We start from the raw sequence: 55,639 nt of genomic DNA on the forward strand, positions 1-55,639 counted from the left end.
GTCCGAGCCGGCGCTGAGGCCCGCCTGGATCTCAGCGAGCGATGCCGAGACGATCTGAATGTCGAGGATCGACATGAACATGCCGAGCACCATCGCGAAGAACGCGATGAGCTTGCGGGGATCCATATGGTCCACCGCAGCCGGTGCGGCCGGAACGGTTCCGATTGTTGCGCTCGCGGCCATTGGCCTACCTCGTCAGACGATGTTACTTGCCGGCTTCCGGCGCGGTGCGCGTGTCGACGTCGACCACGACGCTGAGACCGGCGCGCAGGCGGCCGCTGTCGAGCGCATCCTGCGGAAGCGCGATGCGAACGGGAACGCGCTGGATGATCTTGGTGAAGTTACCGGTCGCGTTCTCCGGCGGCAGCAGCGAAAAGACCGAGCCCGACGCGGGCGAGATCGATTCGACCGTGCCGACGATCGGATGCTGGTCATAGGCATCGACGTGCACGTTGACCTTTGACCCCGGAACCAGATGCTGAATCTGCGTTTCCTTGAAGTTCGCGTCGATAAAGAGCTGGCGCACGGGAACGAGGGCCATCAGCCGCTGCCCCGGAGACACGAGGTCGCCTTCCTGAACGGAACGATTGCCGACGACGCCGTCATAGGGCGCCTTCAGAATGGTAAAGGACAGATCGCGCGCGGCCTTGTCGCGAGCAAGCTCGAGTTGGCGGATCGTGCCCTCGGCTTCGCGTCGCTGGGCGTGCAGAAGCGTGACATTCGCTTCGGCCGAAGCGATGGCCGCATCGCCGCCGACGAGATTGGCGCGAGCCTGATCGAGCGAGATGTTGGCGCTGTCGAGAGATGCGGTCGTGCCGACGGACTTCGCCTGCAGGTCGCTGGCGCGGGTCTGTGTGATCTGGGCGCCGCGAACGGTCGCCTCGAGGGCAACCTTCTGCGCCTTCGCCTGGTCGAGGCTGGCTTCGCCGCCGGCGATCTGGGCGTCGATCCGCTGCAGCGAAAGTCTTTCGGTGTCGAGCGAGGCTTCCGCCTGCGCCAGCGCGATCTTGTAGTCACCGTCGTCGAGCGTCGCGAGGACGTCGCCGGCCTTGACCTGCTGGTTGGCGACGGCATTCACCTTTGCCACGTAGCCGGTCACCTTCGGTGAGATCGTAGCGATATCACCTCCGACATAGGCGTCGTCAGTGGAAACCATGAAGCGGCCGGTGGTCCACCAGTCGTAGCCATACCAGGTGCCGCCGGCCAGAAGAGCGAGGCCGATGATCGGCAGCGCGAGGCCGCGCTTCTTCTTTTTCTCGCCAACTGCTTCCTGCGTGTTGGCAGGAGTCTGCGACGCGCGCGGAGCTTCCGCTGTTGTGACAGCTGCTTTCTCAGCCCGGCCCTCGGCGTCAGCGGGTTCGCTGACAATGCGGGCGACATTGGCATTTTGGCTGGACGACATGTGCGACTACCGGTAAAACGAGTGAAACCAATCGAACTGAACGGTTCGGTTCAGTTGACATAGAACCTTTTTACGTTCATATCAAGATGTATCGAACCACCCGGTTCGATTTTGTTAACGAAACATTCGCAGTTGCGAATATGGTTAAGGAGCGATGACAGACCTTTCCGACACGCACGCAGACGAACTCCCCGCAACCGGCGGCAGATGGGCCGCTGGCGAAGACCCTGCGAAGCGCAAGCAAATTCTCGACGGCGCACGGCTTGTCTTCATGAAACTCGGCTTCGACGCCGCGAGCATGAACGATGTAACGCGCGAGGCTGGAGTTTCAAAGGGAACGCTCTACGTTTACTTCGCCAACAAGGAAGAATTGTTTACGGCCTTGATCGAAAGCGAACGGGCTGCTTTCGTTGCGTCGATGCGCACGGCGCTCGCCGAACATGACGATGTCGAAGCTGGCCTCCACGATTTCGGAATGAGCTTCATCTCTCACATGACCGAGGAAAAGGTCATCAACGCGATGCGCACCGTGCTCGGTGTACGCGACCGCATGCCGGTTCTCTGTCAGCGCTTCTTCAAGGGGCCGGAAAATCTCCGAACTATCCTGCACGACTACCTCGAGCAATATGTCGAGGCCGACAAGCTCGAGATCGACGACATCGATCTGGCCGCGGGGCAATTCCTGGATCTCGCCGGCGGCAGCTTCTTCAAGTTTCGCCTTTTCGGCAGCATGGAGCAGCCGCCGTCGATGGCCGAGATGGAGCGCGTGATCACTGGGGCCATCCGCGTTTTCATGGCGGCGTATGGCGTCGACAAGGCCGACCGCGCCTGACCCTTTGATTTTTCTCGCCCGCCGCGCCAGAATCCCGCAACAGCGATCAAACCCGGTTGCCTCCGCTTCTCTATGAAGAAAGTGCAACCAAGGGAGCGGACATGAGTTCCATCGGACGGGCGATCTGGTTTATCGAGAGCCATTTCGAAAGCGATATCTCGCTTGATCAGATATCCGACGCCGCCGGGCTTTCGCGCTACCACCTGTCGCGGGTTTTCGGGCTCGTGACCGGTCATTCGATCAGCGGCTATATCCGCGGCCGTCGCCTGAGCCGCGCCGCGCTGGCGCTGATCGGTAGTTCGTCCTCCATTCTCGAGGTTGCCCTCGATGCCGGCTACGGCTCGCACGAGGCCTTCACCCGTGCCTTTCGCGACCAGTTCGGCATCACGCCGGATGCGGTGCGCAAACAGGGGCACGCCCGCAACCTCGCACTCCTGGAGCCGATCAGAATGGACCCCGCACGCCTTACCGAGCTAGAGCCGCCCCGCTTCGAAACCATGCCGCCGATCACCTTTGCCGGTCTGCAGGAAACCTATGCCTATGGCGGCAACGCTGCGATCCCGTCGCTGTGGCAGAGGTTCAATACTTACTCGGGCAGCATTCCGGGCCAGCGCGGCAGCGCGGCCTACGGTATCTGCACGCATGTGGGCGGTGAAACTGAAACGTTCCACTACATGGCCGCGGTCGCCGTCGACGACACCAGCGACCTGCCGGACGGCTTCGCGACGCTGAAGATCCCAGGTCAACGCTATGCGGTCTTTGCCCATCACGGGCACGTCTCGGGCATCCCTGCAACGATGCATCAGATATTCGGCACCTGGATGCCGAACTCCGGCGTCGAATGCGGAGACATGCCCGACATGTTCGAGCGCTACGACGACCGTTTCGACCCCTATACCGGCACGGGTCTGACGGAAATCTGGATTCCGTTAAAGGAATAAAAGCCGCGCGGCTTTCGTATACCCCCTTGCGCGCTTGCCAAGGCAGGCCGCGTCCTTACATTGCGGGCGTCAGCTTATGTGGCGCAAGGGGATATATGCCGATGCAAGACATCATGATGCTCGTTCAGGACCCGGCCGCCTGGGTGGCGCTCGTTACCCTGGTGGTGATGGAAGTGGTCCTCGGGATCGACAACCTCATATTCATTTCCATTCTGACCAACAAGTTGCCGCCTGAGCATCGAGAAAAGGCCCGCAAGCTCGGTATCGGCCTTGCCCTGGTCATGCGCCTGGCGCTGCTTGGCACCGTCGCCTGGATCGTCAAGCTGACCACACCGGTCTTCGAAGTCTTCGGCCACGGCTTCTCGTGGAAGGACATGATCCTGATTGCCGGCGGTCTCTTCCTGTTGTGGAAGGCCACCAAGGAAATCCATCACAGCGTCGATCCTGCCGACCACGAGGAGGATTTTATCGCCAGCTCGGCAACGACGGGCTTTGCCGCCGCGATCGGCCAGATCCTTATTCTCGACCTCGTCTTCTCGGTCGACAGCATCATCACCGCCGTGGGCATGACGCCGCATCTGCCGATCATGGTCGTCGCCGTCATTGCTGCCGTCACGGTAATGCTGGTCGCGGCCACGCCGCTCGCCAACTTCATCGAGCGGAACCCGACCATCGTCATGCTTGCCCTCGGCTTCCTGATGATGATCGGTACGACGCTGATTGCGGAAGGCATGGGCTTCCATGTGCCAAAGGGCTACGTCTACGCGGCAATGGCCTTCTCGGCGCTTGTCGAAGTGCTCAACATGATGGCACGCAACGCGCGGAAGAGAAAAAAGGCCGGCGGGCACTGAGGTGACTTGGCCGAGTCACAATGTCGAAGTGCCCGCAGCGAGCCGTTGCGGGCACTTCAGGCGCTCAGAGATCGAGCCTCATGCGGAGGCAGAAACCGCTGGAATCCTCTGCAGCCACGCGCGTCCCGATTTCCCGGAATCCCGCGTTTTCATAGAGGCGAACAGCAGCCTTGTTCGACCCATAAACCCAAAGTGAAAGCCATCCGGCACCTTTCGAACGAGCGAGACCGGCTATGTCTGTGATCATCGCTCTCCCTGCACCCCTGCCGCGCAGGATAGGCGCAACTGCAAAGCGCCGGAGATGAATGGCTTCCTCATCGATCCGTTTGAGGCTGTATATCGCGACAACCTCATCCTTGCTGTCGACGCAGACGAAATAGGTACCGTCCGCGATTTCGCTCTCCAGCCAGGCTGCAGTCAGCGGGTTTGGAATGTCAGGACCGCCCCAGCGGGTCGCATCCCCATGGCCCGCAAACCACCCGGCGACGATCGGGGCGTCGTTCGCGCGTGCGGGTCGTTGGCTGACATCGCCGATGTCGAATGCAGAAAACTCCATCATCAATATCCGGCTTTGAAGAAGCGGGCGGATACTTGTCTAGAGCATGTCCCCGAGACTCCAGTGATTGCCCCATCGCGCGTCGATCTCGTCGTCGACGTTCTGGTAGCGAATGTCTGTCGATAACCTGATTCGGTTGTCGGCGCTCTGGTTCGTTGTCGATGCATGGATCATGTAGGGACTATGCAGAACCACATCGCCCGCCTCATAGTCGGCGACCAGCCATCGCGTGTCGAAACGCTCTGCCATCTCTGGCAGGTCCTTGGAAACCCAGCCCCCCTCGGTCATGTTGCGATTGAAGGCGCTGATGCGCTCGTCGGGCGTGAGTCCCGTGTTGTTCTCCTGAAACGCCGCTTCCATGCGGGTACCGATGGCATGCGAGCCCTCGAGATAGACCAGCCCACCCATATCGACCGGCGTATCGCCGAGCGGAATCCACGCGGTCACGATCCGGCTGGTGCCGCCGCGCAGATAGACGAGGTCGTAGTGGGCCGGCGTGGCGGTGGTCGTGTCCGGCTGGGTAAAGCGCATGATCTTGCGCTTGTGCAGGTAGGAGATCCCGGACAGGAACTCGTCCATGAAGCGGGCCAGCCGCGGCTGCGCGCAAAATCCTTCGAAGGCGACCGAGCGGACGAGCGACATCAGGATACGGTCGACCAATGCCTTGTTCAATGCACCGCTGGAGTTCAGTCCCAATGCAGGGTCGGAGCCGGCCTCGATAAGACCGGCAGCCGCCAGATGCGAGAACACCCAACCGCGAAACTCGACGACGTCGCTGCGTTTCAGAAATCCCTTGAGCCAGACGTAGCCGTGCTCTTCATAGCGGGCGCGGATCGCGTTCAGGCCAACGTCGGGATCCGTCGGCACCAGCTGCCCAAGCCGATCCGGCGCTGCCGAGAGAACCTTGCCGTTGGCGACCAGCTGGACCATCGGCGCCTCGTTGGATTGCATATTCAGGACAAGACTTGACATTTCGATCACTCCCAAAGCGAAATAGCATGTGACAGTCTTGCTTGCTGGAAGGCATTTTTCCATGGATGGAAAGAGTATCTGGACTTTTCGCTCATGACCGGCGCCCCGATTGCACTCTATCGATCGGAGCCTTCCGTAGGCGCCGCCCTCGCGGTCATTGGCTTTGGCCGCCAACGCGTTTCAATGCGCATCGTCAACCGGCGCTTACCTGTGCACGCCGTCGTGCTGATCGAGTCAGGGAACGGCACGCTGTCCACCACGAAGGCAGGCGTCCAGGAGATCACCGGCCCATCCCTGTTCTGGCTGCCGGCCGGCACGCTGCATAGCTATGGACCGCAGCGCGGCGGGAGCTGGGAAGAGCGCTGGGTGCTGTTCACCGGGTCGTTTGCCAGCGAACTCCTTCGCCAGCGCCTGGTGGTCGAGACCGCGCCGCTGGTGGCTCTTCGCAATCTTCGCGAGATGCAGCACCTCTTCGCCACCCTTCATTCCGACTTTGCCGAGGACAATTCCCTCAGTCTCGCCTCGTCGGCTGCGACGCTGCATCGCATTGCGGTGCAGTCCGCCCGGCAAGCCGCGGTGCCCAGCGATGAGGCCCCGGATGCGACCATCGAGTTCGCGATCGACGCGCTGCAACAACGGGCATTCCAACAGGTCGACATGCGCGCTTTCGCCGAAGAGTTCGCCATGTCGCCGGCGACACTGCGCCGGCGCTTTGCAGCAGCGACAGGCCAGTCACCGAAGACCTTCCAGCTGCGCTTGCGTATCGACCGCGCCAAGCAGCTGCTCACCACGTCCGACCTCTCCGTCGAAGCGATCGCGGCGAATGTCGGCGTTGACGACGCCTTCTACTTTTCCAGGCTGTTTCAGGATCGCGAGCGGTGCTCGCCGAGCGAATTTCGCCAGCGGCACCGCCGTTTCTAAACAATTCAGTCAAAAGCGCGTGCAGCGTCAGGCCGCGGAGAGCTCCCTGTCGATCGCCGACACCAGCCTCTGATCGTCAGCAGTCACATCCGGCGCAAACCGCGCGACGACCTTGCCGTCGCGCCCGATCAGGAATTTCTCGAAGTTCCAGAGGATATCGGTGTTTTTGCCGGCTTCGATGCCGTGGCCGCGCAGCCTCTCCCGCATCGGTCCATCGCCGGTCGTGGGCACGCCCACTTCCGTCAGCAGCTTGTAGAGCGGATGCTGGTCTGCGCCTTTGACGGAAATCTTCGAGAAGATCGGGAATTTCACGTCGTAGGTCAGCGTGCAGAATTCGACGATCTCTGCATCCGTTCCCGGCTCCTGGCCCTTGAAGTTGTTGGCAGGGAAGGCCGCGACCACGAAGCCGCGCTCGCGCTTGTCCTCGTAAAGCTTTTCGAGGCCGTCATATTGCACCGTCAACCCGCATTTCGACGCCACGTTGACGACAAGCACCACCTTGCCGCGATACTCGTCCAACGTCGTTTCGCGACCGTCGGCCAGCTTGACGGGAACATTCAAAAGATCGGTCATTGCGTTTCTCCAGCACAAAATTGCGATGCGGAAGCTATACTCGCGCCCTCGTTTGTCCAGCAGATACATGGCCGCACGCTGGCAAAATCTTTCAAAGCAGCTGGATTGCGTTGGAATCACGTTTTGGCTATCGCGCGCCAAACAATTTGATCGTCATCGCCATGTTCGTCGTCTCGGCGCTGCTGATGTCCGCTTCGCTACAACCTCGTGCTCGACCTGGATCTCCGGTTTGCCGGGCTGATCCAGATTTCCGACGCACCGCTTCAGCGTGGGCAATCCGGCAATAGCGACCGATCTAAACTTTGATTGCCCTCGGCATTGATAAGTCGTGCCCTCGTCACACTTATTCGCTGAAGGCGGAGGTCCCTCCTCCTTCAGCCCCTGGCATTCGGAGCAGCATGACAACCCCGCAGATTCTCGCCTTCAGCGTCATCGGTCTCATGATGGCAGTCTTCATCTGGGATCGGTTCCGCTACGACCTCGTGGCCTGCTGCGCCCTGGTTCTCGCCGTCTGCGTCGGCATCGTTCCCCTCGACAAGGCGTTTTCCGGGTTCAGCGACGATATCGTGATCATCGTCGGCAGCGCGCTGGTGGTCAGCGCCGGTGTCGCGCGGTCCGGCATCGTCGACACGATGATCAAGCGCTTCTTTCCGAACCTGAATACGGTTCATACGCAGCTTGCGCTTTTGCTGGTGGTGGTTGCGGTCCTTTCCGCTTTCATCAAGAACATCGGTGCACTGGCAATCATGATCCCCGTCGCTTTCCAGTTCGCCAGAAAGAGCGGCAAGTCGCCCTCGCTCTATCTGATGCCGATGAGCTTTGCTGCCCTTCTCGGCGGTCTGATGACCCAGATCGGCACCTCGCCCAACATTGTCGTATCCCGCCTGCGCGGCGAAATCACCGGGACCCCCTTTACGATGTTCGACTTCACCCCGGTCGGCGCGACGCTGACGCTGGTCGGCGTGATGTTCCTGATCGTTTTCCACTGGCTGGTGCCCGAACGCCGGAACGAAAATCCGTCCCTGGAGGAGGCGCTGGACGTCAAAGCGTATTTCTCTGAAGCAACCGTTATCGAGGGGTCGGGGATCGAAGGCCGACAGCTGCACGATCTCCTGCAGCACGGCGATGGAGACGCCGTCGCAACAGCAATCTTGCGCGGCCACACCCGCCTTTCGCCGTTTCCCGATGTCGAACTGCGCAGCGGGGATACCGTCCTCCTCGAAGGCAGCCCGGAGGCGCTCGATCGCATCGTCTCCCATGGCAAGCTTCAGCTGTCGGGCAGGCCGATCGCCGATCCGGCGGAGCGCAGCGACATCATCTCCATCGAGGCAGTCGTCACATCGGAATCGCAGCTGATCGGCGCCTCGGCGCGCCAGCTCTCGCTCTCCAATCGCCGCAACGTCAACCTGCTCGCCGTTTCCAGGCAAGGGCACCGGCTAAGCGAACGGCTGAGCGAGGTGACGCTCCGCGCCGGCGACGTGCTGGTGTTGCAGGGCAGCCGCAGGAACCTGCCCGCATTCCTGCAGGAATTCACCTGCCTGCCGCTTGCCCAGCGTGAAATCATGCTCGGCACGCCGCGCCGGGCCTATGTGCCGTTGCTGATCCTCTTTGCCGCCATGGGCGCCACGGCGGTGGGCGTCGCGCCGGTCTCCATCGCCTTCTTCTGCGCTGCCCTAGCCATGGTCGTCTTTCGCGTGATCCCGCTCGCCGACATCTACAAGGCCGTCGACGGACCGATCATCATCATGCTCGCCGCCCTCATCCCGGTATCGGACACGCTGCGGACCACCGGCGGCAGCGAGCTGATCGCCGGTTGGCTTGGCCACCTCGCCGCACAGATGCCGCACTACGGCGCCCTGGCGCTGATCCTGATCACGGCGATGGCGGTCACGCCTTTCCTCAACAACGCGGCGACGGTGCTCGTCATGGCGCCGATCGCCGCGAGTTTCGCCGAGACGCTCGGCTACAAGCCGGATGCCTTCCTGATGGCAGTAGCAATCGGAGCCGGCTGCGATTTCCTGACGCCGATCGGCCATCAGTGCAACACGCTCGTGTTCGGCCCTGGCGGTTACCGTTTCAGCGATTATCCGAGGCTTGGCCTGCCGTTGTCCTTCATCATCGTCCTCGTCAGCGTGCCGATGCTCCTCTACGTCTGGCCGGTGACCTGATCCCGTCAGGCGCCATTTTCCTTGACGCGCACCGATGAATATGGCCTAAGGCCAGCCAAATGGATAATTGGCCGCAAAAGCGCGCAAAATGCCCTTTTCCGGCCGGTTTCCTGATCCAGTTATCTGCATTCCTTCCGGCCGAGCGTCGCTTTCTCAGGAAAGCCGTCCGGCATTCATTTGACGGGCACATAAAATGACAGCTTCCGGCGTCCGCGTCCGCATCGCTCCCTCGCCGACTGGCGAGCCGCATGTCGGTACTGCTTACATCGCTCTTTTCAACTACCTTTTCGCCAAGAAGCACGGCGGCGAGTTCATCCTGCGCATCGAAGACACCGATGCCACGCGCTCGACCCCGGAATTCGAGACGAAGGTGCTGGACGCGCTGAAATGGTGCGGCCTGCAGTGGTCGGAAGGCCCCGACATCGGCGGCCCTTACGGCCCCTACCGCCAGAGCGACCGCAAGGACATGTACCAGCCTTACGCTCAGCAATTGCTCGACAAGGGCCATGCCTTCCGCTGCTTCTGCACGCCCGAGCGCCTGACCGAGATGCGTGAAGCCCAGCGCGCCGCCGGCAAGCCGCCGAAGTATGACGGTCTCTGCCTCAACCTGACGGCCGAGGAAGTCACCTCCAAGATGGCGGCCGGCGAAAGCTCCGTCATCCGCATGAAGGTCCCGACCGAAGGCTCGTGCGACTTCACCGACGGTGTCTATGGCGATGTCTCCATACCTTGGGACAGCGTCGACATGCAGGTGCTGATCAAGGGCGACGGCATGCCGACCTACCATATGGCAAACGTCATCGACGACCATCTGATGAAGATCACCCATGTGGCGCGCGGCGAGGAATGGCTGGCATCGGTACCGAAGCACATCCTGCTCTATCGCTATTTCGAGTGGGACCAGCCTGTCTTCATGCACCTGTCGCTGATGCGAAATGCCGACAAGTCGAAGCTGTCGAAGCGCAAGAACCCGACGTCGATCTCTTATTACACCGCTCTCGGCTACATCCCCGAAGCGCTGATGAACTTCCTCGGCCTGTTCTTCGTCCAGATCGCCGAAGGCGAAGAGCTGATGACGATGGACGAGCTGGCCGAGAAATTCGATCCCGAGAACCTCTCAAAGGCCGGAGCGATCTTCGATATCCAGAAGCTCGACTGGCTGAACGGCCGCTGGATCCGCGAGAAGATGTCGGAGGAAGAATTCCGGAATCGGGTTCTCACCTGGGCGATGGAGAACGACCGCCTGAAGGCCGGCCTCGCGCTGTCGCAGTCGCGCATCTCCAAGCTCGGGGAACTGCCTGATCTGATGGGTTTCCTCTTGAAGTCGGACCTTAACCTCGACCCTGCCGCCTTCGCCAGGATCAAGTCGCCGCCGGAAGAGATCCTCGAGATTCTCAACACGGTGCAGCCCGATCTCGAAAAGATCATCGAGTGGAATGTCGAGGCGATCGAAGCCGAACTGCGCGCCATTGCCGAACGCATGGACAAGAAGCTGAAGGTGATCGTGGCACCGCTGTTCGTTGCCGTCTCCGGCTCGTCGCGCTCGCTGCCGCTGTTCGATTCGATGGCGATCCTCGGCCGTTCGGTCGTGCGCCAGCGGCTGAAGCTGGCCGCGCAGGCAGTCGCCGCGCTGGTTGGCCCAAGGAGCTGACCCGAGGAACTGACTGGTGTCCGAGGGATGCGAAGTGCTCGCCCCTCTGAGAAGAACGGAAGCGAAGCCCGCCGCGGCGATGCCGTCACAGGATTTGAAACGATGACTGAGAAGACCGAAACAGCCGCCCTTTCCTCCGACGCAACGGAAGTCCGCGCCCAGAAGCTGAAGCTGCTGCGCGAGCAGATCGGCGACGTCTATCCGGCGCATTTCCACCGGACGATGACCAATGCCGAGCTCGCCGCGAAGTACGAAGCCCTGGAGCCCGACGTCGAGACGCAGGACGTTGTGACCGTTGCCGGCCGCGTCTATTCCTCGCGAAACTCCGGCATGTTCATGGACATCCATGACGCAGGCGGCAAGATCCAGATCTTCAGCCACAAGGATACCACCCCGGAAGAAGCCCGCGCCCTGCTGCCGATGATCGACATCGGCGACATCGTTGGCGTCACCGGCATCGTGCGCCGCACCAAGCGTGGCGAACTGACGATCAACGCGCAGCAGATCACCATGCTGACGAAGTCGCTGCTGCCGATGCCCGAGAAGTGGCACGGCCTTTCGGACATCGAGACGCGCTACCGCAAGCGCCACCTCGACATCATGACCAACGAAGAGTCCAAGCTCCGCTTCCAGCAACGTTCGAAGATCGTTTCCGGCATCCGCCGCTTCATGGAAAGCGACGGCTTCATGGAAGTCGAGACACCGATGCTGCACTCGGTCTATGGCGGCGCGACCGCCGAGCCCTTCAAGACCCACCACAACACGCTGAAGCTCGACATGTATCTGCGCATCGCGCCGGAACTGTTCTTGAAGCGCACGCTGGTCTCCGGCCTTACGGACAAGGTTTTCGAGATCAACCGCAACTTTCGCAACGAAGGCGTCTCGACCCGGCACAATCCTGAATTCACGATGATGGAATGCTACTGGGCCTATGCCGACTACGAGGACATCATGGACCTCGTCGAGCGCCTGTTCTCGACGCTCGCCATGTCGATCCACGGCACGACCGAATTCATGTTCGGCGACAAGCAGATTTCCTTCAAGGGTCCGTTCAGGCGCGTGCCGATGCCAGACGCCGTCATGGAGGCGACCGGCATCGACTTCCTCGCGATGAAAACCGACGAAGAGGCCCGCACGGCCGCCAAGGCCGCCGGTTTCGCCGTCGAAAAGGACTGGACCTGGGGCGAATGCCTCGCCTTCATCTTCGAGGAGAAGGTCGAGAGCACGCTCATCCAGCCGTCGCACGTCACGCACTTCCCGAAGGACATCTCGCCCTTCGCCAAGGAAGTGCCGGGCGAGCCACGCCTCGTCGAACGCTTCGAGACCTACTGCAACGCCTGGGAACTCGGTAACGCCTTCTCGGAACTGAACGATCCGGAAGAGCAGCGCAAGCGTATGGTCGAGCAGCTTGAGCAGGCCCATGCCCGTGGCGAGAAGGAAAAGCAGCTCGACGACGAATTTCTCGATGCGATCGACCAGGGCATGCCGCCCGCCGGCGGTCTCGGCATCGGGGTGGACCGGCTGATCATGCTCTTGACCAATGCCCCGTCGATCCGCGACATCATCCTCTTCCCCGCCCGCCGCGCCAAGGCGGACTGAGGAGGGGCCTCTTCAAAAGAGTGCGGCGGAACCGACGCGTCGTGTCGAGCCCACCGCCTCCTCATCCGCCTGTCGGCACCTTCTGCCCGCTGGGGAGAAGAGACTTGCGGCACGACCGTTGCCACGCCTTATGTCGGAATCCGTCAGCGTGACGGACGAAGCACGACGAACACTCCCTCCCACTTCTCCCCAGCGGGGGAAGTGCCGGAGCGCCAGCCAGGCGATGGGGGTGAGCGACGCGAGGAGCGAACGACCGGAGTTTCAGACGACGGGCGTGTGGCCTATGCCTCCTGGTAGCCCGTAAATTCAGTGCCCTGCCGCGGGAGCTGCCTCTGCGGAGGCAGATTCAGCCCCGGCGCCCTCTTCGGCAGACTTCTTTTCTTTTGCCGTACCCTTGGCAGCCTTGGCTCCGCCCTCGGTCGCGGCGACCGCGATCGGATCGATGCAATCCGAGTAGTCCTTGAACGACGCGTTCAATGCGCTGATCTCGTCTTCGGGCAGATCGATCCGCTCGCCGAAAAACAGCCCGTTCGACGCCGCCGTTCCGTCGTAGTAGCGCGCCGTGTAGGTCTTTCCTTCCAGGCTTTCGACAACCGGATCGGGATGCGGGATGTAGACGACGTCGGCGCCGATCGCGCGACCCCTGATGTCGGAGCGCAAGGTCGGCCCGTTGGCATCCAGAACGACGACCTGGACGAGGTCCGGCTTCTGCGCATCGTAAATGGCCTTCGCCACCCTCAGCGCGGTCTTCACGCGGGTCACGCCATCCGTCGGCTCGGTCTTGATATACTTACGGACCCAGGTCCGGTTCTGCTTTTTGATGGTGACGAGGTTGACGTCAGTGCACGCGGCTCCGTTCACGGTCTCTGCTGAGGGACCGAGGATATTGTCCTTGCCGATATACAGCGCAGCACCGCCGGAAACGCCCGTAAGAAGGGCAACTCCGCCGATGATCAACACCAATTTCCGGGAAGGCCGGAAGATGCGCAGTAAGGCCTTCACGCCAACTGCTCCGCCATCAAGAAACTCCAACGCGATACAATTGCGTTCGACGCTAGAGAAATGACGTTTCTGAATACTTAAATCGCGACCTCAACTTTGTGTCAGTGTGGGATAGTACCAAAAAAGGTCCAGTCTTTCCGGATGCTTGCCATTGCGCTTGCGGCCATGCTCTAACAGCCCATGGCCTTCACCCTGCGTCAGATTCAGTATTTCATTGCCGTCGCCGAACAGGGCTCCGTAACGCGTGCCGCCCAGAACCTTTCGATCTCGCAATCCTCGGTTACAGAAGCCCTGAAGGAGCTTGAAACCGACCTGGGCGTCGAGCTTTTCGACCGGCACCCGCGTGGGCTGACGATCACGCACAACGGCCACCAGTTTCTGCGCCACGCCACAAAAATTCTGGCGAGCGTTTCAGATGCGCGCGGCAGCTTTTCCGGCAAGCAGAACGAACTTTCGGGCAAGCTCAACATCGGCGTTACCTCGCTGGTCGCCGGCTACGTGCTCTCCGATCTCCTGGCCCGCTACCGCCGCGCCTGCCCTGGGGTGGAGGTCAGCGCCATCGAGGACAATGGCGGATACCTCGAACACCTGCTGGTCGGTGGCGAACTGGATGTGGCTGTCATGGTCATATCGAACCTTCGCGACCGAATGGCCCTGCAGGCTGAAATCCTCGAGACATCGCCCTATCGCCTCTGGCTGCCGATGGGCCATCCCCTGGTGTCGGCCGACATCATCTCGGTTGCCGACATCGGCCGCGAGCCGCTGATTATGCTGACGGTCGATGAAATCGAGGAGAATACCGGCAAGCTGCTTTCTGCGCTCGGCGCCCGCCCGCATGTCGCCTTCCGGACCCGATCCGTCGAAGCGGTGCGCAGCCTTGTCGCGACTGGCGCCGGCGTGGCACTGCTGCCGGATCTCGTCTATCGGCCCTGGTCGCTGGAAGGCGACCGCATCGAAAGCCGCGACGTCTCCGGCTCCCTGCCGGTCGTCCAGGTCGGCATGGTATGGCGCAAAGGCTCCAGCCTGCCGCAGGCCGCGCGTGATTTCGTCGGCATTGCCGAAGCGATGCGTTCGGGTCGTCCGCGCTAGTGTCATCGAAAGGCGATATCGGAATTTCCGATATCGCCTTTCTGATAAATGAATTTGCGAAACCGACCATTTCGCGTCACCTTTTCTGCCGGGAACAAAACGCCACACAAGTGGCATCCAACCGGGAGACAGTCGATGAAGCATCTTCTGAAATCGTGCACGGTTGCGCTCGCGAGCTTGAGCTTCGTGACGCAGGTTGCAGCGGCAGAGCCGCTGAAGGCATTGGGCAAAGGCGAAGGTGCGGTCAGCATCGTGGCTTGGGCCGGCTATATCGAGCGCGGCGAGAGCGACAAGAACTACGACTGGGTCACTTCCTTCGAAAAGGAAACCGGCTGCAAGGTCTCCGTCAAGACCGCGGCGACCTCCGACGAAATGGTTTCGCTGATGAACGAAGGGGGTTTCGACCTTGTTACCGCCTCCGGTGACGCCTCGCTCCGGCTCGTTGCCGGCAAGCGGGTCCAGCCGATCAACACCGATCTGATCCCGAGCTTCAAGAATGTCGACCCGCGCCTGCAGAATGCGCCTTGGTACACTGTATCAGGCGTTCACTACGGCGTTCCCTACCTCTGGGGACCGAACGTCCTGATGTACAACACCGACGCGTTCAAGGATAAGGCGCCGACCAGCTGGAACGTCGTCTTCGAAGAGCAGTCGCTGCCGGACGGCAAGTCCAACAAGGGCCGCGTCCAGGCCTATGACGGCCCGATCTACATCGCCGACGCCGCGCTTTACCTCATGGCCCACAAGCCGGAACTCGGCATCAAGGACCCTTACGAACTCAACGAAGACCAGTACAAGGCAGCGCTCGACCTGCTGCGCGGCCAGCGCAAGCTGGTGTCGCGCTACTGGCACGATGCGATGATCCAGATCGACGACTTCAAGAACGAAGGCGTGGTCGCCTCCGGCTCCTGGCCCTTCCAGGTCAACCTGATGCAGGTCGACAAGCAGAAGATCGCCTCGACCTTCCCCGAGGAAGGGGTGACCGGCTGGGCCGACACCACCATGCTGCACGCCGACAGCGAGCATCCGAACTGCGCCTACATGTGGATGGAGCATTCGCTGCAGTCCAAGGTGCAGGGCGACGCCGCCGCCTGGTTCGGTGCCGTTCCATCGGTCCCGGCCGGCTGCAAGGGCAACGAACTGATGACCGACACCGGCTGCGCAACGAACGGCTACGACCACTTCGACAAGATCAAGTTCTGGAGAACGCCGACGGCGAAGTGCACGACGCAGAGCGAATGCGTGCCCTATCATCGCTGGGTGTCGGACTATATCGGCGTGATCGGCGGCAGATAACCTGGCGTTTCCCCTTCTCCCTTCGGGGAGAAGGTGGCCCCGAAGGGGTCGGATGAGGGGCGGTAGATGCTGTCCTTCGCTTGCCGCTCAGACATGCGTCGCTGCCGCTCCTCGTCCCCCTCCTCTGCCCTGTCGGGCATCTTCTCCCCGCCGGGGAGAAGCGAGAACCCGACAGCAAACAATACCGGAGCTCCCAAAATGACCCCCGCCGTCCGTTTTCAAAAGGTCTCGCGCCATTTCGGCCAGGTTCGCGCCGTCGACGGCGTCGACCTCGAAATCGCGCCGGGCGAATTCTTCGCGATGCTCGGCCCCTCCGGCTCCGGCAAGACCACGTGCCTGCGCCTGATCGCCGGCTTCGAGCAGCCGACCTCGGGCCATATCCAGATTTTCGGCGAGACGGCCGAGGGCGTCCCACCCTATCGCCGCAACGTCAATACGGTCTTCCAGGACTATGCCCTCTTCCCCCACCTGAACATCGTCGACAACGTCGCCTACGGCCTGATGGTCAAGGGCATCGGTAAGGCCGAGCGCACCAAGGAAGCCGAACAGGCGCTTGAGCTGGTGAAGCTCCCCGGCTACGGCATCCGCAAGCCGGGCCAGCTCTCCGGCGGACAGCGGCAGCGCGTTGCACTCGCCCGGGCGCTGGTCAACAAGCCGAAGGTACTGCTGCTCGACGAACCGCTCGGCGCGCTGGATCTGAAGCTGCGCGAGCAGATGCAGGAGGAATTGAAGGGTCTGCAGCGCGCGCTCGGCATCACCTTCGTCTTCGTCACCCACGACCAGGGCGAGGCGCTCTCCATGGCAGACCGTGTCGCCGTGTTCAACGATGGCGGGATCGTCCAGGAAGGCACGCCGCAGGATATCTACCGCCGCCCGAAGACCCGCTTCGTCGCCGATTTCGTCGGCTCCTCGAATGTGATTGCGCCCGAGACGATGGGCTCGCTCGGTGGTGAAAAGCGCTGGGCCAGCCTGCGCCCCGAAGCCATCCGGCTCGTCGGCGACGGCATCGAATCGATGGTCGAGAACGCAAGCTTCCTGGGTGCCGCCACGCGCCTGACCGTCGCCATCAAGGGCAATCGTCTGCACGTCATGCTGCCGGCCGGCGCCGAGGTACCTGACGTCGGCGCCAGCGTGCGCCTCGCCTGGCAGCCTCTCGACGTGCACTACATGGACGATGCGGCATGACGACCCTGGCGCTCACCAAACCCGACATCGCCACGTCGATTCTGCCGGGCCGCGGCGGTTTCTTCGGCGGGCTTTCCGATGCCTTCTGGCGCCATCCGAAGCTGTTGCTGTTCCTGATGCTGACGCCGCCACTGCTCTGGCTCGGCATCATCTACATAGGCTCGCTGATCGCGCTTCTGCTGCAGAGCTTCTTCTCGATCGACGATTTCTCCGGCCTCGTGAACTACGAGTTCACGCTGGCCACCTATGCCCAACTCCTGAGCCCGACGAACTTCGACATCATCGTCCGCACCGTTTTGATGGCCGCGCTCGTGACGCTCGCCTCCGCTGTCGTTGCCTTTCCGATCGCCTATTACGCCGCACGCTACGCCCAGGGAAAATGGAAGGCGCTGTTCTATCTCGGCATCATGCTGCCGCTCTGGTCGAGCTATCTCGTCAAGATCTACGCCTGGAAGCTGATTCTCGCCAAGGAAGGCATCCTCACCTGGATCTTCGGAAAGCTGCACCTCTCCTGGCTACTCGAGGGCATTCTCAACCTGCCCGTCATCGGCGGCAGCTCGCTGTCGGTGAGCTATATCGGCACCTTCCTCGTGTTCGTCTATGTCTGGCTGCCCTACATGATCCTGCCGACACAGGCAGCGCTGGAACGCGTGCAGGGAAACCTGATCGAGGCCTCCGCCGACCTCGGCGCAACGCCAAGCCAGACCTTCCGGACCGTGCTCTTCCCGCTTGCACTCCCCGGCATTGTCGCGGGCTCGATCTTCACCTTCTCGCTGACACTGGGCGACTACATTATCCCGCAGATCATCGGTTCGTCCCGTCTCTTCATCGGCCAGGCCGTCTATGCGCAACAAGGAACGGCCGGCAACGTGCCGCTCGCCGCCGCCTTCTCCGTGGTGCCGATCGTCATCATGGCCGTCTATCTCTGGCTCGCCAAAAAACAGGGAGCCTTCGATGCGCTCTGACCGCGGACAACGCTCCCCTCTCCTCTTGAAGACGGCTGCCGCCGGCGGCCTGCTCTTCCTGCACCTGCCGATCCTGCTGATCTTCGTCTATGCCTTCACGACGGAGGAGAAGAGCTATCAGTGGCCGCCGCCGGGCCTGACGTTGCAGTGGTTCCCCATCGCCTGGAACCGGCCGGACGTCTGGGCGGCGCTCGGCCTCTCGGTCCAGGTCGCCGTCATCGCCACTGCCATCGCTCTGGTTCTCGGCACGCTCTGCGCAGCTGCCGTCAGCCAGACAAAATTCTTCGGCCGCGAGGCCATTTCGCTGCTCGTCATCCTGCCGATCGCCCTTCCCGGCATCATCACTGGCATTGCACTGCGCTCTGCCTTCAGCCTCTTCGACATTCCGTTCTCGGTCTGGACGATCGTGCTCGGCCACGCCACCTTCTGCGTTGTGGTCGTCTACAACAACGCCGTCGCCCGCTTCCGACGCACCTCCGGATCGCTGATCGAAGCCTCCATGGACCTCGGCGCAGACGGCTTCCAGACCTTCCGGCATGTCATCCTGCCGAACATCGGGACGGCGCTTCTGGCCGGCGGCATGCTTGCCTTTGCACTTTCGTTCGACGAGGTGATCGTCACCACTTTCACCGGCGGCCAGCAATCCACTTTGCCGATCTGGATGCTGGAAGAGCTCATCCGCCCGCGCCAGCGCCCCGTCACCAACGTGGTCGCCATGGTCGTCGTGCTCGTGACTTTCCTGCCGATCCTCGCAGCCTACTACCTCACGCGCGACGGCGACCAGATCGCCGGAGCCGGCAAATAACCCGGAATGGGATGCGGAAAATTGTGAAACGGTTTTCCGCCCACATCCCACTCGAACAATGACAAGGGAGAACGTCATGGACACCGCTATGCTGATTGGATCCCGCTTCGAAGCGGGTACGGAGATGGAGGAGCTCGTCCTGAACCCGAAGACGGGCGAAACGGTGCTGAAGCTGCCGGAAGCCTCTCTCGCTCAGATCGACAATGCCGTCGACGCGGCCGAAAAGGCCTTCAGGAGCTGGTCGCAGACCACACCCGGGGAACGCTCCGCTTATCTCCTGAAGATCGCCGATGCGATCGAGAAGGACGCGGCAGGCTTCGCAGCGCTCGAAGCGCTCAACTGCGGCAAGCCGATCAACGCCGTGCTGAACGACGAAATCCCGGCAATCGTCGATTGCTACCGCTTTTTTGCCGGCGCCGTCCGCAATCTGCACGGCCCTGTCGCCGGCGAGTATCTGCCTGGCCACACCTCGATGATCAGACGTGACGCCATCGGCATCGTCGGTTCGATCGCGCCCTGGAACTACCCGCTGATGATGATGGCCTGGAAGCTTGCGCCTGCGATTGCCGGCGGCAACACGGTCGTCTTCAAGCCCTCCGAACAGACGCCGCTGACGGCGCTGAAGATGGCGAAGCTGCTGTCCGAAATCCTGCCCGAGGGCGTCGTCAACGTCATTCTCGGGCGCGGCGAGAGCGTCGGCAATGCGCTGATCAACCATCCGAAGATCGGTATGCTCTCGATCACCGGCGATGTCGCCACCGGCAAGAAGGTGCTGCAGGCAGCCGCCAAGACCGTCAAGCGCACCCATCTGGAACTCGGCGGCAAGGCCCCGGTCATCATCTTCGACGACGCCGACATCGATGCTGTCGTCGCGGGCATCCGCACTTTCGGCTACTACAATGCCGGCCAGGACTGCACGGCCGCATGCCGCGTCTATGCCGACGCCAAGGTCTACGACAAATTCGTCGCCGACCTCTCCTCGGCGGTCTCGTCCATCAGGTTCAACCAGGCAGACGACACAGAAAACGAGATCGGCCCGCTGATCTCCAAGCGCCAGCGCGACCGCGTCGAAAGCTTCGTCGCCCGCGCCTCCGAACACAAGCACATGGAAATCACGACAGGCGGCAAGGTCTCCGGCGACAAGGGCTTCTTCTATGCGCCGACCGTTGTTGCCGGCGCAACGCAGGACGACGAAATCGTCCGCCGCGAGGTCTTCGGCCCCGTTGTATCTGTCACCCGTTTCACCGATGTCGAGGATGCCGTCACCTGGGCGAACGACAGCGACTACGGCCTTGCATCCTCCGTCTGGACGAAGGACATCAGCCGCGGAATGAAGACGGCCGCTCGCCTGCAATATGGCTGCACCTGGATCAACACCCACTTCATGCTCACCAACGAAATGCCGCACGGCGGCCTGAAGCAATCAGGCTACGGCAAGGACATGTCTGTCTACGCACTGGAAGACTACACGGCCGTGAGGCACGTGATGATCAATCACGGTTAAAGCCGACCGGCCGTCTTGAAATCCGGCGTCGCCGCCAACCGCGGCGGCGCCTCTCACGACATGACATCCGCCCCTGTGTCATTTGACATGGAACAATTTGCCCTGCGCCGCGTCTTCATAGGCATTCAACACAGGGGAAAATGCCATGCTGAAGTGGGCACTCATATTTTTCGTGATTTCCTTGATCGCCGGCTTCCTGGGTTTCTCGGGCGTATCAGCCGCGACGGCGACGATTGCGCGCATCCTGTTCTTCATCGCTCTGGTGATCTTCGTGATCTTCCTGGTGCTCGCCCTGATGGCCGGCCAGGCGGTTCTGTGACCTGATCCGGCGGCTCGCGACAAATGCGCTCCCGACGGCCTAAAGCAGGCTCGCCCCGACGTTGATCGCCAGCGCCAGGATCGTGGTATTGAAAAGGAACGACAGCACCGAATGCAGGAGCGTCAGCTTTCGCATGGTCGTTGTCGTGGTCGACACGTCGGCGGTCTGCGAAGCGACGCCGATGGTGAAGGAATAGTAGAGAAAATCCCAGTAGATGGGCTCATCGACCGCATCGGGAAACTTCAGCCCTCCCGCCGTGTCCTCTCCGCCATAGTATCGATGCGCGTAATGCACCGTGAAGAGCGTGTGCAGGAAAACCCATGAAATCAGGATGGTGACGATCGCAGCACCTGCTCTTGCGAGCGCCTCGGCCGGCGCGGCCTCCTTGACCGAATGCAATTCGAGCCCGATGCCGGCGATGCTGGCAAGTGCCGCGGCAATCGATAGCGACAACAGCAGGGAATCGGAGAAATCGAGGTCTGCGGCACGCCTCCTGATCCTGTCCACGCTTGCCCGCAGCATTCGCCGCCACGTGATGGCGACAAAGGCGAGCGCTGCCACATTCCACCCGGCGAGCAGGTTGCTGGCGTTGAACTCTCGCGTCGTCAGGAGCAGATAGACGAGCAGCCCGGCCGCCAGCGCCACGATAAACACCGCGTGCTTTCGCGCTAATTGGATGAAGCGGCTCTGCTCGCCGTTCGTATCGTCCGCCATCGATTGCTCCGCCGGTGCGAGATCGCCTTTGATATCAGCTCGCTACCGGCAAGAGCAACATGAACTCAGCCTGTCCAGCCGCCGTCGACGACGTGGATCTGGCCAGTGGTGAAGCCCGCTTCGTCTCCGGCAAGGTAGGTGACAAGCGCGGCGATCTCTTCCGGCGTTGCAATCCGGCCCATCGGTTGGCGACCGATGAAATCTTTCAGCGCCTTCTCGTAGTCGCCAGTTGCCCGAAGCCGGTCATGCAGCGACGGACTATCCACGGTGCCGGGGCAGATTGCGTTGGCACGGATGCCCCTGGCCACGAAATCGGCAGCGATCGATTTGGTAAGGCCGATGACGGCGGCCTTGGAAGCGCTGTAGGCAAACCGGTTCGGCACGCCCTTCACGCTGGAGGCGACCGATGCCATGTTGACGATCGAGCCCTTTCCCTTGTCCAGCATGCCCGGCAGGAAAGTGCGGCAGGTCGTGTACATTGCCTTGGCGTTGAGATTGAACGAAAAGTCCCAGTCCTTTTCCTCGCACTCGAGGATCGTCCCGGCATGGACGAAGCCGGCGCAATTGAACAGAACGTCGATCGGTCCGATCTCCGCCGCGAAAGCCCGCACCGCGTCGCCGTCCAGCGCATTCAGGACATGCTTTTCGGCGCCATCGAGCGTGGAAAGCGTCGCCTCGTTGATATCGGTCGCATAAACATGCGCGCCGAGTGAGATGAATCGCTCCGCGCTGGCGCGACCGATGCCCTGGCCCGCCGCCGTTATGACGACCTTCTTGCCCTCCAAACCGTGACCCATGATTCCTCCTCGCGATTCAAGCGCTTGCGGCGCATCCATTCATATGCAAACATTATATTCAGAATGCCGTCAATCATATTGTCCGAACCACTTGTGCAGTCCGACGCCCCGGCCGCGCGTTGATGGCCCCTGACATGATAGCCGGCTTCATTGGGAGGAACCGCATGCTTTTCGATACACACCTGCATATCGTCGACAGGAAGAGGCTCGACTACCCCTGGCTCTCCGATGCCGGCGCGCTAAATCGCGACAACCTCTACGAAGACTATGCGCGCGATGCGCTCCGCTGCGGCATTTCCAATGTCTTTCACATGGAGGTAGACGTCGCGCCCGGGTGCATCGACGACGAAACCGCCTACATCAAGGAGATCAGCCGCAGGCCGGGCAGCCTGGTGCGCGGCGCGATCGCCGCCTGCCGGCCGGAGGAGGATGGCTTTGCCGCGCATCTCGAACGCTCGCTCGCCGATCCCTTCGTCAAGGGCTTTCGCCGCGTACTGCATGTCGCCCCCGACGACACCGCCGAGCAGCCGCTGTTTCGCGAGAACATCAAGCGCCTTTCCGGGACGCGCATGACCTTCGATCTCTGCGTCCTGCCGCACCAGTTCGAACGAATCTTGACGCTGGTCGACCTCAACCCCGACGTCCGATTCATCCTCGATCACTGCGCAAACCCGCCGATCAAGGATGGCATGAACGACGTCTGGCGCAAGGGCATTACCGACTTCGCCCGCCGCACGAACGTGACGGCAAAAATCTCCGGCGTCATCGCCTACGGCGATCTCGACGGCTGGACCGTGGAGAGCCTGCGACCCTATGTCGAGCACACCATCGGGAGCTTCGGGTGGGATCGCGTCGTCTGGGGCAGCGATTGGCCGGTCTGCACGCTGGGCGGTGGACTGACGCCCTGGGTCGCCGCCACCCATGCGCTGACGGCAGGCTGCAGCGCAGAAGAGCGCGACAAGCTCTACCAGGCAAACGCCAAGCGCATCTGGTCCATCTGAGAGGTAGGAGCGGGCGATGGTCCGCTCCCGCCCCGTCCCTCCCTCATTCTCGTGTCGGCGCGCGTCTGCGCGGCGAGAGACTCTTCTCTTCTGCCGCGTGTTGGGAAGGACCATTCACGGCACCGACGCGCCGTAGCTGGATGCCTGTGTCAAGCACAGGCATGAGGGGTGGAGGAGGTCTCGCGCTCAATTCAAGCGAGCCGGATATCAGCAAAGCAAAAAGGGCGGCGCCATCGGCACCGCCCTTTCCTCATTCCAGCTGGAAAGCCTCAGGCGGCTGCGAGCTGCAGTTCCTTCTGAACCATCGTCCGCAGCGTGCCGAGGTCCTTGGCGAAAGCGCGGATGCCTTCGGCAAGCTTTTCGGTCGCCATTGCATCTTCGTTCATCATCCAGCGGAAGGTCTTTTCGTCGACCGTGATCTTCGCGGCAGGCTTGCTGATTTCGGGCGAAAGCTTCCGCTCGAGTTTGCCCTGATCGTTGGCGAGCTCGTCGAGCAGGTTGGGCGCGATCGTCAGGCGGTCGCAACCGGCCAGCGCTTCGATCTCGCCGGCGCTGCGGAACGAAGCACCCATGACGATCGTCTTGATATCGTTCGCCTTGTAGTAGTTGTAGATATCGCGGACGGAGATAACGCCCGGATCTTCTTCAGGCGTGAAATCCTTGCCGGTCGACTTCTTGTACCAGTCGAGGATACGGCCGACGAAGGGCGAGATCAGGAACACCTTCGCATCGGCGCAGGCGACGGCCTGGGCTTTCGAGAAGAGAAGCGTCAGGTTGCAGTCGATGCCTTCCTTCTGCAGCACTTCGGCAGCACGAATGCCTTCCCATGTGGAAGCGAGCTTGATGAGGATGCGATCCTTCTCGATGCCGCGATCCTTGTAGGCCGCGATGATGGCCCGCGCCTTGGCAAGCGAGGCTTCGGTATCGAAGGAGAGATCCGCGTCGACTTCGGTCGAGACGCGACCTGGAACAAGCTTCACGAGAGCAGCACCGACAGAGATCGCCAGACGGTCGGCGACTGCCGACGATACGGCTTCCGGATTGCCGCCCTGCTTCTTGCCCCAGGCAACGGCTTCCTTGACTGTGTCGGCAAACATCGGCGTGCCGAGTGCCTTGAGGACGATGCTGGGGTTGGTTGTGCAATCGACCGGCTTCAGGCGGGCAACGGCTTCGATGTCGCCGGTGTCGGCGACGACCGTGGTAATCTCGCGGAGTTGGTCAAGCTTGGATGTCATGATCGATAGTCCTTTTGACTTGAGCTGCGAACCGGTGCGAATTTCGCCCGGGAAAAGAGGTGATCTACGGACGGTCAGTCCGTATGCTGCACGTGAAATCGAGGCCGACGTTTACGGGCCGACCACGCAAAGAGACGGCAGTGTCATTCTCGCCTCGGGCATGCAATGGCCGGGCGAGCGCGGGCTTCCAGCCCACTGCGCACACGCCGGTGCTAACATCCCGTATGCCCGCACACTTCCTCCTCGTGGCACGAGAGCGACTTCTCGATGAGACTATCGCTACTCCGACCCGGATATGTCAAGGACATTTGTGCATTTCAATTGACATAAGTGTCACACCCGTCATTATCTGCGGACCAATCAACCTGTCCTGACTTCAAAGTAGATCTAGGGCGCAATTCGCTTCGGAGGAGATGTGGCAAAGCTCAAACGGGGCACGCATACGGCTTATTCCGAAGCGTCGTCTCTCAGGCTGCGGGCGGCATGGCTCTACTACAATCAGGGCCTCACCCAGAAAGATGTCGCCGAGCAGCTCGGCATCAGCCGCACCACCGTCATCCGTCTGCTCGACGAGGCGATGAAGCGCAGCGAAGTTCAGATCTGGATCAACGATTCGGTCGACGACTGCGTCGAGCTTTCCGTCAGGCTCGAGCGCGCCTATGGCCTGGACGAGGCGATCGTCGTACCGGCGCCGCCAAGCACCGATGCCAACGCACTCGCAAAAGGCGTAGGCCTGGCGCTCGGCCAGTTCCTTTCCGAAGCCATCCCCGATAATTATACCATCGGCGTCGGCTGGGGCCGTACGATGACGGCGTCGCTGTCCAGCTTCCGGCCTCCACGTCGCGACAACTGCAAAATCGTCTCCCTGCTCGGCGGCATCGTCGCCGTCCACCAGACCAATCCGATCGACTACACCTGGCGGCTGGCAAATCAGCTCGGTGCCGAATGCTATATGTTTCTGGCGCCGCTGCTGGTCGATTCGGTCGAGACCAAGCGCAACCTCATCGAGAAGTGCGGGCTGGATGCGATCTATCGGCTTGCCGAAACGCTCGATCTCGCGATCGTCAGCTGCGGCGACATCGGCCCCCACTCGACCTCTCTCTCCGAGGGCTGGATCTCGAAGGCTGAACTGCAGCAGCTGATCGACGCCGGCTGCGTTTGCGATACCATGTTCAACTTCCTCGACAAGGACGGCAACACGGTCGACCACTCGATCAACAGCCGCGTCATGTCGGTCGATCTCGATACGCTGAAGAAGGCAAAGCACATCGTGCTCTCGTCCGGCGGCGCCCACCGCGCCGTCGCCATCCGCGCGACCATACGGCGCATCGGCTGCAACACGCTGATCACCGACGAGAGTGCGGCCAAGGCATTGCTGGAACTGGCGGAGGCGGCTTAGCAACTTCGGCGTAGGCCACTTGCCCCTGGAACAAAGTTTGGTCGGGCAGCACGAGGACGAGTGTGCCCGGGAGCGCGAGCGCATCGAAGAGAATCGTCATTTGCGGTTGACCCGGTCGTCTGGCGCTGGCAGGCAGTCCATGGGACGCTTAAGGACACTGGAGCAAAACGATGGATCAGATTCTCTTTCTCAGCCTGTGCAAGGCGGGTAAGTTCAAGGACGCGCTCGCCCTTGCCGTCCATGGCCGCGAGCAGGAAAAGTTTACGCCGAGCCGCTTCTCGATGGACAAGAAAACCGGATTGCCAATCTTCTATCGCGGCAACAAGCGGGTGGAACCGGATGCGACGGGCGAGTGGCAACTGGCAAAAAACACCAAACTATAGGGAATATGTCTCGCACGTGACCCTGCTGACCCCGGATCGGGGGGCTGCCCACGCCCGCCCGTAACCTCTTGTTCCTTGTCTCAGCGATTGACCCACGCCGACTGTTTCGCCGCATAGCGTTCGCCCTGAACTGTAATTCCTGAAAGGGCGCTGTCTATGCTCCGCAGATCATCCGCGCTCAGCTCGACATCGACCGCTGCGATGTTCTCCTCAAGGCGAGGAAGTTTCGTCGTGCCGGGGATTGGAACAATCCAGGGCTTTTGGGCCAATAGCCACGCCAGGGCGACTTGCGCTGTCGAGACGCCCTTCCCAAGGCGGCACTGGAAACGGCGTCGACGATCGCTTGGTTGGCCTTTCGCGCTTCCGGGGCGAAGCGAGGTACGGTATTGCGGAAATCGTCGCTGTCGAATGTCGTGCCCTGGTTGATCGTCCCCGTGAGGAACCCCCGGCCCAGAGGGCTGAATGGAACGAAACCGATCCCCAGCTCTTCGACAACGGGAAGGACAGTATGCTCCGGTTCTCGCCACCATAGCGAATACTCGCTTTGCAGGACCGCCACGGGCTGAACCGCATGGGCACGCCGAATGCTGTCCTCGCCTGCTTCGGACATCCCGAAATACTTTACCTTGCCCTGCTCGATCAGATCTTTGACCGTCCCCGCGACGTCCTCGATCGGCACGGTGGGGTCGACACGGTGTTGATAGAAGATATCGATGCAATCGGTCCTCAGCCGCTTGAGGGATGCCTCGGCAACCGCGCGGATGTGTTCCGGGCGGCTGTTCGTCCCGCTTTTCCCACCGGCCGCATCGATGTTGATGCCGAACTTGGTGGCAATCACCACCTGGTCTCGAACGGGCTGCAGAGCCTCGCCGATGACCTCTTCATTCTTGAAGGGCCCATAAGCTTCTGCAGTGTCGAAGAAAGTAATCCCCCGCTCCACGGCGCTGCGCAGGAACGTGATGGCATCGCCCGTTTCCATGGGCTGACCGTAGGATTGGCTGATGCCCATGCAGCCAAGGCCAATCGCTGAGACTTCGAGGCCACTCTTGCCGAGCTTTCGCTTCTGCATCCGGATATCCTTTCGGCGCTTCGTTGAGTGGGGCGTGCGGCCAAAGAACTCCGGAACGCCTGTCAGGTGTTTAGCCGGTTTCGACCCGTTCGATTACCCTGCAAATTCCGCTAGGACCTATAGTCGCCATTCATGAATGGCTCTGGGCGCGATCCACTCCGGTCACGCCTGTCCCGATTCCCAGCCGAGCATCGCCCGCTTGCGCGTCAATCCCCAGTGGTAGCCCGTCAGCGCGCCGCTCTTGCCGAGCGCCCGGTGGCAGGGCACCACGAAGGAAATCGGGTTTGCCCCGACCGCGGCGCCGACCGCACGCATCGCCGTCGGCTTTCCGATATCGTTCGCGATGTCGCTGTACGTCACCGCCTTGCCGAACGGAATCTTCAACAGACTTTCCCAGACCCGAACCTGAAAATCCGTGCCGATCAGGACGACGCGCAACGGCCTGTCCGACGTCCATTTGCCGGGCTCGAAGATCCTCTCGGCGTAGGAAGCCGTCGCCTGCCGGTCCTCGACGTAGCACGCATTCGGCCAGCGGCAGGTCATGTCTTCGAGGCAGGCAGCTTCGTCGCCGGTATCGCTGAAGGCAAGGCCCGCAAGACCGCGATCGGTCACCATCACGAGCGCCACGCCGAAGGGGGATTGATGGAAGCCGTAGCGGATGGTGAGGCCGCCCCCGCGCGCCTTCCACTCGCCGGGCGACATCGCCTCGTGCGTGACGAACAGGTCGTGCAACCGGCTCGGACCGGACAGGCCGACTTCGATCGAGGTCTCGAGCAACGGCAACTCCTCCTGCCGCAGCAGCCGCTTGGCGTGGTCGAGCGTCACCGCCTGAAGGAATGCCTTGGGAGAGAGCCCGGCCCACCGCGTGAACGTCTTCTGAAGCTGCGTCGGCGACTGATTCAGCCGCGCGGCGATCGTCTCCAGCGAGGGCTGGTCGCGGTAGTCCTCGGTAATCAGCTCGATGACCTGGCGAACGGTCTCGTAGTCGGGACCTTCAGGCGTGATGTCGTTGTCCAGCTTGGCTATCATGTTCATGATCTTTCTCCTTGTACCAAGGAGATAGTCAAGTGGCCTGCCGCAAACCACCCGATTCTTGCCGGTGGTCAGAGCAGGATCATATCCGCTGCTTGACCGTGGCCAGAGCACCCCTGAACGCCTTCGCAAAGCTCTCGCGATCATCGGGATTGAGGAAGGAGCCGACGTCGGTGCCGCGTCCCTCGCCCGATATGTGCATCGACAGGATGCCGATTTCCTGATGGCGGCGGACGAAAAAGCGGGTCCAGAAGGGATTGAAATGATGCTCGATCATGCGGCCCGAAGGCGCGAACTTGCGCACGGAAATATCGGTCCGAGACACCGTCACTTCCTCCCGCGCCCGCGCGGAGCGGTAGTTCAGCCAGAAAGCACCGTAGAGCAGCAGGAAATCCAGCCCGAAGAAGAAGCCGATCGGCCAGGCGCCGGTCGCGACGAAGAACAGTCCGTACATCAGGCACACGGCGCCCGTCAGCAGCAGAAGCACCTTGAAACCCTTCCGGCCCAGCGACCGGTAGGGAAAGAGTTCGGCTGCGAAAACAGGCTGTTCCTTGGCACTGTCGGCGTTGCTTTCCATCATGGCTGCCGAGTATAGATTTTCCATGCCCAATCCGAAACTCAAATCCGCCGCCACATTGTCGCAGAACTCAGAAGTGATCGTGCGCCGCAAGAAGCCGGCAACGGTGCGCTCGATCTATTCCGAGGCCGAGCGCGAAGAGATCTTCCGCCGCTTCTCCGTTCAGCGTCCGGAACCGAAGGGCGAGCTGGAACACTCCAATCCCTTCACGCTTGTCGTGGCCGTTGCTCTTTCCGCGCAGGCGACGGATGCCGGCGTCAACAAGGCGACGCGGGCGCTGTTCAAGGTTGCCGACACGCCCGAAAAAATGCTGGCTCTCGGCGAGGAGCGGGTGCGCGACTACATCAAGACGATCGGCCTCTACCGCAACAAGGCGAAGAACTTGATTGCGCTCTCGCGGATGCTGGTCGAAGTGTTCGGCGGCGTAGTGCCGCAAACCCGCGACGAACTGGTCATGCTCCCGGGCGTTGGGCGCAAGACCGCCAACGTCGTGCTTTCCATGGCCTTCGGCCAGGCGACCATGGCCGTCGATACCCATATCTTCCGCATCGCCAACCGCATCAAGCTTGCCCCCGGCAAGACGCCCGACGAAGTCGAGGAGCGCCTGATGAAGGTGATCCCCAGGCACTACCTCTACCATGCCCACCACTGGCTGATCCTGCACGGGCGCTACACCTGCAAGGCCCGTCGGCCCGAATGCGAGCGCTGCGTTATCGCCGACATCTGCAAGTCGCCGGAAAAGAGCTGCGACGTGCCCGCCCCGCTGGTCGAACTACCGCCGCAGCTGATCGGCGAGGCCGTCGAGTAGCACCGCAATCGCCTGCTCGAACCGATCGCGGCGCCCGCCGACGGCAATTGCGCTTGCAGCCCGGTCGAAGGCGGCCGACAGCAGAACGGTCAACGGCTCCAGCATCGGCCCGGCACCGGGCAGATAGTCCTCCAGGCCGCGGCGCAACGTTGCCTCGGCATTTTCCTGATCGATCCATCCCGCCTCGGCCGGGCCGAGCACGGCCGGTGCTTCGAGAAGCAGCAGTTGCGTGCGGCCATGTTCTGCCATCGCATCGAAATAGGCGCTCGCACCGTCGATCAGCGCCTGCCGTGGCGACGCGGAAGCCGAGGAGCGAGTCTCGATCGCCTCTGCGACTGCGGCGGCCTCTCGATCGACGACAGCTCGAAAGAGCGCCTTCTTGTCCTCGAAATGATGATAGAGCGCACCGCGGGTGACGCCCGCCGCCGCCACGATGTCGGGCGTGGCGGTCGCGGCGTATCCTTTCTCGACGAAAAGCCGCCGTGCCGCGTCGATCAGCGCCTGTCTGGTTTGTTCCGTCCGCTCTCGGTTGCTTCTGCTCATGACTTCACCTTTACATACATACTGTACGTATGATAGCGATCAAAAACATACAGTCTGTATGTAAATTTACGACGGAGGGAAGAGATGAAATCGACAAGCTACTATCCGGTCATCATGACAGGCGATGTTGCGGGCACCGCGGCCTTCTATTGTGCGCATTTCCGCTTCGCGCCCCTGTTCACCAGCGACTGGTATGTCCATTTGCAATCCAGGGAGGACGAGCATGTCACCCTGGCGATTCTCGATGGCAACCATGAGACGATCCCGGAAATCGCCCGTGGCAAGGTTTCGGGATTGCTGTTGAACTTCGAGGTGGAGGACGTCGACAGTGTATATGAAGCCTGCCGTATCGGCGGGTTGCCTATCCTCAAGGAGATCTGCGACGAAGACTTCGGCCAGCGACACTTCATCGCCGCCGACCCGAACGGTGTCCTGATCGACGTCATCAAGCCGATCCCACCGAGTGCCGACTATGCTCCACTGTACGAAGGCTCGGCTTTGCCGGCCTGAACGTCAGCCGTGAAAGACGGGATCCCCTCGCGAAACCAGCTTGTGAAGATGAACCATCATCCCGGCTGCAAAAAGCGGGGTGAGCAGATTGACGATCGGAACCGCCAGAAAGGCGGCGATCACCAACCCGGCAAGGAAGACGGTCGAGGCGTGCCTGGCCCGAAACAGCCGCGCCTCCTGCGGCGAGCGAAATCGCATGGCGGCGAACTCGAAGAATTCTCGGCCGAGCAAGTATCCGTTCACGACGAAGAATGCGATCAGATTGACCCCCGGAATGAACAGCAGGAAGAGCGCGACGATATTTCCGACAATGACGACGCCCAGAAATTTGAGGGAGCTTGCGATGGCCGGCCCCAGAGGCATTGCCGTGCCGGGCGGATCCGAGGGGTAGTCTCGTTTCTCGACCACCTCGGCCACGTCGTCCAGAAAGAGGCCCGCAATCAGCGCGGTGACCGGCGAAAGCAGCAACGCCAATGCGAGCGCGAGCCCGATACCCGCGCCGATCGCAAGGACGAAGCCCAGCCAGCCAGCCCAATCCGGCATGGCCGGAAAGAAACCGGCAATCCAGGGAAACACGAGCGACAGAAACACGCTGCGCAACGCCAGCCAGAGTGCGAGCAGGACCAGCAGCGTTAATCCCAATACCTTCCAGAAGACCGAACGCGTCTCCGGCGCAAACAGATTGGCAGCAGAGAGGCGGGCAGCGTGAAAGATCATTTAGCGTCTCCGGTTGTATCCCCCATGTAGGAACATGAAGTTTGAACGGCAAGGCTGAAATAAAATGAAGGAATGAACGCAAATCTTGTCGGAAAATCTATATTAATATATACTCATCTATCATGTGAAATTGCTTGAGCCTGAGACGCAGCTTCCGGAATAGTTGCAAACGGCAGGATTGCCCTCGCGGATCCGAGAAACTCTTCCGGGAAGATCAGGACGGCTGTCGTGGAAGACTTTGTTCACAAGCTTCGACAATATGCGAAGTCCGGCACACCGGCCGAACGGCGCATCGCAAAATATTTCACCGAACATCTGAACGACCTGCCGTTCGAAACGGCGGCATCGGTTGCCGACCGGTTGGACCTCAGCCCGATGACGGTCGGACGTTTTCTGCGGGCTCTCGGCTACCAGGGCCTCGACAGCGTCAAGTTTCAGATTCGCGAGACCTCCGCTGTTTCGGCAACCCAGATGCAGGCATCGATGACCGAACTGCAGACCGATGCTTCGGAGGGCAAGCCGCTGGCCGTTCTGGTGTCGGAACAGATCCAGGGCTTGCACCACATCTACCATCTGACCGGCCAGCCACAGTGGAGTGAAGCCGTCGCGATGATCGGATCGGCCCGCGAGATTTTCGTTGCGACGCACGCAGCCCTTTCGGGCTTTGCTGCGCATTTCTGCCAGCAATTGACCCAGGCCCGCGACGGCGTCCATGCGCTGAACGGCACCGGCAGCCGCTTTGCGGAGCTCTTCGCGCGGTTGAACGGCAACGAGGCACTGGTGATCATCATTGACAGCCGCCGCTTCGGCAAGGCTCGCCTGCTCGCACGCACCGCAAGACGCTACGGATACAAGGTCATTTTGATAACGGCCCAAAGCGCCAACTGGATGCCCGATCAGGCCAATCTCATGCTTCCCTTGCCCGCCCCCCGGGCGGGAGATACCGACAACCTGCCGCCGTTGATGGCTCTGCTCGACTGCCTGTCCACGGCCGCCGTTGCCGCCGCGGGAGAAGAGGCATCGCTGCGGACGCGCCGGATGGCCGAATTCGGCATCATGCTCGGCGAAGGCGTCGGCGGCTGAGGCAAGTGCAGCACCGATGCCTGGTCAAATAAGCCATATCCCTTCCAGTTCTGCCAATCGACAGCCTCCTTGACGAATGCATACCTCACTGGCTATACGTAAATCGATAGCCAACAGGGTATGGATCCCGAATGCCGAACGCTCATGACGTGCTTTTCAGGACGCTCGCCGATCCGACTCGCAGGGCTCTGTTCGAACGACTGTGCCGCGAAGGTGAAAAGACTGTTGGGGCCCTGACGGCTCGGGCCGGGGTCTCGCAACCGGTTGTCTCCAAGCATCTCGGGCTTCTGAAGCAGGCGGGCTTGGTGCGCGACCGTCATGAAGGCCGCAATACGCACTACAGCGCGCAGCTCGGCGCCCTTGGCCCGCTGGTCGACTGGACAAGCCAGATGGCGGGTTTCTGGGAGAACCGGTTCGACGATCTGGAAGACCTACTGAAAAGGATGGACAAATGACCGATACCGCGACCGAAACCCTCTCCGTCGTCGTAGAACGGGAAATCGCGTACCCACCGGAAAAGATCTGGCGCGCACTCACGCAACCACATCTGATCGAGGAATGGCTGATGAAGAACGACTTCAAGCCTGCCGTGGACCACCGTTTCAATCTCAGCGCGGAATGGGGCGCCGTCGAGTGTCAGGTTCTGGAAGTCGAGCCGACCAGAACGCTGTCCTACACCTGGGGCGACTCTCGTCTCAAGAGTGTCGTCACTTGGACCCTTACCGCGACCGGCAACGGAACGCGCCTGCGCATGGAGCAGTCCGGATTCCGCCCCGATCAGCCGCGGTACTATGAGGGAGCCAAGGCTGGATGGCCGCAGTTCTTCGCCAATCTGGAGCGGGTCCTGGCCCGCGTCGACTGAAATCCGCCACCAGGCATCTCACCCGATCCCTTGCAGCCCGGTGCACAGGAGTGAAGACAATGACCGGTAGGACACCTAGGGAGATGGCGAAGGTCGCCACGATTCCGAGCGCTTCCAACCCAACCCTTCTCGCGGGGGGCAATCCCCAGGTCGCAAAGTCCGACGGCGACGCCCCGGTGCAGGCCTACATCGCCGCGATGCCGGGCTGGAAGAGCGACCTCGGGAGGCGCCTCGACGCACTCGTCGTGCGCAACGTGCCCAACGTGCGCAAGGCGGTGAGGTGGAATTCACCGTTTTACGGCGTCGGAGACCGGGGATGGATCATGACGTTCCATGTCTTCACTCGCTACGTCAAGGTAACCTTTTTCCAGGGCATGTCGCTGCAACCGCTCCCGCCCGGTGGAACGGCGCGCAGCAAGGACTCGCGCTGGATCGACCTTCGGGAGGACGACCCGCTCGACGAGGCGCAGATGGTGGATTGGATCAGGCAGGCCGCCGCATTGCCGGGCTGGGTTCCCTAGCCAATCATGTCGACACCGTCCGGATCATGCGGCGTTTCGGTTGACCGGCGGTCGATACCTTCGCAGGACACAAAACCAGGCAGTTGAGGTGCAGAGAAAATGAAGAAGAGCGAAACCAGCAACGTCGAGTCCCCTTCCCGGCTGATCGACGCACGGATCGAGGAACTGGGCGATTGGAGGGGCAAGACGCTCTCCCATGTCCGCGCGCTGATCAAGCAGGCCATCCCGGAAGTGGTCGAGGAGTGGAAATGGAGAGGGGTTCCGGTCTGGTATCACAATGGAATGATCTGCACCGGCGAGACCTACAAGAGTGCCGTGAAGCTGACTTTCGCCAAGGGCGCTTCCCTCAAGGACCCCTCGGGATTGTTCAATTCAAGCCTTGACGGCAACACCCGGCGCGCCATCGATATCCATGAGGATGACTCCATAGACGAAGAAGCCTTGAAAGCGCTCATAGGCGCCGCCGCAGCGCTGAACAGTTCATCGGCCCGATAGACGACGGATTGCGTTGCGCTCACGCCATCGCTTCCAGTTCGGCGCGGTGGCGGTACATTGCCAGAAGCCGGCGGTAGTCCCGATCGTAAACGGCCCGCTTTCGCTCGTCCGGCGCGCGCACCTCGCCGCCGGGGTACATGGCCAGGCCAGCGGCAGGCAGATCCTTGTGCAGGCCGCACGCCACCGATGCGGCCATTGCCGTGCCGAGCAGAACCGCCTCGTTCATCTTCGGCACCACCACCTTGCATCCAGTCGCGTCCGAATAAAGTTCCATCAGGACGGGGTTCTTCACATGCCCGCCTGCGACATGAAGCGTGTCGGGGACATAGCCGTATTCCTTCATCTGCTCGAGGATGTGTCGAACCCCGAGCGCGATCGCAACAGCGGTACGCCAGTAGAGCGCGCACAGCCCCTCGAAGGACGTGTCGAGCGTCAGTCCGCTGATGGCGCCGACAGCATGCGGGTCGGCAAGCGGTGAGCGGTTGCCGTGAAAATCCGGCAGCACGAAGATGCGCGCACCGAACTCGTCCCCTTCCTCGGCGCGAAGCTGTGCAATGCGGGAAACGATTTTCTGATGCAGCGCAGCCGTCGGCTCGCCGCCGGCGGCATGCATGCGAACGATGTGATCGAGCAGCGCGCCGGTTGCCGACTGACCGGCCTCGACAAGCCAGGAGCCGGGAAAGACCGCTTCGTAGTATGGCCCCCACATGCCGTGACTTGGCTTTCGCTCGCGTGAAAACGATACGATACAGCTCGACGTGCCGGCAATGAGCGCCAATTGGCGCTCCAGTCTGCGTGGATCGTGCGCATCGCCGCCAAGCGCGCCGAGCGCGCCGGCATAGGCATCGACCATCCCCGCCGACACGTGGCAGGCAGTCGTCAGTCCCAGCGCCGAGGCGGCCTCCTGCGTCAGCGTCCCGACGCTGTCGCCGACCGGCACGGTATCGTCGGGCAGTCGTCCGCGAAGCTGCAGATCGGCAAGCCCGATCTGTTCAAGAAAATCCGGCTGCCAGCCTTTTTCCAGGTGCGCCAGATAATTCCACTTTGCCGTCAGCGTGCAGCGCGAGCGTGCAAGCGCCCCGGTTGCTTTCCAGGTCATGAAATCGGCGAGATCGAAGAGATAACCGGTATTCATCCACGTACCCGGCAGCTTCGTCTTCAGCCACATCAGCTTCGGCATTTCCATTTCCGGCGACATGAAATGCCCCGAATGCTCCAGCACGGGATGCTTCGTCGCGGTACAGAAATCGGCTTCCTTGAGCGCTCGGTGATCGAGCCAGACGATGGTGTCGAAACGCCGCTCGCCCCCGGTCGAGACGCTGATCTGGCCGCCGTCGACGTCGCGAACGACGAGCGAGCATGTCGCATCGAAGCCCACCGCGCCGACCGACTCGGGCGCGGCACCCGACTGCTCCATCGCCTTGCGCACCGCAATACAGACGGCCGACCAGATGTCTTCGGAATCGTGCTCCGCGTGATTCTCGCGCGGCCGGTTCATGATGATTGCGTGCTCGGCCTTGCCTAACAGCTGACCGTCGGCGTCGAACACGCCGGCGCGCGCGCTGCCCGTGCCGATATCGACCGCGACCACATGCTTCGGCATTAAAGGTGCATCCCGTCCTGCTTGTGTTTTCGGACAAGGTGTATCAAATCCGGCATTGCGTCAAACACGGCTTCGGGCGAAAGCCGGTCAAGCTCAGCGCGATAGCCGGCAAAGTTGGCGTGCGAGCCGCCGGTGAAGGCAAAGACCCTCATCCCGGCCGCCTTGGCAGCTTCGATCCCGGCGGGACTGTCTTCGATGACCACGCAGTTGGCCGGCTCGACACGCATTTCGCGCGCCGCATGCAGGAAGAGGTCCGGTGCCGGCTTGCCGTTCTTGACCATCGTTGCGCTGAAAATGTCAGGCAGCCGGTCGATCAGGCCGGTCACCGTCAGCGACAGGCGGATGCGTTCCACCTGGCTGGACGATGCGACGCAACAGGGGATACCGATCCCGTCGATCGTCGCGGCGATCCCCTCGATCGGCTTTAACTCCTTGCGGAAGCGGGCATAGAGATCGGTGCGGATCTGATCGAGAAATGCCTGGCCCGGATGAACATTGAACTCGTTCTTCATCGTGTCGATGACTGTCGTCAGGCTGCGCCCGAGGAAGCGACCATAGACCTCCTCCTCGCTGATCGGCACACCGAGATCGTTCATCGCCTTCACGAGAACGCTGACCGAAATCGGCTCGCTATCGACCAGGACGCCATCGCAATCGAAAATAACCAGCCGTGTTTCAGCGTCAGCCATGGCAGACCCAATCGGAATTTGTACGAAAGAACGCGCCGCACAAGGGTGGGCGTGTGCCGGCAAGGAATGCCGCATCCAATACTTACACCGCGAGCTTGTTGTCGAGATAGCGTTGCAGGGTCTCGCGCGTGCCCTTTTCCCACAGGGTTTTCAGCGCATGCGCGAAACGTTTGCGGAACAGGTCCGATGTCGACACCTCGCCGAAGATATCGTCGAAGGCGAGGAAAGCCATCGGATCGTCCTTTGCCTTCAGTGCGGCCGCATGCAGCCGATCGGCGCTGGCGTCGTTAAACGCGATTTCTGCGCCGCTGTCGGTCGTGCCTGCGAAGTAACGGCACCATAGCGCCGACACCAGCGAAAGGCCGACGACGTCCCTGCCCTGGCGCAAATTGTCCAGCGTCGAGGGCAGGATGAATTTCGGCTGCCGGTTAGACCCGTCCTGCGCCAGGCGCGGGATCGTGTCGGCGATCTTGGGGTTCAGCAGGCGATGCTCGATGAGGCCAAAATAGTCCGCCAGCGACGTGTTCGGGACCGGCGGCACGATCGGAATGATCTCGTCATTCTCGAGTTTGGCGAGAAACGCCCGGATCAGCGGGTCCATCATTGCATCGTGCACGAAATGGATGTCCATTAGCGCCGCCGGATAGGCGATTGCCGCATGGCCGCCGTTCAGGATGCGGATCTTCATATGCTCGTATGGCGTCACATCTGGAACGAAGGTCACGCCTACCTTTTCCAGCGCCGGGCGACCGGCGGTGAACTTGTCCTCCAGCACCCATTGCTTGAACTCTTCGCAATAGACCGGCCAGTTGTCCTCGATACCGAACGCATCCTTCAGGAGATCAATTTCACGCTGGCCCGTCGCCGGTGTAATGCGGTCCACCATCGCGTTCGGGAAAGAGACATTCACCTTTATCCAATCTGCGAAGGTCGGATCCGACAGCTGGGCGACGCCGACGACGGCATTCGAAGTGACGATGCCGTTGTGGGGAATATTGTCGCAGGACATGACGGTAAAGGGGACAAGGCCCTTGTCCCGGCGCGCCTTCAACCCGGCCACGATAAGACCGAAGACCGTCTTCGGCTTGGTCGGATTCTGGCCATCGGCGGCAATCGCCGGATGCGCCGGATTGAACTTGCCCGACGCATCGATGAAATAGCCGCCCTCGGTGATCGTCATCGACACGATGCGGATATCGGGATCGGTGAGTTTGGCGATGATCGCCTCGGAATCGCCGATTGGCAGGATGTCGGTCATCGGCCCGGTGACGCGGGCCGTTGTCTTGTTGTTGTCCTGCTCGACGACCGTCGTCAGGAAATCCTGCGCGGTGAGCTTGTCGCGCATCGCGGCATCGGAGGGCAGCATACCTGCTCCGACGATCGCCCAGTCGTGGTCCTGGCCTTCGTTGAAAAGGTCATCGAGATAGATCGCCTGGTGGGCGCGATGGAAATTCCCCACGCCGAAGTGCACGATGCCGGCCCTCAGCGACGCCCGCTCGTAGGCTGGTATGGCGGCGGTCTTTGCCGCTTCGGAAAGCGTAGCCAGCGATAGTTTGCACGTCATGTCTCAGTCCTCTTGAAGGTCTTCGGGATCGCGGATGACCCCTGGGATCACTGACGATCCCGGTACCGTGCGTCGGGCACCTTGTCCGGCGCACGCTGTCGTCCCCAACCCGGCAAGCGGCCCTCTAGATGGCGAGGCCGCCTTCGCCAAACTTGTGAATGCGCGACTTGTCCGGTGTCAGGTAGACGGTGTCGCCCGCCCGTGCCGGGAAATTGCCGTCGCCGCGCGCCGTCATCTGGCCGATGCCGCCGACGTCGACGTGCAGGAACGTGTCGGAGCCGAGATGCTCGGCGACGATGACCTTGCCCTTCCACTCGCCGCTTTCGGTCGAAAGCTGCATGTGCTCGGGGCGCACGCCGATGGTATGGGCACTGTGCGCGGCAGCGTTCTGGCCGGTGATGAAATTCATCTTCGGCGAGCCGATGAAGCCGGCGACGAAGAGATTGCGCGGTCTGCTGTAGAGTTCCAGCGGCGAGCCGACCTGCTCGATGTTGCCGCGGTTCAGCACCACGATCTTGTCGGCCATGGTCATGGCCTCCACCTGGTCGTGGGTGACGTAGATCATCGTCGTCTTCAGCTGTTGATGAAGCTCGCTGATCTCGAGGCGCATGTTGACGCGCAGCGCCGCATCGAGGTTCGACAGGGGTTCGTCGAACAGGAAGGCCGACGGCTGCCGCACGATGGCGCGCCCGATGGCGACGCGCTGACGCTGTCCTCCCGAGAGCTGGCGAGGCTTGCGCTCAAGATAGTCCGTGAGGTTCAGCACGCGCGCTGCATCGGCAACCTTGCGATCGATCTCGGCCTTGTCCATGCCCGCCATCTTCAGCGGAAAGGCGATGTTGTTGCGCACGCTCATATGCGGGTAGAGCGCATAGGACTGGAACACCATCGCAAGGCCGCGCTCGGAAGGAATGGTTTCCGTCGCATTCTTGCCGTCGATGACGATATTTCCGGCGGTCACGTCCTCAAGCCCGGCGATCAGCCTGAGCAGTGTGGACTTGCCGCAGCCGGATGGACCAACGAAGACGACGAACTCGCCGTCCTTGATCTCGAGGTCGATCGAAGGGATGACCTTGGCCTCGCCGAAGACCTTCGAAACTTTCTGAAGGGTAATGCTGCCCATGTTTCTCTCCCTTAGTCTTATTTCACCGCGCCGAAGGTCAGGCCGCGGACGAGTTGTTTCTGGCTGAACCAGCCGAGGATCAGGATCGGAGCGATCGCCATTGTAGAGGCGGCCGAAAGCTTGGCGTAGAACAGGCCCTCGGGGCTGGAATAGGAAGCGATGAACGCCGTCAGCGGTGCCGCTTTCGAAGCGGTGAGATTCAGCGTCCAGAAGGCTTCGTTCCATGCCAGGATGATATTGAGGAGCAATGTCGAGGCAATGCCCGGCACCGCCATCGGCGTCAGCACGTAGATGATTTCCTTGGCCAGCGAGGCGCCGTCCATGCGCGCCGCCTCCAGAATCTCCCCGGGGATTTCCTTGAAGTAGGTGTAGAGCATCCACACGATGATCGGCAGGTTGATGAGCGTCAGGATGATCACCAGGCCGAGGCGGCTGTCCAGCAGACCTGTGTTCCGGAACATCAGGTAGATGGGGATCAGCGCGCCGACCGGCGGCATCATCTTGGTCGACAGCATCCACATCAGGACATCCTTGGTGCGCTTGGTCGGCGAAAACGCCATGGCCCAGGCGGCCGGGATCGCGATGATCAGCCCGATCAGCGTCGAGCCGAAGGAGATGATCACCGAGTTCATGAAGTGGTTCAGATAGTTCGACCGGGACTGCACCTCGGCGTAGTTCTCCGTGGTCCAGTGGAAGAAGAGGAATTGCGGCGGAGAGGCGATCGCATCGGCCTCCGTCTTGAAGCTCGTCAGGAACGTCCAGAGGATCGGGAAGAAGATCAGGATGCCGATCGTCCAGGCGATCGCGGTCATGACGACCTTGCGCTGAGTGGTGACTTTTCTGGCCATCTCAAGTCTCCAGATTCTTGCCGACGAGGCGGACAAGGAAGATCGCGACGATGTTGGCAAGGATGACGGCAACGATACCGCCCGCCGAAGCGCCGCCGATATCGAACTGCAGAAGCGCTTGCACATAGACGAGGTAGGTAAGGTTCGTGCTCTGCGTGCCGGGGCCGCCATTGGTGGTGACCAGGATTTCGGCAAAGACGGAAAGCAGGAAGATCGTCTGGATCAGGATCACCACCGTGATGGCGCGGGCCATATGCGGCAGGATGATGTAGATGAACTTCGAGATCGCGCGCGCGCCGTCCATTTCGGCGGCTTCCTTCTGCTCTTCGTCGAGCGACTGCAACGCCGTCAGCATGATGAGAGTCGCAAAAGGCAACCACTGCCAGGCGACGATCAGGATGATCGAAAACAGCGGCGCATTCGCCAGCCAGTCATAGGGCTGCAGGCCGACGGCCTTGGCGAGATGTGCGAACAGCCCGTTGACGGGGTTCATGAACATGTTCTTCCACACGAGTGCCGCAACCGTCGGCATCACGAAGAAGGGCGCGATCACCAGAATGCGGACGATCCCCTGACCATAAATGTCCTGGTCGAGCAGCAGTGCAAAGAGGATGCCGCCGACGACAGTGATCAGAAGAACGCCGAGCACCAGCAGCAGCGTGTTGAGCAGCGCTGCGAAGAAGGCCGGATCGGTCAGGAAGTACTTGTAGTTCAGAAAGCCGACGAAACTCTCCATTCCCGGGCTGAGCAGATTATAATTCAAAAGAGAAAAATAGATCGTCATCGCAAGGGGGACGATCATCCACAGGAAGAGAAGCACGACGGAGGGTGCTATCATCAGCCGGGCTGCGGAGCGGGTATGTAACGTTGCCATGGCGACGACCGATCATGTCTGGAGGGGCGAACGGCTGCAGGGCAGCTAGGTAAAAAAGGCCGCCGACGCAATTCGGGCATCCGGCGGCCTAGAGGGGCGGGAGGTCAACGATCCCACCGTTCTCAGGAGGTTATTATTTGATGTAACCGGCCTTGGTCATTTCGCGGGTCGTCAGCTGCTGGGCGCTCTGCAGAGCCTGGTCGACCGATACCTGGCCGGCGAGAGCTGCGGAGAACTGCTGGCCGACGGCCGTGCCGATGCCCTGGAATTCCGGGATCGCCACGAACTGGACACCGACATAGGGGACCGGCTTGACGGTCGGCTTCGTCGGGTCAGCCGCGTTGATGCTGTCGAGCGTCATCTTCGCGAAAGGAGCTGCCTTCTGGTAATCCGCGTTCGCATAGAGCGAAGAGCGTGTACCGGGAGGTGCGTTCAGCCAGCCTTCCTTTTCGGCGACGAGGTTGGTGTAGTCCTTGCTCGTTGCCCATGCGACGAACTTCTCTGCCGCTTCGACCTTCTGCGAGCCTGCCGGAATGGCGAGGTTCCAGGCCCAGAGCCAGTTGCCGCGCTTGCCGAGCCCCTTGTCCGGAGCCAGTGCGAAGCCGACCTTGTCGGCAACCTGCGACTGCTTCGGATCGGAGACGAAGGATGCAGCAACCGTTGCGTCGATCCACATGCCGCACTTGCCGGTCTGGAAGAGCGCCAGGTTTTCGTTGAACCCGTTCGAAGAAGCGCCCGGAGGTCCGGCGTCCTTCATCAGGTTGACGTAGAAGTCCAGCGTGTCTTTCCACTCCGGCTGATCGAACTGCGGCTTCCACTGCTCATCGAACCAGCGTGCGCCGAAGGAGTTCGACATAGCCGTCAGGAAGGCCATGTTCTCGCCCCAGCCGGCCTTGCCGCGCAGGCAGATGCCGTAGATTTCCTTGTCCTTGTCGGTGATCTTCTTCGCGGCGTCCGCGATGAAGTCCCAGGTCGGCGCGTCGGGCATCTTCAGCCCGGCAGCCTCGAACAGGTCCTTGCGGTACATGACCATCGAGCTTTCGCCGTAGAAGGGAGCCGCATAGAGCTTGCCGTCGGCGGTAAGACCGCTCCGGATCGCCGGCAGCAGGTCGTCGGCGTCGTAGTCCTTGCCGAGGTTGTCGAGCGGAAGCAGCCAACCCTGCTTGGCCCAGATCGGAACTTCGTACGTGCCGATCGTCAGAACGTCGTACTGACCGCCCTTGGTCGCGATGTCGGTCGTAACCTTCTGACGCAGGACGTTTTCTTCGAGCGTTACCCACTCGAGGTCGATGTCGGGGTTCTTTTTCTTGAAGTCATCCGTCAGCTTCTGCATCCGGATCATGTCGCCGTTGTTCACGGTCGCGATCGTCAGCGTTTCAGCCGAAGCCATGCCAGCAAACGCCAGTGCCGAGCATGCGCCCAGCAGGAAAGTTTTCAATGTCATATCTTCCTCCCAGAAGATGATTGCGAGCATTCGCTTTGCTCATGGGCAATTACTCACCGCGACGCAAAAAATGTCAATCACCAATCGTTGCTGCAACAGCGAAGGAACGAGTTATCTATTTGATTTTTCTAAAAAATATTTTTGCTCACGGCTTGAGCAAATACTCAGCAACCTCTTCATCCGTGATCAGACCGTTGATCTGATGTCCGGTAACGGCAGCCTTGATCGCCCTGAATTTCCGCTTTCCCTTGCCGATACCGATCACCGTCGACGAATCGCGCGAGGGAATGGACGCAGAGGCGACACGCTCATTGATGGGATTGTCGAGAAGCTTGCCATCCGCGTCGAAAATCCAACCGCAAATCTCGCCGACCGCGCCGTTGCGCATCAGCTCCATCATCTCGTCCTTCTCAAGGAACCCGTCGACGCAGAGCGGTCCGTCGATGCCGAGTTCGCCGATGCCGACGAAGGTAACGTCGGCCTGCGCACTCATCTCCAGCGTCGCCCGCACCAATTGCTGCGCGTGCAGCGTTTCCCGCTCTTCCGCCGAGGTAACAAGGACCGGCAGCGGCATTGGGAAATGCCGCGCCTTGACCGCATCGGCCATGCTGAAGATCACGTTGTAATAGGCTGCCGAGCCATCCGGCGCGATATTGCCGGTCAGGGACACGATTCGATGCTTGGGACATTCGATGGCCGGAAGCTGATCGACGGCAGCTTTTAGCGTACGGCCCGTTCCGACCGCGAGCACGATCGGATCTGGCTTTTTCAGCCAGCGTTCGATCTCGGCCGCCGCCGACTCGGCGATGCCGACCGTCGTCGAACCCGAAACCGGATCACTGGGCACCACCTCGACATGCTTGAGATCGTATTTCTTGCGAACGGCATCCGCCAGTTCCAGGCACGCAGCGATCGGGTGGTCAAGGCGCACCTTGATCAGCCGCTCTGCAACGGCCAGCGACACCAGACGCTGTGCCGACTGCCGCGAAATGCCCATCGCGGCAGCAATCTCATCCTGGGTTCGTCCGGCAACATAATACAGCCAGCCGGCGCGCGCCGCATCGTCCAGCCTTCCGGGTGTCTCTGATCGTTTTACCATCAACTCTATCTGCCGCGCGGCCTGGACCGGCGTCTTGCCGGAGAACACTCTTGAGTCTGTATTAAACCAGATCAAAACAAAATTCGGACAAATGTCGAGTGCGTCGCGAAAATGTGCAACCCATTTTGATGCTGTGCGAATCCGGATGGGTGCCATCTCAACGTCATCTTTCGCTTTCGAAGCGTCGCTTGACCGCATACCGAACTGCAAGCTAACTGGGGTGGAGAGGGAAAATCCGTGCGAATTCTGCTGGTTGAAGACGACAGGATGATTGGCGAGGCGGTGCGCGACCACGTCGCTGCCTCAAATCACGCTGTCGATTGGGTCACGAATCTTGCCGATGCCGACGCAGCGGCGGGGCCTGTCGAGTACGGCCTGATGTTGCTCGATCTCCAGCTTCCGGATGGAAGTGGCATCGATTTCCTCCGAAGCATTCGCAGCCGCGATCTGCGGACCCCGGTCATCATTCTCACCGCGCGCGACCAGATATCGGACCGAATCGAAGGCCTTAACGCCGGGGCCGACGACTATCTCGTGAAGCCCTTCAATCTGGACGAGCTGGAGGCGCGCATCATGGCCGTCGCGCGCCGCTACGACGCCAATCCGCATCCGGTCATTCGCATCACCGATATCGAGATCGACCGCCCGCAGCACAGGATGTCGGTGGCGGGCGTGCCGATCATCCTGACCAGCCGCGAATGGGCAGTGCTGGATCTGCTGACGGCGCGTCCCGGAGCCATCGTTTCCAAACACCGCATCGAAGAAGCGCTTTACGCATTCGGTTCGGAGATCGAGAGCAACACGGTTGAAGTCTACGTCAGCCGGCTGCGCAAGAAAATCGGCAAGGATCGCATCCGGACCGCACGCGGCATTGGCTACACGCTTGGATGAACATGAAACCTGAACGCAGCATCACCCGCCCGCTTATTCTAGCGTTGACAACGGTTATGGTCCTCTTCTGGCTGCTGGCCATCGGAATGAGCGTCCGTGTGATGCAGCACGAATTCGACGAGATCTTCGACAGCGCCCAGCAGGAGACGACCGAACGTCTGCTCGCGCTGATCCTCGACGACATGGATCAGCGTACGACCACGGACCCGCATGGAATAGCCATGCTGAGCACGGCCGCAAGCCGTGAGTACCTGACCTATCAGGTGCGGGACGCAAACGGAAAGGTCGTCCTTCGCTCCAACGACGCACCGGCCGAACCGTTCCAGGCGCCTCTCGTCGCGGGCTTCCATGATACGGACACGGCGCGCATCTACACCGAAAAAACCACCGACGGTGCGCTTTTCATTCAGGTCGCCGATCGCTTCAAGAACCGCCACGAAGCCGTTCGCGAAAGCGCTGTCACCTTACTGATACCACTGATCGCGCTCATTCCCGCGAGCATCTTCGCGATCTGGTTCATTGTCGGCCGCGCGCTGAAGCCACTGGATACGCTTCGCCAGGATATCGCCACCAAGGATGGCGGCAATCTGGCTGCGGTCGAAGGCGGCAGCCTGCCGAAAGAGCTGAAACCGATCGCCCGCTCCGTGAACCTCTTGCTCGGACGGCTGCGGCAGGCGTTGGAGGCCGAACGCGAATTCACCGCCAACGGCGCCCATGAACTCCGGACGCCGATTGCCGGCGCACTGGCACAGACACAGCGCCTTGCAGACGAGCTTCCGCCGGGACCGGCGCGCGTTCGGGCGCACCAGGTCGAAATCTCGCTCATCAATCTCGGACGCCTCGCGGAGAAACTGCTGCAATTGTCGCGCGCCGAAGCCGGCATCGGTGGCAGCGCAATCGCCACCGATCTCCGCCCCGTGCTCGACATGATCGTGGCCGACTTCGAACGCGACAGTCGGTCGAGTGGCCGGCTGCTTTATTCGGCGGAGCCCGACGCAACGCTGGTCCGCAACGCCGACATGGACGCCTTCGGCATCGTTATCCGCAACCTCGTTGAGAACGCGCTCATTCATGGTGACCCGGAAATGCCGGTGAGCGTCACGCTGCAGCCCAACGGGATCATCAGGGTCGTCAATGGCGGGCCTGTGGTGCAAGAGGCGGACATGGCAACGCTCAAGAAACGCTTTCGCCGCGGCAAGACAAACGCCGCCGGCTCTGGCCTCGGCCTGGCGATTGCCGATCGAATCGTCTCGCAGATGGGTGGCACGCTGGAGTTGCTGTCTCCCGCAGCCGGCGAGGTATCGGGATTCGAGGTGCGCATGACCCTGCCCGCGTGAGCGTTGATTTTGGCTTGCAAATCGTCCGGAACGGTGCGAGCAGACGCAGAGCTTCTTCGAACAAGCAGAATCCGAATGATCATCTCTTTCGACATCGGCGGCTCGGCCATCAAGGGTGGGATCGCCCGTTCCGAAGCCGACATCACGCCGCTCGGCCGATACCCCACGCCCACCGACGATTTTACCGCCTTCGTCGATACGCTGAGAACCATCATCGCCAAGGCCGGCGAACAGCCGGTGCGCCTTGCCTTTTCGATCGCCGGCGTGGTCGATCCGGACACGCAGCAACTGACCTGCGCCAACATTCCCTGCATCCATGGACGAAATTTGGCTGCAGATATCGAGGCCGAGCTTGGCGTGCCGGTGCTGGTCGCCAATGATGCGGATTGCTTCGCCATGGCGGAAGCAGGCCTCGGAGCCGGCCGTGGACATCGCATCGTTCTCGGCGCGATCCTGGGCACCGGCGTCGGCGGCGGCGTAATCGTCAACGGGCGCCTGATCAACGAGGCCGGCGGCTTTGCCGGCGAATGGGGCCACGGCCCGATCGTTGCCTTGCGAGCCGGCAACCCGCCGGTAGAGATTCCCCACTACGCCTGCGGTTGCGGCCAGAAAGGCTGTGTCGACACCGTCGGCGGCGCCCGTGGTCTGGAACGCCTGCACAAGACCCTCCATGACCTCGACCTCTCGAGCCAGGAGATCATCGACGACTGGCTAAGGGGTGAGGAAAAGGCGACACGGACGATCGACGTCTTTATCGATCTCGTGGCCTCGCCTCTGGCACTGACCATCAACATCACCGGTGCGACCATCGTCCCTGTCGGTGGCGGACTTTCCAACGTGGAACCATTGCTGGCGGAACTCGACAAGGCTGTGCGGCAGCGCATCCTGCGCAAGTTCGATCGTCCGCTCGTCGTGCCCAGCCAATGCCGGGTCGAGCCCGGCCTGATCGGCGCGGCCTTGCTGGGACTGAAGGCAGAAGCCGAACCCGCAGCATGAAACCGTCTCTCGGGTAGATACACTTTGTAGGACGACTTGTGGCACCTCTCACCCTACCCTCTCCCCGAGGGGAGAGGGGACGCTGGGATCGCCACCGCGAGCCCTATCTCCCCTCGGGGAGACGGTGGCGGCAGCCGGTTGAGGGGCTGCTCGCCAAAACGCTGACTGCTTCGACGCACCTTCATATCGCTGCGACAGCTTCCCGGCTTCCTGAATGAAAAACGCTACTCCGCAGCCATCACGGGCGGCTGTCGGCGATCGATCTCTTCGTCGTTGCTGTTGGAGGGGAGGCTCGTGTCGTCTTCCTCCTCCTTCGGCTCCTTGCCGAAGAACAGCGCGTAGGCGGCCGGCAGCACAAGGATGGTCAGCACTGTCGCGACCAGGATGCCGCCCATCATGGCGTAGGCGAGCGGCCCCCAGAAAACGCCGCGCGAGATCGGGATCAGCGCCAGGACAGCCGTCAAGGCCGTCAGCATGATCGGCCGGAAACGCCGCACGGCTGCCCCCACGATCGCCTCCTGGCGATGCATCCCCGCCTTGATGTCCTGATCGATCTGGTCGACGAGGATGATCGAGTTGCGGATGATGATGCCGAGCAATGCGATGACGCCAAGGATGGCCACAAAGCCGAACGGCGCGCCGCTGATCAAAAGCGCCGCGGCGGCGCCGATGATGCCCAGCGGTCCCGTGGCCAGAACCAGCATCGCCTTGCCGAAGTGCTGCAGCTGCACCATCAGGAGCAGGACGATCACGAGGAGCATGATCGGCGCCTTGGCGGCGATCGAGGCCTGGCTTTCGGCTGCGTCTTCTGCACCGCCCTGGATCTCGATGTTATAGCCGGCCGGCAGGCTGTCGCGCAGCGGCTTCATGTCGGCATACATCTTCATCGCCACGTCGTTCGGCTGCACTTCATCCGGCAGCGTCGCGCGCACCGTTATCGTCGGCAGGCGGTCGCGCCGCCACTCGATACCCTGCTCCAGCACCGGCACGACCTTGGCGATCTGCGAGACCGGCACGAAGCCGCCGAAGTCGGTGGGTACGTAGACCGAGTTTACGGCCGACAGCAGGGAGCGGTTGCCGTCCGGCTCGCGGGCGACGATCGACACCGTCTCTTCGCCATCACGGAAGTCGTCGAGGGGTGCGCCGGACATTGCCGTCTGCAGCATCTGGCGGACTCGCTGCGAGGTCACGCCGAGCGCGCGGGCACGGTCCTGGTCGATCACCAGCTTCATCGCCGGGACCGGCTCGAGCCAGTCGTCGTGGATGGCGCCAAGCATCGGATTTGCGTGGAACTGCGCCTTCACCTGGTCGGCGATCTTGCGGACCTCCTGGCGGTCCGGTCCCATGACGCGCATCTGCACCGGCCACCCGGTCGGCGGGCCGAGGAACAGCCGGTCGACCTTGCCGCGGATGTCGGGGAAATCTTCCGCCAGGATGGCGCGCAGCTTGACGATCAGCCGTTCGCGGGCCGGCTCATCGTTTGCCATGACGAGAAGCTGCGCGTAGTTCGGGTTGCGAAGCTGCTGGTCGAGCGGCAGGAAGAAGCGCGGTGCGCCTTCGCCGATATACGTGGCGATGAACTTCTTGTCCGTGTCATCCATGATCTTGGCTTCGAGGGCCTTGGCCTGCGTTTCGACCTCCGCGATGCTGGTGCCCTCGGGCAGCCAGAGATCGACCAGGATCTCGGGACGCGAGGATTGCGGGAAGAAGTTCTGCGGAATGAACTGGAACGCCCAGAGACTGGTGACGAAGGTCACCAAAGTCATCGCAACCACAATGATCCGATGGCGCACGGCCCAGCCGACTGTCGCCCGAAGCCGCCTGTAGAAGCGGGTATCGAAAGCGTCACGATGTTCGCCGGCATGATGGCGCTGCTTCAGGATCATGTAGCCGAGCCATGGCGTGAAATAGACCGCCACGAACCAGGAGACGACGAGCGCAATCCCGACGACGTAGAACAGCGTGCGTACATATTCGCCGGCAGTGGACGCTGCAAAGCCGACGGGGATAAACCCGGCCGTCGTGATCAGAGTGCCGGTGAGCATGGGAAAGGCGGTCGAGGAATAGGCGAAGCTCGCCGCCTCGATCTTCACAAGGCCTTCCTCGAGCTTTCGCTCCATCAATTCGACCACGATCATTGCATCGTCGACGAGTAGCCCGAGTGCGATGATCAACGCACCGAGCGAAATGCGCTGCAGATCGATCCCCAGCTCGTACATGATCGCAAACGTGGCGGCCAATACTAGCGGAATGGCGATTGCAATCACCAGACCCGAGCGCCAGCCGATCGAGAGGAAGGACACGATCAGCACGATCACCAGCGCTTCGCCGAGGGCATGCATGAATTCGCTGACCGCGTCGGTCACGACGTCGGGCTGGTTGGAAATCTGGTCGACGGCAACGCCATAGGGGAGCGCTTCCTCGAAACGCTGGTAGGTTGCCTCGACCTCCTTGCCGACATCCGTGACCTTGAAGCCCTTGGCCATGACGACGCCGACCTGGACACTTTCGTGGCCGTTGAAGCGATACTTGCGCTGGTATGGATCCTCGAGGCCGGAATAGACGGTGGCGATATCGCCGAGCCGCGTAACCTGGTTGCCGGCCCGTAGGCGCAACTCTCGGATATCGTTCGCCCTGGTGACGTCGCCTTCGACCGAGATCCGCACCGAGCGCATGCCGGTCTCGACCGAGCCGGCGGAATCGACATTGTTCTGACCCTTGATGGCATTCTGCAGGTCGACGACGGTGAGCCCACGCTCCGCCAGCGCCTTCGAGGAAACGTCGACGTAGAGCTTCTCCGGCTGGTCGCCGAGAATGACGGCCTTTTCGACGCCCGGCGTCGTCAGGAGCATGTCACGTGCCTGAATGGCGAATTTCTTCAGTTCCGGATAACTGTAGCCGTCGCCGCTGATCGAATGCAGCGTAATGTAGGTATCGCCGAATTCATCGTTGAAGTAGGGGCCGAGCAAACCTTGCGGCAGCTCGTTGGATATGTCGCCGACCTTCTTGCGCACCTGATAGAAGGCATCCGCAACGTCGGCCGAATTCGTATCGCCTTTCACCTGCAGCGTGATGATGGCACTCCCGGCCCGCGTGTAGGATTTGACCCAATCGATATGAGGCGTTTCCTGCAGCTTGCGTTCGATCTTGTTGACGACCTGGTCTTCCATCTCCTGTATGGAAGAGCCCGGCCAGATGGCCTGCACGACCATGACGCGGAAGGTGAAATCGGGGTCTTCCTTCTGGCCCATCCGCATCAGCCCGAGCACGCCGGTGATCAGGATCAGGCCGAACAGGAAGCGCGCGATGCTTGGATGGCCAATGGCCCAGCGCGACAGGTTGAAGGGTCGCTTTTCGGTGGAATTGTCCATGGTCCCGTTCCCACTCCTGATCGCGGTTAGCGAACGACGCCGCTGGTTTCGACAGACGCCGACTGCTGGCCCGGCAGCTTGACCTTGAGATTTTCGGTCATGAACTGCGTGCCGGCGGCGACAACGAGGTCCCCGCTCTTGAGGCCGTCGGAGACGTGGACACCATCGCCCGTGAAGTCTTCGACTGTGACGTCACGCGCATGCACTGTCGCCGCATCTCGATCGACGACCCACACGATCGTCTTGCCATCCGTCTCGGCAAGCGCCGCGAGCGGAACGGCGACATAGGCGCTGGCATTGCCGACATTGGCTTCGATCGTCGCCGTCATGCCGAGCAGAACCCGGTCATCGTTCGGAAGGCTGACGCGCACTGCAAACGTCCGCGACTGCGCATCTGCGCTGCCAGAAACCTCCCGCACCTTGCCGTCGAGTACGAGCTTGTTGTCGGACCAGAAGCCGGCCTTGACCGTCTTGCCCGGCTTGAATTCGGCAATGTCGTTTTCCGGGACAGCGATCTGCACTTCCTTCTCGCCGTCCAGCGCGACGGTGGCCACAGGCGCACCCGACGCGACGACCGTACCGGCATCGGCGCTGATTGCAGTAACGATGCCGGTATGATCGGACTTGAGCTCTGCGTAGTTCACCTGGTTCCTGGCCTGGTCGAGCGAGGATGCCGCCGCGTCGCGCGTTGAAACGGCCTGATCGTAGCCCAACGATGCCTGTTCCATCTGCGATCGTGCGGTGACGCTCTTGTCGTAGAGCTGCTGGGCACGCTTGTTTGCGAGATCCGCGGTAGCGACGCCCTTCTCGGCGGCGGTAAGATTGGCCGCGGCTGTCTTGGCGGCCAGTTGGTAGTCGGTCGGATCGATGCGGGCGATCACGTCGCCCGGCTTGACGCGATCGCCGATATTGACGAGCCGCTCGGTGATCTTGCCGGCGACCCGGAAACCGAGATTCATCTCGACACGCGCCTTGACGGCCCCCGAATAATTGAGCGCACGGGTGTCGTCAGCCTTGGCGATCTCCACCACCTTCACCGGCCGCAGGATCTCCTTCGTCTCGGCTTTTTTCTCGTCGCTGCAGCTCGATACGGCAAGCGCTGCGGCGCCGAGAAGCGCAAGACTGGCAATGGACGGCAACTTGACTGTCTTCAGCGAAATCATCTTTCGCGCTCCTGAAATCGTTTTAATGTTGAGAGGCGCGACGGCTTTGTCGTCGCGCTATTTCTTCAGTGCCCTGATCGCGAAGTCGACAAGTTCGTCCACCGTCGCGCGGTTGGTCTTGGCAAGGCATTGGGCCACCATTTGCGGGTGGCAGAGGTTTATGGTCGCGGCGCCGAAGCATCGCGACGCCACGTCCGCGTCCTGATCGAGAAACTCGCCATCGGCGATCCCTTCGCGGATCACATCGGCGATCAACGCGTGGATGCTGTCGACATGCTTTTCGATCACATGCCAATCCCGCTCGATGGCAACGATGACCATCTCATGTACCTTTTCCTGGTCGAGCATGGTGTCGAGCGTCATCTGGTACTGCCCCCGTACGAAACGGCCCAGACGCTCGGAGGCACTGACAGGGAGGTGGCAGATGTCATAGGCCTGCTGATAGCTCGCAGCGAGCATCCGGCCACAGATCGCCTGGTGGATATCCACCTTGGAGGCAAAGAACCGATAGACGTTGGCCGGCGACATGCCGAGATCGCGGGCGATGTCTGCAACGGTGGTCTTCGAATAGCCATAGTGGCGGAAAAGCCGTTCCGCAGCGTCGAGAATGCGTGTCACATTCTCTTGCCGCGTTGTTTCCAGGAGATTTTCCGCGATGTCGTTCATGGATTTCGTACACCTGACTTACGACTGACGATTTTTGAATTTCGTCAGTCGTAAAACATCAAGCGTCATAAGTCAATCGGCAGCGCTGCGACAAGAGCGCTCAATAGCGGACTGCCGTCGGCCTGAAACGCCGAAGGCTGAGGTATCCGATCGCGAGGAAGGCGACGACGACGATGGCTTGGACGATGCCGACGATCGGCTCGCCGCCCGTCGGTGCCAGTGCGTTGAGCGTTGGGACTTTCTGGAACGACTGAACGACGAGCACGAGACAGTTGAAATAGAAGAGGGCCAGCGCCCCGACGACGAAGACCGGTCGCCATATGCCGGCCAGCGCAAACCGGTAACGGGCAAGCGCCGTCGGCACGAAGATCAGCACGCAGACGATACCGACTCCGATCCCCGGCGTGAACCCGTTGTAGGGAAAGACGAAACCCGTAAGCACGGTGACCGCGGTGGTCAGCATGAACAGAAGTGTCCACCGGTCGTAGCGCTTTCCGGTGACCAGGCCGTAGGCGAGCGCGACGCCCGCTACGATGGCAATCAGACTGACGATGACATGAAATAAGGTAAGAGCTGTTATCCCCGACATGGTTTAACTCCCTCGATGAAGGCGGGTCAAAAGAACAGGCAATGAAAATACGGGATGGGAACAGGACCAAATACAGACCTGCAATGCGGATGCTGCAGTGCAATCCTCTCAAAGGAAAGAGAAATCTGAAATACCGGCAAAATGAAGCGCCGCAGCCCAGCGGACCGCGGCGCGCGATTGGGTCATTGACCGTCGATCAGGCGAGCTTGACGTCGAGCGTGACAGGAACAGCCGAAAGCGCCTTGGAAACCGGGCAGCCGGCCTTGGCCTTGTTGGCGAGTTCGGTAAAATTCCTCTCGTCGGTGCCGGGAACGCTGGCAGTCAGCGAAAGATGGATCGCCGTGATGGCGAAGCCCGCCTCGACGCTCTCCAGCGTAACCTTCGCCGTCGTCTCCATGTTTGTGGCCTTCAGCCCTGCTTCCTCAAGGACCAGGGACAGCGCCATCGTGAAGCAGCCGGCATGCGCCGCTCCGATCAGTTCTTCCGGATTGGTGCCGGGGATACCCTCGAAGCGGCTGGCAAAACCATAGGGATATGATTTGAGCGCACCGCTCTGTGTCGAGATCTGCCCCTTGCCATCCTTGAGACCGCCTGACCACTGCGCCGAACCAGTACGATTGATCTGCATTCCGTCCTCCTGTTGGATCGAGTTTTCCATGAACGCCGTGTGCACGACGCGCCGCTCGTCAAGAGGCGCAACGTGCCCCTCCGTCGCTGGATATAATCCTCTAACGGCGGAAGGCGACAATCTTGCAAAATCTCTTCGACCAAATCCGCATCCCGCTCGAATCATCATACTATGGGATTGCAATTGTATGATGATTAAAGTATTGAACCGCCGCCGAAGAAACCGCGGGGAGCACGATATGGACGAATCGACGCCAATCGCCGAACGCCGCCCCCGCGTGCGCCGCTGCGTCGCGGCCGCCATTGGCAGGGATATCAGCTCTGAAGGCTATCCGGCCGGGTCGGCCCTCGCCGGCGAAAACGATCCCGGCGTCATTCGCGAGTCGTCTAAGGCGCTGGAATCGATGAGATTGGTCCGCGGCAGGCCTGCTGTACGCCTTCTCGACGCCGCGCCCAACCTGACGGCCGCCGGAAAGCCGGCCCGGACAACCGAACAACACGGGCAAATGCGGCGGAGCCGCGGATACGCAAACGAGGAACACCCATGAAGATCACGAAACTGACCACCTATATCGTCCCGCCGCGCTGGCTGTTCCTGAAGATCGAGACCGATGAGGGCATTGTCGGCTGGGGCGAACCCGTTGTTGAAGGCAGGGCGCTGACCGTCCAGGCCGCCGTCCACGAGCTGGAAGACTACCTGATCGGCAAGGATCCGTTCCTCATCGAGGATCACTGGAACGTCATGTATCGCGGCGGTTTCTATCGCGGCGGCGCGATCCACATGAGCGCGATCTCGGGTATCGACCAGGCCCTGTGGGACATCAAGGGCAAGGCCCTCGGCCAGCCGGTCCACTCACTCCTCGGCGGCCAGGTCCGCGACAAGATCAAGGTTTATTCCTGGATCGGCGGTGACCGTCCGTCTGACGTCGCCAACAATGCCAAGGAGGTCGTCGCCCGCGGCTTCAAGGCGATCAAGCTCAACGGCTGCGAAGAGATGCAGATCGTCGATACCTACGAAAAGGTGGAAAAGGCCGTCGAAACCATCGCCACCATCCGTGATGCGATCGGCCCCTACATCGGCATAGGCGTCGATTTCCACGGCCGCGTTCACAAGCCGATGGCCAAGGTCCTCGCCAAGGAACTCGAACCCTACAAGCTGCTCTTCATCGAGGAGCCGGTCCTGTCGGAAAACTATGAAGCGCTGAAGGAGATCGCCAACCACTCCTCGACGCCGATCGCGCTCGGCGAGCGGCTGTTTTCGCGATGGGATTTCAAGCGCATTCTCTCCGAAGGCTATGTCGATATCCTCCAGCCCGACCTGTCGCATGCCGGCGGCATTACCGAGTGCCGCAAGATCGCCACGATGGCCGAGGCCTACGACGTCGCGCTGGCGCCGCATTGCCCGCTCGGGCCCATCGCCCTTGCCGCATGCCTCCAGGTTGACGCCGTCAGCTACAACGCCTTCATCCAGGAACAGAGCTTGGGCATCCACTACAACAAGGGCAACGACATCCTGGATTACATCTCCAACAAGGAAGTCTTCCACTATGCTGACGGCTTTGTCAGCATTCCGCAGGGTCCCGGCCTCGGCGTCGAGGTGGACGAGGCATACGTCATCGAACGCGCCAAGGAGGGCCACCGCTGGCGCAACCCGATCTGGCGCCACGAAGACGGCAGCGTTGCCGAGTGGTGAGGGACATCATCGACATCGATGGGAGAAGGGCTGCGAAAGCGGCCCTTTTTGTTTGAGCAGAGCGGTTTTCCCAACGGGATGACACCGCTCGTCGGAACCAACGACAGGCTTCCGCATTGCCCCTGCAGAATCGCAGCGGGGAAAGATCATGGACCTCAAGGGAAAAGTTGCACTGGTGACAGGCGCCGGATCAGGCATCGGCAAGGCGACGGCATTTGCCCTTGCCGCCGAGGGCGCCAAGGTCGCTGTCCTCAGCCGTACCCAAAGCGAAGTGGTTCAGACCTGCGATGAGATAGCGGCAGCAGGCGGAGACGCGATCGAACTGACGGCTGACACCAGCGATGAAGCCCAAATGCGCCATGCCGTCGATACCCTGGTCCAGACATACGGAGGCGTCGATATCGTCGTCGCCAATGCCGGCATCAACGGTGTGTGGGCGCCGATTGACGATCTGACGCCGGACGAGTGGGACAGGACCATGGCCGTCAATCTGCGCGGCACATATATGACCCTGCACCTGACGGTTCCGCATCTGAAGGCGGGTGGCGGTGGCTCGATCATCGTCGTCTCCTCGATCAACGGCACCCGTACCTTCACCTCGCCTGGTGCCACCGCCTACACCGCGACGAAAGCCGGCCAGGTCGCGATGGTGCAGCAGCTCGCGCTCGAACTCGGAAAATACGGC

General features: G+C 61.4%; 57 protein-coding genes and 1 pseudogene (2 of these 58 running past the window's edge). 30 read left to right on the plus strand and 28 right to left on the minus strand.

Features of this window, described 5'->3' with window-relative positions; genetic code table 11:
- Both ASC97_RS27285 and ASC97_RS27290 read right to left on the minus strand, forming a co-directional pair.
- A protein-coding gene (locus ASC97_RS27285) for a DHA2 family efflux MFS transporter permease subunit (RefSeq protein ID WP_057471462.1) crosses the window boundary here: on the minus strand, positions 1–183 show its 5' portion. Its footprint begins 1,410 nt before the window's first position; 183 of the gene's 1,593 nt are visible here — the first part of the coding sequence; its start codon is at positions 181–183; the stop codon falls past the left edge of the window.
- Positions 184–205: 22 nt separating this feature from the next.
- Entirely contained in the window at positions 206–1,402 is a 1,197-nt protein-coding gene (locus tag ASC97_RS27290) for an HlyD family secretion protein (protein WP_057471463.1), read from the minus strand.
- A 154-nt stretch (positions 1,403–1,556) separates the two neighbouring features.
- Between ASC97_RS27290 and ASC97_RS27295 the strand changes: the two genes are divergently transcribed.
- The 3 genes from ASC97_RS27295 (at position 1,557) to ASC97_RS27305 (ending at position 4,026) form a co-directional block, all read left to right on the plus strand.
- The gene (locus ASC97_RS27295) at positions 1,557–2,234 is read left to right on the plus strand and encodes a TetR/AcrR family transcriptional regulator (protein WP_057471464.1); all 678 of its coding nucleotides are present in this window, start codon (positions 1,557–1,559) and stop codon (positions 2,232–2,234) included.
- 101 nt (positions 2,235–2,335) lie between these two features.
- A complete protein-coding gene (locus tag ASC97_RS27300) occupies positions 2,336–3,175 on the plus strand; it encodes a GyrI-like domain-containing protein (RefSeq protein ID WP_057471465.1) in 840 nt (279 codons plus the stop codon).
- Positions 3,176–3,276: 101 nt separating this feature from the next.
- On the plus strand, positions 3,277–4,026 hold the full coding sequence (locus ASC97_RS27305; protein ID WP_057471466.1) for a TerC family protein: 750 nt from the start codon (positions 3,277–3,279) through the stop codon (positions 4,024–4,026).
- A gap of 64 nt (positions 4,027–4,090) precedes the next feature.
- On the opposite strand, the gene ASC97_RS27310 is transcribed toward ASC97_RS27305, so the two are convergent.
- Positions 4,091–4,582, minus strand: a complete 492-nt coding sequence (locus ASC97_RS27310) for a GNAT family N-acetyltransferase (RefSeq protein WP_057471467.1) — start codon at positions 4,580–4,582, stop codon at positions 4,091–4,093.
- 39 nt (positions 4,583–4,621) lie between these two features.
- Positions 4,622–5,554, minus strand: coding sequence for a phytanoyl-CoA dioxygenase family protein (locus tag ASC97_RS27315; RefSeq protein WP_057471558.1), 933 nt, complete (start codon positions 5,552–5,554; stop codon positions 4,622–4,624).
- Between the two features lie 93 nt (positions 5,555–5,647).
- On the opposite strand from ASC97_RS27315, the gene ASC97_RS27320 reads away from it, so the two are divergent.
- Positions 5,648–6,475, plus strand: coding sequence for a helix-turn-helix domain-containing protein (locus ASC97_RS27320; RefSeq protein ID WP_057471468.1), 828 nt, complete (start codon positions 5,648–5,650; stop codon positions 6,473–6,475).
- A gap of 27 nt (positions 6,476–6,502) precedes the next feature.
- Here the strand turns inward: ASC97_RS27320 and ASC97_RS27325 are convergent, their stop codons facing one another.
- On the minus strand, positions 6,503–7,048 hold the full coding sequence (locus ASC97_RS27325) for a glutathione peroxidase (protein WP_057471469.1): 546 nt from the start codon (positions 7,046–7,048) through the stop codon (positions 6,503–6,505).
- A 398-nt stretch (positions 7,049–7,446) separates the two neighbouring features.
- Here ASC97_RS27325 and ASC97_RS27330 point away from each other — a divergent pair, with 398 nt between their 5' ends.
- The 3 genes from ASC97_RS27330 (at position 7,447) to lysS (ending at position 12,466) form a co-directional block, all read left to right on the plus strand.
- Positions 7,447–9,216: an SLC13 family permease gene (locus ASC97_RS27330; RefSeq protein WP_057471470.1), complete on the plus strand. Its 1,770-nt coding sequence runs from the start codon at positions 7,447–7,449 to the stop codon at positions 9,214–9,216.
- Between the two features lie 193 nt (positions 9,217–9,409).
- Positions 9,410–10,867, plus strand: coding sequence for a glutamate--tRNA ligase (gene gltX / locus ASC97_RS27335; protein ID WP_057471471.1), 1,458 nt, complete (start codon positions 9,410–9,412; stop codon positions 10,865–10,867).
- A 102-nt stretch (positions 10,868–10,969) separates the two neighbouring features.
- A complete protein-coding gene (lysS, locus tag ASC97_RS27340) occupies positions 10,970–12,466 on the plus strand; it encodes a lysine--tRNA ligase (RefSeq protein WP_057471559.1) in 1,497 nt (498 codons plus the stop codon).
- Positions 12,467–12,772: 306 nt separating this feature from the next.
- On the opposite strand, the gene ASC97_RS27345 is transcribed toward lysS, so the two are convergent.
- Positions 12,773–13,468, minus strand: coding sequence for a hypothetical protein (locus ASC97_RS27345; RefSeq protein WP_057471472.1), 696 nt, complete (start codon positions 13,466–13,468; stop codon positions 12,773–12,775).
- Between the two features lie 180 nt (positions 13,469–13,648).
- Between ASC97_RS27345 and ASC97_RS27350 the strand changes: the two genes are divergently transcribed.
- Complete coding sequence (locus ASC97_RS27350) at positions 13,649–14,557, plus strand: LysR substrate-binding domain-containing protein (RefSeq protein ID WP_057471473.1); 909 nt, start codon at positions 13,649–13,651, stop codon at positions 14,555–14,557.
- Between the two features lie 135 nt (positions 14,558–14,692).
- Positions 14,693–15,853: an ABC transporter substrate-binding protein gene (locus tag ASC97_RS27355; protein ID WP_057471474.1), complete on the plus strand. Its 1,161-nt coding sequence runs from the start codon at positions 14,693–14,695 to the stop codon at positions 15,851–15,853.
- Here the strand turns inward: ASC97_RS27355 and ASC97_RS27360 are convergent.
- The gene (locus tag ASC97_RS27360) at positions 15,826–16,035 is read right to left on the minus strand and encodes a hypothetical protein (protein ID WP_156390480.1); all 210 of its coding nucleotides are present in this window, start codon (positions 16,033–16,035) and stop codon (positions 15,826–15,828) included. The two genes, ASC97_RS27355 and ASC97_RS27360, sit on opposite strands and share 28 nt — an antisense overlap.
- A 16-nt stretch (positions 16,036–16,051) precedes the next feature.
- On the opposite strand from ASC97_RS27360, the gene ASC97_RS27365 reads away from it, so the two are divergent.
- The 5 genes from ASC97_RS27365 (at position 16,052) to ASC97_RS33615 (ending at position 20,631) form a co-directional block, all read left to right on the plus strand.
- Positions 16,052–17,038 (plus strand): ABC transporter ATP-binding protein, encoded by a 987-nt coding sequence (locus tag ASC97_RS27365; protein ID WP_057471476.1) that lies wholly within the window; start codon positions 16,052–16,054, stop codon positions 17,036–17,038.
- Complete coding sequence (locus ASC97_RS27370; RefSeq protein WP_057471477.1) at positions 17,035–18,003, plus strand: ABC transporter permease; 969 nt, start codon at positions 17,035–17,037, stop codon at positions 18,001–18,003. Before ASC97_RS27365 ends, ASC97_RS27370 begins: the two co-directional genes overlap by 4 nt.
- Positions 17,993–18,808 carry an ABC transporter permease gene (locus ASC97_RS27375; protein WP_057471478.1) on the plus strand — a complete coding sequence of 272 codons (816 nt, stop codon included), beginning with the start codon at positions 17,993–17,995 and terminating at the stop codon, positions 18,806–18,808. The genes ASC97_RS27370 and ASC97_RS27375 overlap by 11 nt, the downstream gene beginning before the upstream one ends.
- Positions 18,809–18,884: 76 nt before the next feature.
- The gene (locus ASC97_RS27380; RefSeq protein ID WP_057471479.1) at positions 18,885–20,312 is read left to right on the plus strand and encodes a gamma-aminobutyraldehyde dehydrogenase; all 1,428 of its coding nucleotides are present in this window, start codon (positions 18,885–18,887) and stop codon (positions 20,310–20,312) included.
- 145 nt (positions 20,313–20,457) lie between these two features.
- On the plus strand, positions 20,458–20,631 hold the full coding sequence (locus ASC97_RS33615) for a DUF1328 domain-containing protein (RefSeq protein WP_082530187.1): 174 nt from the start codon (positions 20,458–20,460) through the stop codon (positions 20,629–20,631).
- Positions 20,632–20,670: 39 nt separating this feature from the next.
- On the opposite strand, the gene ASC97_RS27385 is transcribed toward ASC97_RS33615, so the two are convergent.
- Positions 20,671–21,345, minus strand: coding sequence for a DUF1345 domain-containing protein (locus ASC97_RS27385; RefSeq protein ID WP_057471480.1), 675 nt, complete (start codon positions 21,343–21,345; stop codon positions 20,671–20,673).
- Between the two features lie 65 nt (positions 21,346–21,410).
- Positions 21,411–22,142, minus strand: a complete 732-nt coding sequence (locus tag ASC97_RS27390; protein WP_057471481.1) for an SDR family oxidoreductase — start codon at positions 22,140–22,142, stop codon at positions 21,411–21,413.
- A 164-nt stretch (positions 22,143–22,306) separates the two neighbouring features.
- Between ASC97_RS27390 and ASC97_RS27395 the strand changes: the two genes are divergently transcribed.
- Positions 22,307–23,143 (plus strand): amidohydrolase family protein, encoded by an 837-nt coding sequence (locus ASC97_RS27395; protein ID WP_057471482.1) that lies wholly within the window; start codon positions 22,307–22,309, stop codon positions 23,141–23,143.
- Between the two features lie 269 nt (positions 23,144–23,412).
- On the opposite strand, the gene tal is transcribed toward ASC97_RS27395, so the two are convergent.
- The gene (gene tal / locus ASC97_RS27400; RefSeq protein WP_057471483.1) at positions 23,413–24,378 is read right to left on the minus strand and encodes a transaldolase; all 966 of its coding nucleotides are present in this window, start codon (positions 24,376–24,378) and stop codon (positions 23,413–23,415) included.
- A gap of 415 nt (positions 24,379–24,793) precedes the next feature.
- Between tal and ASC97_RS27405 the strand changes: the two genes are divergently transcribed.
- Positions 24,794–25,777, plus strand: coding sequence for a sugar-binding transcriptional regulator (locus tag ASC97_RS27405; protein WP_057471484.1), 984 nt, complete (start codon positions 24,794–24,796; stop codon positions 25,775–25,777).
- Between the two features lie 170 nt (positions 25,778–25,947).
- Positions 25,948–26,160, plus strand: a complete 213-nt coding sequence (locus ASC97_RS27410; protein WP_057471485.1) for a hypothetical protein — start codon at positions 25,948–25,950, stop codon at positions 26,158–26,160.
- Between the two features lie 80 nt (positions 26,161–26,240).
- Here the strand turns inward: ASC97_RS27410 and ASC97_RS27415 are convergent.
- The 3 genes and pseudogenes from ASC97_RS27415 to ASC97_RS27425 form a co-directional block, all read right to left on the minus strand.
- Positions 26,241–27,229: pseudogene (locus ASC97_RS27415) on the minus strand (aldo/keto reductase).
- 162 nt (positions 27,230–27,391) lie between these two features.
- Positions 27,392–28,264: a methylated-DNA--[protein]-cysteine S-methyltransferase gene (locus tag ASC97_RS27420; RefSeq protein WP_057471486.1), complete on the minus strand. Its 873-nt coding sequence runs from the start codon at positions 28,262–28,264 to the stop codon at positions 27,392–27,394.
- Between the two features lie 79 nt (positions 28,265–28,343).
- Positions 28,344–28,841 carry a DUF2244 domain-containing protein gene (locus ASC97_RS27425; RefSeq protein ID WP_057471487.1) on the minus strand — a complete coding sequence of 166 codons (498 nt, stop codon included), beginning with the start codon at positions 28,839–28,841 and terminating at the stop codon, positions 28,344–28,346.
- Here ASC97_RS27425 and nth point away from each other — a divergent pair.
- Positions 28,840–29,646, plus strand: a complete 807-nt coding sequence (nth, locus tag ASC97_RS27430; RefSeq protein WP_200959555.1) for an endonuclease III — start codon at positions 28,840–28,842, stop codon at positions 29,644–29,646. The genes ASC97_RS27425 and nth overlap by 2 nt on opposite strands.
- On the opposite strand, the gene ASC97_RS27435 is transcribed toward nth, so the two are convergent.
- Positions 29,611–30,189: a TetR family transcriptional regulator gene (locus tag ASC97_RS27435; protein WP_057471489.1), complete on the minus strand. Its 579-nt coding sequence runs from the start codon at positions 30,187–30,189 to the stop codon at positions 29,611–29,613. The two genes, nth and ASC97_RS27435, sit on opposite strands and share 36 nt — an antisense overlap.
- A gap of 84 nt (positions 30,190–30,273) precedes the next feature.
- Between ASC97_RS27435 and ASC97_RS27440 the strand changes: the two genes are divergently transcribed.
- Entirely contained in the window at positions 30,274–30,699 is a 426-nt protein-coding gene (locus ASC97_RS27440) for a VOC family protein (RefSeq protein WP_057471490.1), read from the plus strand.
- 3 nt (positions 30,700–30,702) lie between these two features.
- Here ASC97_RS27440 and ASC97_RS27445 read toward each other — a convergent pair whose 3' ends face one another.
- Entirely contained in the window at positions 30,703–31,416 is a 714-nt protein-coding gene (locus tag ASC97_RS27445) for a sulfate transporter family protein (protein WP_057471491.1), read from the minus strand.
- Positions 31,417–31,644: 228 nt separating this feature from the next.
- Between ASC97_RS27445 and ASC97_RS27450 the strand changes: the two genes are divergently transcribed.
- The 5 genes from ASC97_RS27450 (at position 31,645) to ASC97_RS27470 (ending at position 34,377) form a co-directional block, all read left to right on the plus strand.
- Positions 31,645–32,499: a MurR/RpiR family transcriptional regulator gene (locus ASC97_RS27450; RefSeq protein WP_057471492.1), complete on the plus strand. Its 855-nt coding sequence runs from the start codon at positions 31,645–31,647 to the stop codon at positions 32,497–32,499.
- Between the two features lie 131 nt (positions 32,500–32,630).
- On the plus strand, positions 32,631–32,954 hold the full coding sequence (locus ASC97_RS27455) for an ArsR/SmtB family transcription factor (RefSeq protein WP_057471493.1): 324 nt from the start codon (positions 32,631–32,633) through the stop codon (positions 32,952–32,954).
- Positions 32,951–33,361, plus strand: coding sequence for an SRPBCC family protein (locus ASC97_RS27460; RefSeq protein ID WP_057471494.1), 411 nt, complete (start codon positions 32,951–32,953; stop codon positions 33,359–33,361). The genes ASC97_RS27455 and ASC97_RS27460 overlap by 4 nt, the downstream gene beginning before the upstream one ends.
- 59 nt (positions 33,362–33,420) lie before the next feature.
- Positions 33,421–33,882, plus strand: a complete 462-nt coding sequence (locus ASC97_RS27465; protein ID WP_057471495.1) for a DUF1801 domain-containing protein — start codon at positions 33,421–33,423, stop codon at positions 33,880–33,882.
- Between the two features lie 99 nt (positions 33,883–33,981).
- Positions 33,982–34,377 carry a DUF1801 domain-containing protein gene (locus tag ASC97_RS27470; protein ID WP_057471496.1) on the plus strand — a complete coding sequence of 132 codons (396 nt, stop codon included), beginning with the start codon at positions 33,982–33,984 and terminating at the stop codon, positions 34,375–34,377.
- Between the two features lie 19 nt (positions 34,378–34,396).
- Here ASC97_RS27470 and ASC97_RS27475 read toward each other — a convergent pair whose 3' ends face one another.
- The 8 genes from ASC97_RS27475 to ASC97_RS27510 all read right to left on the minus strand — a co-directional run bounded on the left by ASC97_RS27475 (position 34,397) and on the right by ASC97_RS27510 (position 43,621).
- Positions 34,397–35,980: an FGGY-family carbohydrate kinase gene (locus ASC97_RS27475; RefSeq protein ID WP_057471497.1), complete on the minus strand. Its 1,584-nt coding sequence runs from the start codon at positions 35,978–35,980 to the stop codon at positions 34,397–34,399.
- A complete protein-coding gene (locus ASC97_RS27480) occupies positions 35,980–36,669 on the minus strand; it encodes an HAD family hydrolase (protein WP_057471498.1) in 690 nt (229 codons plus the stop codon). The genes ASC97_RS27475 and ASC97_RS27480 overlap by 1 nt, the downstream gene beginning before the upstream one ends.
- 82 nt (positions 36,670–36,751) lie before the next feature.
- A complete protein-coding gene (locus ASC97_RS27485; protein ID WP_057471499.1) occupies positions 36,752–38,233 on the minus strand; it encodes a mannitol dehydrogenase family protein in 1,482 nt (493 codons plus the stop codon).
- A gap of 124 nt (positions 38,234–38,357) precedes the next feature.
- Positions 38,358–39,356: an ABC transporter ATP-binding protein gene (locus ASC97_RS27490; RefSeq protein ID WP_057471500.1), complete on the minus strand. Its 999-nt coding sequence runs from the start codon at positions 39,354–39,356 to the stop codon at positions 38,358–38,360.
- A 17-nt stretch (positions 39,357–39,373) separates the two neighbouring features.
- Positions 39,374–40,204, minus strand: a complete 831-nt coding sequence (locus ASC97_RS27495) for a carbohydrate ABC transporter permease (protein ID WP_057471501.1) — start codon at positions 40,202–40,204, stop codon at positions 39,374–39,376.
- Between the two features lies 1 nt (position 40,205).
- Positions 40,206–41,078 (minus strand): carbohydrate ABC transporter permease, encoded by an 873-nt coding sequence (locus ASC97_RS27500; RefSeq protein WP_057471502.1) that lies wholly within the window; start codon positions 41,076–41,078, stop codon positions 40,206–40,208.
- A gap of 133 nt (positions 41,079–41,211) precedes the next feature.
- A complete protein-coding gene (locus ASC97_RS27505) occupies positions 41,212–42,522 on the minus strand; it encodes an ABC transporter substrate-binding protein (protein ID WP_057471560.1) in 1,311 nt (436 codons plus the stop codon).
- Between the two features lie 145 nt (positions 42,523–42,667).
- On the minus strand, positions 42,668–43,621 hold the full coding sequence (locus ASC97_RS27510) for a sugar-binding transcriptional regulator (protein WP_057471561.1): 954 nt from the start codon (positions 43,619–43,621) through the stop codon (positions 42,668–42,670).
- Positions 43,622–43,858: 237 nt separating this feature from the next.
- Between ASC97_RS27510 and ASC97_RS27515 the strand changes: the two genes are divergently transcribed.
- The 3 genes from ASC97_RS27515 (at position 43,859) to ASC97_RS27525 (ending at position 46,845) form a co-directional block, all read left to right on the plus strand.
- Positions 43,859–44,512 carry a response regulator gene (locus tag ASC97_RS27515; protein WP_057471503.1) on the plus strand — a complete coding sequence of 218 codons (654 nt, stop codon included), beginning with the start codon at positions 43,859–43,861 and terminating at the stop codon, positions 44,510–44,512.
- Positions 44,513–44,514: 2 nt separating this feature from the next.
- Positions 44,515–45,849 (plus strand): sensor histidine kinase, encoded by a 1,335-nt coding sequence (locus ASC97_RS27520; RefSeq protein WP_057471504.1) that lies wholly within the window; start codon positions 44,515–44,517, stop codon positions 45,847–45,849.
- A gap of 75 nt (positions 45,850–45,924) precedes the next feature.
- Entirely contained in the window at positions 45,925–46,845 is a 921-nt protein-coding gene (locus ASC97_RS27525; RefSeq protein ID WP_057471505.1) for an ROK family protein, read from the plus strand.
- A 224-nt stretch (positions 46,846–47,069) separates the two neighbouring features.
- On the opposite strand, the gene ASC97_RS27530 is transcribed toward ASC97_RS27525, so the two are convergent.
- From ASC97_RS27530 to ASC97_RS27550, 5 genes are all read right to left on the minus strand, one after another.
- Entirely contained in the window at positions 47,070–50,216 is a 3,147-nt protein-coding gene (locus ASC97_RS27530) for an efflux RND transporter permease subunit (RefSeq protein ID WP_057471506.1), read from the minus strand.
- A gap of 26 nt (positions 50,217–50,242) precedes the next feature.
- Positions 50,243–51,379, minus strand: coding sequence for an efflux RND transporter periplasmic adaptor subunit (locus ASC97_RS27535; protein WP_057471507.1), 1,137 nt, complete (start codon positions 51,377–51,379; stop codon positions 50,243–50,245).
- 57 nt (positions 51,380–51,436) lie between these two features.
- A complete protein-coding gene (locus tag ASC97_RS27540; protein ID WP_057471508.1) occupies positions 51,437–52,045 on the minus strand; it encodes a TetR family transcriptional regulator in 609 nt (202 codons plus the stop codon).
- 100 nt (positions 52,046–52,145) lie between these two features.
- Positions 52,146–52,634: a hypothetical protein gene (locus ASC97_RS27545; protein ID WP_082530188.1), complete on the minus strand. Its 489-nt coding sequence runs from the start codon at positions 52,632–52,634 to the stop codon at positions 52,146–52,148.
- Between the two features lie 196 nt (positions 52,635–52,830).
- Entirely contained in the window at positions 52,831–53,262 is a 432-nt protein-coding gene (locus tag ASC97_RS27550) for an OsmC family protein (RefSeq protein ID WP_057471509.1), read from the minus strand.
- A gap of 238 nt (positions 53,263–53,500) precedes the next feature.
- On the opposite strand from ASC97_RS27550, the gene ASC97_RS36430 reads away from it, so the two are divergent.
- The 3 genes from ASC97_RS36430 to ASC97_RS27565 form a co-directional block, all read left to right on the plus strand.
- Complete coding sequence (locus tag ASC97_RS36430; RefSeq protein ID WP_057471510.1) at positions 53,501–53,809, plus strand: hypothetical protein; 309 nt, start codon at positions 53,501–53,503, stop codon at positions 53,807–53,809.
- The gene (dgoD, locus tag ASC97_RS27560; RefSeq protein ID WP_057471511.1) at positions 53,806–54,954 is read left to right on the plus strand and encodes a galactonate dehydratase; all 1,149 of its coding nucleotides are present in this window, start codon (positions 53,806–53,808) and stop codon (positions 54,952–54,954) included. The genes ASC97_RS36430 and dgoD overlap by 4 nt, the downstream gene beginning before the upstream one ends.
- Before the next feature lie 148 nt (positions 54,955–55,102).
- A protein-coding gene (locus ASC97_RS27565; RefSeq protein WP_057471512.1) for an SDR family oxidoreductase crosses the window boundary here: on the plus strand, positions 55,103–55,639 show its 5' portion. 246 nt of this gene lie beyond the right edge of the window; only the first 537 of its 783 coding nucleotides appear in the window; its start codon is at positions 55,103–55,105; its stop codon lies off the right edge, out of view.

Source organism: Rhizobium sp. Root1203 (assembly GCF_001424945.1).
Taxonomy (GTDB): Bacteria; Pseudomonadota; Alphaproteobacteria; order Rhizobiales; family Rhizobiaceae; genus Rhizobium.

Coding starts and splice junctions, on each gene's coding strand:
- ASC97_RS27480 (WP_057471498.1), bottom strand. CDS start 36,669: ATGGCTGACGCTGAAACACGGCTGGTTATTTTCGATTGCGATGGCGTC.
- ASC97_RS27475 (WP_057471497.1), bottom strand. CDS start 35,980: ATGCCGAAGCATGTGGTCGCGGTCGATATCGGCACGGGCAGCGCGCGC.
- ASC97_RS27330 (WP_057471470.1), top strand. CDS start 7,447: ATGACAACCCCGCAGATTCTCGCCTTCAGCGTCATCGGTCTCATGATG.
- ASC97_RS27455 (WP_057471493.1), top strand. CDS start 32,631: ATGCCGAACGCTCATGACGTGCTTTTCAGGACGCTCGCCGATCCGACT.
- ASC97_RS27505 (WP_057471560.1), bottom strand. CDS start 42,522: ATGACATTGAAAACTTTCCTGCTGGGCGCATGCTCGGCACTGGCGTTT.
- ASC97_RS27435 (WP_057471489.1), bottom strand. CDS start 30,189: ATGAGCAGAAGCAACCGAGAGCGGACGGAACAAACCAGACAGGCGCTG.
- ASC97_RS27325 (WP_057471469.1), bottom strand. CDS start 7,048: ATGACCGATCTTTTGAATGTTCCCGTCAAGCTGGCCGACGGTCGCGAA.
- ASC97_RS27540 (WP_057471508.1), bottom strand. CDS start 52,045: ATGAACGACATCGCGGAAAATCTCCTGGAAACAACGCGGCAAGAGAAT.
- ASC97_RS27310 (WP_057471467.1), bottom strand. CDS start 4,582: ATGGAGTTTTCTGCATTCGACATCGGCGATGTCAGCCAACGACCCGCA.
- ASC97_RS27315 (WP_057471558.1), bottom strand. CDS start 5,554: ATGTCAAGTCTTGTCCTGAATATGCAATCCAACGAGGCGCCGATGGTC.
- ASC97_RS27465 (WP_057471495.1), top strand. CDS start 33,421: ATGACCGGTAGGACACCTAGGGAGATGGCGAAGGTCGCCACGATTCCG.
- gltX (WP_057471471.1), top strand. CDS start 9,410: ATGACAGCTTCCGGCGTCCGCGTCCGCATCGCTCCCTCGCCGACTGGC.
- dgoD (WP_057471511.1), top strand. CDS start 53,806: ATGAAGATCACGAAACTGACCACCTATATCGTCCCGCCGCGCTGGCTG.
- ASC97_RS27370 (WP_057471477.1), top strand. CDS start 17,035: ATGACGACCCTGGCGCTCACCAAACCCGACATCGCCACGTCGATTCTG.
- ASC97_RS27500 (WP_057471502.1), bottom strand. CDS start 41,078: ATGGCAACGTTACATACCCGCTCCGCAGCCCGGCTGATGATAGCACCC.
- ASC97_RS27530 (WP_057471506.1), bottom strand. CDS start 50,216: ATGGACAATTCCACCGAAAAGCGACCCTTCAACCTGTCGCGCTGGGCC.
- ASC97_RS36430 (WP_057471510.1), top strand. CDS start 53,501: ATGGACGAATCGACGCCAATCGCCGAACGCCGCCCCCGCGTGCGCCGC.
- ASC97_RS27375 (WP_057471478.1), top strand. CDS start 17,993: ATGCGCTCTGACCGCGGACAACGCTCCCCTCTCCTCTTGAAGACGGCT.
- ASC97_RS27535 (WP_057471507.1), bottom strand. CDS start 51,379: ATGATTTCGCTGAAGACAGTCAAGTTGCCGTCCATTGCCAGTCTTGCG.
- ASC97_RS27470 (WP_057471496.1), top strand. CDS start 33,982: ATGAAGAAGAGCGAAACCAGCAACGTCGAGTCCCCTTCCCGGCTGATC.
- ASC97_RS27490 (WP_057471500.1), bottom strand. CDS start 39,356: ATGGGCAGCATTACCCTTCAGAAAGTTTCGAAGGTCTTCGGCGAGGCC.
- ASC97_RS27320 (WP_057471468.1), top strand. CDS start 5,648: ATGACCGGCGCCCCGATTGCACTCTATCGATCGGAGCCTTCCGTAGGC.
- ASC97_RS27395 (WP_057471482.1), top strand. CDS start 22,307: ATGCTTTTCGATACACACCTGCATATCGTCGACAGGAAGAGGCTCGAC.
- ASC97_RS27410 (WP_057471485.1), top strand. CDS start 25,948: ATGGATCAGATTCTCTTTCTCAGCCTGTGCAAGGCGGGTAAGTTCAAG.
- ASC97_RS27420 (WP_057471486.1), bottom strand. CDS start 28,264: ATGAACATGATAGCCAAGCTGGACAACGACATCACGCCTGAAGGTCCC.
- ASC97_RS27495 (WP_057471501.1), bottom strand. CDS start 40,204: ATGGCCAGAAAAGTCACCACTCAGCGCAAGGTCGTCATGACCGCGATC.
- ASC97_RS27485 (WP_057471499.1), bottom strand. CDS start 38,233: ATGACGTGCAAACTATCGCTGGCTACGCTTTCCGAAGCGGCAAAGACC.
- ASC97_RS27380 (WP_057471479.1), top strand. CDS start 18,885: ATGGACACCGCTATGCTGATTGGATCCCGCTTCGAAGCGGGTACGGAG.
- ASC97_RS27290 (WP_057471463.1), bottom strand. CDS start 1,402: ATGTCGTCCAGCCAAAATGCCAATGTCGCCCGCATTGTCAGCGAACCC.
- lysS (WP_057471559.1), top strand. CDS start 10,970: ATGACTGAGAAGACCGAAACAGCCGCCCTTTCCTCCGACGCAACGGAA.
- ASC97_RS27365 (WP_057471476.1), top strand. CDS start 16,052: ATGACCCCCGCCGTCCGTTTTCAAAAGGTCTCGCGCCATTTCGGCCAG.
- tal (WP_057471483.1), bottom strand. CDS start 24,378: ATGACATCCAAGCTTGACCAACTCCGCGAGATTACCACGGTCGTCGCC.
- ASC97_RS27445 (WP_057471491.1), bottom strand. CDS start 31,416: ATGATCTTTCACGCTGCCCGCCTCTCTGCTGCCAATCTGTTTGCGCCG.
- ASC97_RS27425 (WP_057471487.1), bottom strand. CDS start 28,841: ATGATGGAAAGCAACGCCGACAGTGCCAAGGAACAGCCTGTTTTCGCA.
- ASC97_RS27510 (WP_057471561.1), bottom strand. CDS start 43,621: ATGGTAAAACGATCAGAGACACCCGGAAGGCTGGACGATGCGGCGCGC.
- ASC97_RS33615 (WP_082530187.1), top strand. CDS start 20,458: ATGCTGAAGTGGGCACTCATATTTTTCGTGATTTCCTTGATCGCCGGC.
- ASC97_RS27440 (WP_057471490.1), top strand. CDS start 30,274: ATGAAATCGACAAGCTACTATCCGGTCATCATGACAGGCGATGTTGCG.
- ASC97_RS27305 (WP_057471466.1), top strand. CDS start 3,277: ATGCAAGACATCATGATGCTCGTTCAGGACCCGGCCGCCTGGGTGGCG.
- ASC97_RS27295 (WP_057471464.1), top strand. CDS start 1,557: ATGACAGACCTTTCCGACACGCACGCAGACGAACTCCCCGCAACCGGC.
- ASC97_RS27390 (WP_057471481.1), bottom strand. CDS start 22,142: ATGGGTCACGGTTTGGAGGGCAAGAAGGTCGTCATAACGGCGGCGGGC.
- ASC97_RS27545 (WP_082530188.1), bottom strand. CDS start 52,634: ATGTCGGGGATAACAGCTCTTACCTTATTTCATGTCATCGTCAGTCTG.
- ASC97_RS27460 (WP_057471494.1), top strand. CDS start 32,951: ATGACCGATACCGCGACCGAAACCCTCTCCGTCGTCGTAGAACGGGAA.
- ASC97_RS27350 (WP_057471473.1), top strand. CDS start 13,649: ATGGCCTTCACCCTGCGTCAGATTCAGTATTTCATTGCCGTCGCCGAA.
- ASC97_RS27385 (WP_057471480.1), bottom strand. CDS start 21,345: ATGGCGGACGATACGAACGGCGAGCAGAGCCGCTTCATCCAATTAGCG.
- ASC97_RS27550 (WP_057471509.1), bottom strand. CDS start 53,262: ATGCAGATCAATCGTACTGGTTCGGCGCAGTGGTCAGGCGGTCTCAAG.
- ASC97_RS27300 (WP_057471465.1), top strand. CDS start 2,336: ATGAGTTCCATCGGACGGGCGATCTGGTTTATCGAGAGCCATTTCGAA.
- ASC97_RS27525 (WP_057471505.1), top strand. CDS start 45,925: ATGATCATCTCTTTCGACATCGGCGGCTCGGCCATCAAGGGTGGGATC.
- ASC97_RS27355 (WP_057471474.1), top strand. CDS start 14,693: ATGAAGCATCTTCTGAAATCGTGCACGGTTGCGCTCGCGAGCTTGAGC.
- ASC97_RS27520 (WP_057471504.1), top strand. CDS start 44,515: ATGAAACCTGAACGCAGCATCACCCGCCCGCTTATTCTAGCGTTGACA.
- nth (WP_200959555.1), top strand. CDS start 28,840: ATGGCTGCCGAGTATAGATTTTCCATGCCCAATCCGAAACTCAAATCC.